Raw genomic sequence first — 57,671 nt, 5'->3', positions numbered from 1 at the left:
TAAGGGTGTTAAAAAGTTAATGAAAAGCTTCCCTGTGTCATGAAAACGCTTCAATATTTCGTCGCTATTCTGCTCTCCGCCGCCAGCCTCACAAGCTACGGCCAGGATGATCAAATGGTTAGCAATGCGCAACAAAACATTGTCACTGACCAAAGTCTGCTCAAAGCCATTGCACCTTACAATGACGCCGTCCGCAATGACATTCTCGTAGCCACCCAATATCCCGACGTGCTCGGCAAACTGGCCGGGATCCGGGAGAAAAGCAGCGTAGGTTTTCAGCAAATCATTCAAAACTATTCTCAAAAGAAACAAAACTGGTTTTATGAAATCAGCCGGTATCCCGAGCTGATGCATAAACTCGCAACACTTCCGCGTAGAACTTCTCGCGAAACGGTCGACGGAATGGTAGCCAATGTGGATCAGTCTTCTGAATTGAAAGAAGCAGCCTGGAAATTGTACAACAACCACCATAGCGACCTGGTGGCTGTCGATAACCTCAATGAAGAAGCCAGTTCCTCATTCCAGGGCATGATCGCGCAGCTCGATCCCGATGCGCAACAAGCGTTTAAAACCCTGGAAGAAATGCCTGACGTATTGTCTCTGCTGAACGACCACTCCGACCTCGTAACACGGCTCGGCGAGCGTTTTAAAGACAACCCCGCCGACGTGCGCAACGACCTGGCCACCATTCACGACCAGCTTGAAGCTCAAAACAAGGAGGAATTGGCTGCATATCAGGATGAGTTGAAACAAAATCCGCAGGCCATGCAGGAACTCAGCCAGGCTTCGCAGGAATATGCGTCCCAGGGAGGTTACAGCTACCCTGCCCCAACCGGCGATAAAGTGGTGAACTATGGCAGTCCATATTCTTACTGGTTCGGCTATCCTTACTGGTACGGCTCACCGATGTGGTATCCGGGCTTGTATGGCTATGGCTCCGGCTTCTATCTGGGCCTGGGCGGTTATCCAATGGTTTACGCAATGCCTTCCCTCGGCTTTTCCAGATGGTTTTTCGGCGGCGCCTACCGGTATTACCCACACCTGTACCGCCAGTACGACCACTATTACCATACCATTGCCCCGCGGAATTACATGTATTCACCAAGAACCGCATTCATCGGTTCGGCCGCGAGACACTTCAATCCGTCGGTCGGCTCACGATCCTACCTGTTCGACAGGGGCCAGGGTATGCGTTCCGCCCCGCGCTCGATGAATGCGCAAGGCTACCGGTCGATGCCCCGGAGTAATTCGTTCAGTGCTCCTTCCCGGTCGTATGGATCCTTTGGAGGTAGAAGTTTTAATGGTGGTGGCGGTGGTTTCAGTAGAGGTGGATTTAGTGGTGGCGGTTTTCGTGGGGGAAGACGATAAATATTAAAGCTAGTTTGAGGATCTTCCTTCAAACGGACTATTCGCAGGCCTCCGGCCGGCCGGTACATCCTTGCGGTACTGACCGGCCGGAGGCCTGCGAATAGTCGGCGCGAACGTAGACGTTCGCGCTAGCGCGCCTACGCTTGCTAAGTAACGTGTTACCTTTTTCGCATTCTCCGTACCAATGTAAAAAACCTATGTCTGAAAAATACAGATTCTTCGAGGGCGGGCTCTTCTTCGTCACCATGACCGTTGTTGGGTGGATAGATGTTTTTAGTCGCAAACTATACGCTGATGAAATTATCAAGAGTCTCAACTATTGCATTGAGCATAAAGGTTTACAAGTGTTCGAATTTGTGATTATGACCAATCAAATTCACATGATCTGTTCTGCGAGGGATGGGAATGTTTCAAAAATCATCAAAGACTTTAAAAGTTTTACGGCCAAAGAAATCATTAGGCTGATACAAGAGAACAAGCGCGAAAGCAGGAAGGAATGGTTACTGTACATGTTCAGGTATTTTGCGAGAGCAACCAGCCCTAAGTGTGAATTCCAGTTTTGGCAACATCGAAACCATCCTGTTAGTCTGGAAACAAATCGTTTTATCCGGCAAAAGACGAACTACATTTTGAATAATCCTGTAAAGGCGGGGATTGTTGTGGAGCCGCAACATTATATTTATAGCAGCGCTAATCCTAATACTGAATTGAAACTAAGTTAGGCTGGTTTGAAGATCTTCCTTCAAACATACTATTCGCAGGCCTCTGGCCGGTCAGTACATCCTTGCGGTACTGACCGGCCAGAGGCCTGCGAATAGGGTGCACGAACGTAGACGTTCGCGCCATTCGGCGTTTACATGTTTATAACTAACTTAGCGGCCATCCTTTTACCAATATACAGCAACAATTATTATGCAGATCAGCGATCTCAAAATCCTCTTTTTCGACATTGGCGGCGTCCTTTTGAGTAATGGGTGGGGCCACGAATCCCGTCTTCTGGCGGCGGAGAAGTTCGGCCTCAATTATAAGGAGATGGATCAGCTCCATAATTTCATTTTCAATGTCTACGAAATCGGGAGCGTGAATCTCGATCAGTATCTCGACACGGTGATCTTCAATCACCCGCGCGACTTCGTACGGGAAGATTTCAAGGAGTTTATGTATTCACAGTCGGTCGAGCTGCCTGGCATGCTCGCGTGGCTCAAAGAATGGAAAAAGGATTGCGGCTTCCGCATCATTTCCATCAACAATGAAGGGAAAGAGCTGAACGACTACCGCATTCAGAAGTTCAAGCTGCACACCTGCTTCGATGCATTTATTTCTTCCTGCGAAGTAAAAATGCGCAAACCCGATCCGCGGATATTCGAGCTTGCCATGGGCATTGCGCAGGCAACACCCAGCCAGTGCGTGTATTTCGATGACCGCATTATGTTTGCCAACATGGCAAAAACCCTGGGCCTGCGTGCGTACCAGCACACGAGTTTCGAATCGACGAAGGAAATCCTCGAAGAACTGAAAAAAGAGCAGTTCGACCGTTTCGGTCCGCCGCGCTGATCAGAACGTACGGTCGTCGGCCGAAGGCCCGTAAATGGACGGTACAGCAATTTCATTCAACCGCATGTACACGGTAAGCTGGCCCCGGTGATGCACCCAGTGATTGATGGTCGAGCCGATGCCCTCGCGTTTGGGCTGGGTAAATAGTACCTGGCCCTGCCGTTTCAGATAAAACGGGGCATCGAGATCGGCGTCGGTAATGCCGGCCAGCGATTTTTGGGCACTTTTGAAAACTTCCTCATAATGGTCAAGCAATTCCTCGCTGGTAGTGAATTCGAAACGTTTGTAAGTCGCAAAATCAACTTCGCCTTGCTCAACCATAAAAGTGATCCACAAGGGAATTTCAGCGACCAAAAGCGCGAGGTAGCCCATCTCCATGGAGGTAGGATGCGGTTTGTAGCCAAATAATGCCACCGGAAACCTTTCCAGGCATTTGCGGGTCGAAGTATACTCTGCTTCCAGCTCTTTGATGTAGGCATCTACTAAGGTCCTGTTGCTCATAGTATTGTTCGTTTTTTTGTTTGCACTTAAAAAACAATGCCTGCACGAAGGTTGAATCGATGTCACTTCCACCTGCTATATTGTAACAATGAAATATGACATCAGCTGGCTCTTGAATCAATACGAAGAGCAACCTAAAATGAAGTTTCTCCATTTCTGGGGACATCAGCCGGCCCGTAGTGGCCAGGTTACCCAGTCGTGCCTGAGCCAATGGTGGCAATCGGCTTTCGTGATTGGTAATGTGACTTATCGTACGGCAGAACACTGGATGATGGCCGAAAAAGCGCGTCTGTTTGAAAACGATGCATTGAGGGAACGGATCATTGCCTGCTCCTCGCCCGGTGAAGCAAAAGCCCTGGGCAGGATGGTCGAGAATTTTGATGAACAGATCTGGGTAGCAAACCGCCAACCGATTGTCCTGGAAGGCAGTATTCAAAAGTTCTCGCAAAATCCCGAGCTTGGTACCTATCTTTTAAATACATCCGACAGGATCCTGGTGGAAGCCAGTCCCGTTGATCCCGTTTGGGGAATCGGACTCGCCGCTGACGACCCGCGCGCACATGATCCCGCGCAATGGAAGGGGCTCAACTTGCTCGGCTTTTCGTTGATGGAAACACGGGACACCCTTGCGAAACGTTAGCAAATATACGTCAACTTTCATTCTGATCAGCTACGACAGATCGTAAGCAAAAAAGTCCAAACCGGATGGATAAAACCCCAGATATTCGAGGGCTGTATGTGCCCGTTCAGCCGACGGTGAAGCAGTCGGCTGAACGGGTGACGTACCAGGAATTTCTTCCGGACAGCGCCTTGCAGAGGTTTATTTACTGCTATTGGCAATTGCGTACCACGGCCCCACTGGATGAGCCCTTCCTTTACCGCGTCGTCGCCGATGGCTGTATCGACATCTTCTTCGAGCTGCATAATCCCTCCGAGAATTTCGTGATGGGCTTTTGCAAAAAGTATACGGAGTTTCCCCTCGAAAACAGTTTCGACTACGTGGGTGTGCGTTTTTTACCTACAATGTTTCCGCAACTCTTCAAAATCAATGCCTCAGAGCTGAGCAACCGCTTTGAAAACCTGGATGTTGTGATACCCGGCACGGCGGAGTTCATCGCCTCGGCCTTCGAACCGGGACTGTCTTTGCCGGAGATCAAGCGCAGGCTCGACGACTACTTCCTGCATTGGGTAGCGGGTATCGATTTCAACCACGATCCGCGTTTATACGGGGCATTGGCCATGATCCTTCAAAATTTCGGCGTGCTGAATGTCGAAAAAGACCTCGACACCGGTCTTAGCCCCCGGCAGCTCCGCCGGCTCTTCAAGTATTACATCGGCGACTCTGCCAAAACGTTCAGCCAGGTCGTCCGTTTTCAGAATATCCTCCGTGCCAAACCCTCGCAGCAAAGCCTCCGCGAGAACAAGCTGTTTTACGACAACGGCTACTACGACCAGGCCCATTTCATCAAGGAATTCAAGAATCTTTACGGCGTGACGCCCGGGAAAGCGTTCGGGAGGTGATTTTGTCCGTTTTTTACAATCCTGCTCCGGAGGCCATTTCGAAATTTGTACCATCAACAAAACGGACGGCATTATGAAACGGCTCATCTCGCTATTGGCATTGGTATGCATTTGCGCCAATGCATTCTCTCAAACCAATTCATCCACTCAAACTAAACGCAAAATGAAACTGAACGCAGGCATCGTCACTTCCAAACTCGCTGAAACCAAAGCATTTTACACCCGGGCACTCGGCTTCGGCGTAACATTCGAAAATGAGTTTTACCTCCTGCTCCACACGCCGGGCGGCGCGTCGGAACTCAGTTTCCTCCTCCCCGAGCATCCTTCACAGCAGCCATTGTTTCACCAGGCATTCCAGGGACAAGGCATGTACCTTACCATCGAGGTAGACGACGTCGACAAGCTTTATCACGAACTTCAAAACAAGGGAGTACCCATCCAAATCGATATCCGTGACGAACCCTGGGGCGACAGGCATTTCGCGGTTCAAGACCCCAATGGCATCGGGATCGATCTCGTGAAGTATTCACCTCTGCAAGAAAAATAGTCGGCCAAAATTCGAACAAACATTCCCCGAGAACAGTTTAGCAAGAAGAACTACGCAAACAATGAACAACCACATTACCAGAATCCAACAGAACATCGAGCCCCTGCGGCAACAGATTATCCAGCACAAAGTTTATTCGGTTATCAATGACATCGAGGACCTCAAAGTATTCATGAAATACCATGTTTACGCGGTTTGGGACTTTATGTCGCTGCTTAAATCACTTCAAAACAGCCTTACCTGCACGTCTGTGCCCTGGTTCCCAACAGGAGACGGCGAAACGCGCAACCTCATCAACGAGATCGTAGCGGGCGAAGAATCGGATGTGGACAGCGAAGGAAATTTTAAAAGCCATTTCGAACTATACCTTGATGCCATGGCGCAATGCGGCGCCGATACCACTGAAATCGGCCGCTTTATTGAAGCGTTGCGCGGGACGGGCGATTTTGAAAAAGCATTCGATGCAGCAGGTACACCCGAAAAAGCCCGTGAATTTGTCCGTTTCACGTTCGGCACCATCGGCACCCGCAAGGATTACCTGCAAGCCGCCATTTTTACCTTCGGGCGTGAGGACCTCATTCCGGGCATGTTTATGTCGATCATCGAAGACATTCACCGTAATTTCCCGGACAGTATTTCTATTTTCAAATATTACCTTGAACGCCATATCGAAGTCGACGGCGACCACCACAGCCACCTTGCGCTTCGCATGACCGCCAACCTCTGCGAAAAGAACGAGGCATTCTGGCAGGAAGCAGAACAGGCCACCATCACATCCCTCGAAAAGCGCATTGCATTGTGGGATGGCGTTTACGAGGAGATTGCGGTAGAAAACATTACAAAATAACACGGACTCTCAACCATGTCTATTTCAAAAGAATCGGAACTGGCCGGCATGCAGGAAGCCAGCCGCGCGGTAGCTACCACTTTACGCGCGATGCGCGAGCATGCGAAGCCGGGTATGACGGCCAAGGAGCTCGACGATTTCGGAGGGGAAATGCTGAATAGCCTCGGCGCGAAATCGGCACCGAAGCTCACGTACGGCTTCCCGGGCTGGACCTGCATTAGTGTCAACAACGAAGTCGCGCACGGCGTACCTTCCGAAACAAAGGTTTTGCAGGAAGGGGATCTGGTGAATATCGACGTCTCTGCCGAACTGAATGGGTTCTGGTCCGATAACGGCGGTTCATTCGTGCTGGGCGAGGACATTCACGGACACAACAAACTGGTGAATGCCTCGAAACGGATCCTGAGCAAGGCACTCAGCCAAATTAAAGGCGGCGTAAGGATTGCCGACATCGGACGGCTCATCGAAACCGAAGCCAAACGCTCGGGTTACAAGGTCATTAGAAACCTGGCGGGCCATGGCGTAGGGCGCAGCCTGCACGAGGAGCCCCATGAAATTGCCAACTTCTATGATCGTTACAATACGACCCGCTTCCGCAAAAACAGCGTGGTGGCTATCGAAACGTTCATTTCAACCGCCTCCACAAACGCTGCTACCGAGCGCGACGGCTGGACGCTCGTGGGCTCGCGCGGCGGGTATGTAGCGCAGCACGAGCACACGATCATCGTTACGGATGGCAAACCCGTGATCCTCACGGCCATGAACGGCATTTTCGATTGATTATGACCAAAACCCCTGCACCTGGATCCCGAGCGGCGAATCATCCCGTTTTTTGAGTTCCTTTCGCAAACGGATGCAGGTAGGGATATGTCCCGAAATATAGATGTTCGAATTGGCCAGCTGCCTGTCGCTGGCCCATTTGAGCATCGAATGCAGCCCGCCGTCGCCGTTTTTCTTCACCGGCTGAATGTTCCAGTTGAAATATTCCTTAAACTCCTCGCGATGGTTCTCGTGGGCGATGGTGATGGCCCCGCTGATTTTACGCGTGCCGGCCAGCTGCTGCAACGCCAGGTAGTGCCCGATGCTGCTCATATCGCCCAGAACGACCATTTCTCCCGCGTAGGTAGGCCGGTGCATGGTCGCACCTACGCCCACGTACGTCATGCGGTCGCCCGCGCGCAGTGACCGTATCCACTGTGCGCCCGGGCCGTCCTGCTCGGCATTGATGTACAAAGTGCAGGTACGGATATCCTCGTCCCAGCCGGCAGGGGTATAATCGCGGTAAATCCCTTCTCCGACGCGTACTTTAATATGCTGGACGCGTTTCCAGCCGCTCATATCCATTTCGGGGAAATGGACGTCTACTTCAAAAAAAGTGGCAGGTTCCCAGGCCCGTATCGCAAGCACGGTTCCTGTTTTTCCAAAGGCATTTTCAAGCAAGTGTAGCGCTTTCTGTTTGATGATGTTCATTTTTCGTGCGATTGGATTGGTGTTGTTCCATGGCTGACGATCCAGCCGAAATTTTACTTTACAAAACAACACGCCCGCGCGAAGAGAATAAAGGGCAAAAGAGGGGTAATAGTTGGACAAATCGCGGTTTTACCAAAACTACAAACTCCGAAACTCACCCCGGAATTGCCCGGCAGACTTACCGGCCACCTTTCTGAACAGTCGTGAAAAGTAGGTATGGTCTTCGTAACCCAAGCCGAATGCGATCTCCTTAATGCTCAAATCGGTGTAGTAGAGCAACCTTTTAGCCTCCATTATCACTTCGTTCTGAATCCAGTGACTCACCGGCTGCCCCGATGTTTCTTTCACGACCTCATTCAAATAAGACGAAGTAATGCTGAGCATGCCCGCATACTCCGAGGGACTTTTCACAGTTTTAAAATGCCGCGATAAAAGTTTACGAAACTGCGAAGTAAGGGCCGAAGGGCGCGTTTGGGCCGTCCGCTGCAAAATCTCCTTTTCAAAAAGTGAAGTAAAAATACCCAGGCAGGTTTTCAGCATCGATTGCAGCACCGAGTGTCCGTACTGCGAAGGCGTCTCGTAAAATCCCAGCAGCAAATGGAGGCTGCGCGTCAGCAAATCAGCCTGCTCCGGATCCAGGCCGATCGGGAAGCCGTGCAAGGCATATTCGTCCACCACGGCGCGGTGGTGATCGTCGAGCAAGCTCATGTCTACACCCAGAAACCAGCCATACGACCCTTCCGTTTCCAACGGTTGATGCACTTGCCCCGGCATAATGCAGAACACCCCGCTCCCCCTCAACTCAATCTCCCGAAAATCCACCATAAGTCTGGCGTGACCGTCTTCCTGGAAAAAGAAATTCCCGTAATCGTCGCGGTGCGCATACATATGCGGCGTATTCATCCGGTTCATCCGGTCGATACGGTGCAGGGAGATGCCCAGGCCCGACTCATTGCTGAGATAATGCAGGGGAATGCTCTTTTTGGCCATAAGTCGCGGAGAGTTTTACGGAGCGATCGAGTAAGTCGGTCGCTTGTAATATTTTGTTTTTCAGGAAATAGGGATAATCGGGATGTTCCTTCAAAAAGGTCTGCGCGATCCGTGCGGCTTCGGGTGACGAATGCCCTGCGAATGTATTATGCAACCAGCGGGTCGGGAAGAAAATATCGCCGGTAAGCTGGATTTCCTGTAAAAGGTCGAGTGACGGGCGCAGGTATTTCAACGCGCTTTGCTCCCTCAGCGGATGGTGCAGGTAGGTCAGCGCATCGAGCACCCAGGCCTCCTTTTCACGGTTTTCTTCCTTTTTTAATGTCTCAAAAAACGCATCGCGTTCGGCCTCGCTGGCACTCAATGCGGGTATCACAAACTGCATTCTTGCCTTCCGGTCGGGATTCTTCGTCGCATTCAACTGAGTATTCAGGATCGCTTTCCCATCTCCTTTGCCTTTCAATGCCAGCTCGTAAGCCAGGGAAATTTTGTCCTCTTCCGAAAGTACGAGGCCCTTCACTTCCAGTTTGCCCGTCCAGAGCCCGTGCATTTTCTGCCAGCCATCGTCTGTCAGCGCCAGCGCCTTGAATGCCCGGAAATAGGATGTTTGAATGCCTTTGTCCCGGGTACTATTCAAAAGCTGCCAGATTTCGCCCTCAACACGTGCCTGATAGGCAGCCCTTTGATCTGCATTCAGGAATGCCCACCAGTCGGTTTGGAGGTTACCCAACAAATAGTCGACCAGAAGCGGGTTTTGCTCTTTGGGTAATGCATTCAAAATGGAATTCACCAGCTTTTCCGGCCCGGGGCCATCACCCCGCAGCAACCCTTCCCAGCTATTCACCAGCATAGCTCCCTTGAAAACCGGATCGGACACTTTCGCATTCCCGTACTGTGCAAAGAACCACGCTTTCGAAGCGGTATCCATTTTAAAATAACCGTAACCCGTCCCGTCATTATTGGGAAAAACAAGCTGCCCATTTTGCATTGTTTTCAAAACCAGCGGCTGCTCCCACACGCGTCCCGACACTGAATCTTTCAACTGCACCAGTTTGCCCGCTTCGATACCGTACTCCGGCATTCCGGGCGTTTTCACCCACACATTGCTCCATGTGGTAATATCCTCCGGCGAGCGCTTGTCGATAATACCGATCAGATCGTCCCAGCGGGCATTTCCGAATGAATAGGTTTTCAAATATTCGCGAAGGCTCTCGCGCATCAGCTCCTCTCCGATCTTCCTTTCCAATTGTCGCATCACAATGGGCGCCTTCATATAAATAATGGCTCCGTAGAGCGTCCCGGCATTTTTGAGATTACCCAGCTGCTGCAAAATCGGGTTGGTACCTGCCGTGCGGTCAACTTCATAGGCATTGGGATAATGCGCCAGCAAAAAACGCAGCTCGTGATTGATCTCCGGGAAACTGGGATGGACGATTTTGGCAGCCATAAAATTCGCAAACACCTCTTTCAGCCACACGTCGTTGAACCAGTCCATCGTCACCAGGTCGCCGAACCACATATGCGCCGATTCGTGCGCGATCACGCTCGCGCGGGCCATGCGGCGGTTCACCGAAGCATTTTCATCCAGAAAAAGGGCGGGCTCATTGTAAAAAATAGCGCCCGGATGCTCCATTCCGCCATATTGGAACGACGGCAATAGTACAAAGTCGAATTTCCCGAACGGGTAGTCAATATTCGTGTACTCTTCCAACCACGCCAGCGATTTCGCATGGAGCTGGAAAACGTCGTCACGGTTGCGGTTTACCTTCGTTGTATCGGTCTCGCGGTAGTACATCGTCATTTCGCGGCCGTCCATCGTGCGGGTTTCTTTGAAAAACTTGCCCGCCGCAAATGCAAATAGGTATGAGCTCACCGGCTTCGTCTTGCCGAACTGGTACACGCTCTTGCCATTTTCAACGGTTTTGGCGTTCAATTTTCCATTAGAGACAGCCTCCCACCCTTCCGGTGTTTTTAAAGTCAGTTGGTAGGACGCTTTCAAATTCGGCTGATCGAACAGCGGGAAGCACGTCGAAGCGCGATCAGGTACGAAGAGCGTGTACAAGTAATCGTCACTCCGGTTGAGTGACTGATCCCCCGCGACAAAGTCGATTCCGACCTCGTTTTTCCCTTTACTCAAATGCTTTGAATCAATAACAATATGCTCATTGACAAACTGATAATCTACTTTTTTACCGCCTACGCGAACCTCCTGCAAAGCGCTCGCATCCACATTGAAATCCAGCACCAGCGCCGAGTCGACGGCATTCAGGTGAAAGGTAACAATCTCTTTCCCCGAAATCTGCCCCGATTTACCCGCCGGAATATCGAGCTCGATCTGATATTGAATGCTATCGATATGTTGCTTGCGGTACTGATTGAGGGCAAACGAAACGCCTTTTTCAGGGGCAGGGCTTTGCTGACGCGTGCAGGCGGAAGCCACGATAATTGTGGCAGCAAGGAAAATGAGAGGGCGTATGAAAGTCATGGGATTAAGTATACGCTCAAAAATAGCATATCCATTTTAATACTGGACAAAACTCCCTTCCTATTCCGTTACGAAACGTAACATTTTGTATATTGCTTCAAAAAATTCGCACACTATGAACGAAATGGAGATTCGCATGCGGATCGCTTCGCTGCGGCAGTATTTGCGGGATTTTCAGCACCAGATGACAGCTGAACAGACCGACCAGGTGCTGGACGTCATATCAAAGTTAATGCAGGTGCTCGCAGAGTTAGAAAAACGGAAAAGGTAGAATAAGGCATATGAAAACAATCACAGAATCAGCCCCCGATCAGCTCGATGAGCTGCTGGAAGCGGCGCGGGAAACTTTGGCGAAAGCGCAAAACTATCTTTCGAAAGACGGCAAAATTTACGAACTGCACGATTGGGTGACCGTTGCGGAATATTGCAGACGCTTTAACATTCCCAATACACAAACCGTTAGCAACTGGCTCAAACGGGGGATCATTCCGGCTGAGGATACGGTTATCATTGAAGAACTCAACAACACGCGTCTCATTAAGGCCATTCCATACCAGGAAGAGAAAGTTGCCCCGAGCAACTGATTACATTGCATTTTCAACAACTCAAACATGAACCACTTTTACAAGCTTTCCCTTTTCATCTTAGCTTTTTACATCAACAACCTTCAAGCCCAATCCCTGGCCCCGCTTACCGTCGAGAAAATCATGCGGGATCCGAAAATGTGGATCGGGACTTCGCCGAGCGATATTACCTGGGGTGATGATTCGAAAACGGTATATTTCAATTGGAATCCTGACAAAAACCCTTCCGATTCGCTGTATGCTTATTCACTTGCAGGTAAGAAAATCAGCAAGGTAGCCCCGGCCGACCGCAGACGCATGCCCGGCAAGAACGGTATCTATAACCGCGCCCATTCGATGCGCCTGTATGAAAAGAACGGCGACATTTTCATTATCAATTACAAAGATTTCGCAATCCGCCAGCTTACCAACACCACCGAGCGCGAGTCGGATCCGGTGTTCAGCGGTGATGAATCGGCAGTGGTTTTCGAGCGGGGTAATAACCTGTTCAGCATTGCATTGACTTCCGGGCTGGTCAGCCAGTTGACCGATTTTAAGACAGGTACCAAAAAAGCCGACGGTAAGCCCGGCGAGCAGGAGAAGTTCCTGAAAGCCGATCAGCTAGCCATGTTCGAGGTTTTGAAGGAAAGAAAAGACAAAAAAGACGCGGGCAAAAAGGTTACCGAAGCCGACAAGCCGGCGCGGCCAAAGGAAATTTACCTCGGCGATAAAAACGTAACCAACCAGCAAGTGAGTCCGGACGGTCGGTTCGTGACCTACGGGCTGGTGCAAACAGACAAAAGCGCCAAATCCACCATTGTACCTAATTACGTGACAGAAAGCGGCTTCACCGAGGACATTTCTGCCCGTACCAAAGTGGGCGCTCCGGCTTCCGAACATGAGTTTTGGGTATATGATGTAAAAAAAGACACCGCCAGAAAGGTTTCCACCACCGACATCCCCGGTATTTTCGACAAGCCCGATTACCTGAAAGATTATCCCAAACTGGATACTGCCTGGAAGAAAAAGGAACGGAAAGTTGTTTTCCACGGACCATTCTGGTCGGTTAATGGGCAGCATGCCGTGGTGGTAATCCGGTCGCTCGACAGCAAGGACCGCTGGATCATGTCCTTCGACCCGGCGACGCTTTCATTGAAACTCCTCGACCGCCAGCGTGACGAAGCGTGGATCGGTGGCCCCGGCGTGGGCGGCTATCCGCAAAGCGCCGGAGAGATAGGCTGGCTCGATGACCAGACGATCTATTTCCAGAGCGAAGCTACCGGCTACTCGCATTTGTACGCATTCAACATCGCCTCCGGCAAGAAAACCGCATTGACCTCCGGCAATTTCGAAGTACAGAATGTCGTACTTTCCAAAGACAGAAAGACTTTCTACCTCATTACCAACGAAGTACACCCCGGTGAGCAGCACGTGTATCGCATGCCTGTGACAGGCGGCGCACGTACGCGCCTTACGCACGCGGCGGGCGCGCATGAAATGACACTTTCACCGGACGAAAAGACCCTGGCGATCCGCTTCTCCAAAAGCACTGCTCCGTGGGAGCTGTATTTGCTGGATAATGCGACCGGAAAAAGCGCCCAGCCGGTTCAGATCACCCGTTCCGTTTCCACCGAGTTTCTCTCCTATCCGTGGCGCGAAGCTAAGGTCGTAACCATCAAAGCCGGCGACGGCCAGGACATTTACGCCCGGGTTTACGAGCCAAAGCAGTCGAACGGCAAAGCGGTCATTTTTGTCCACGGCGCAGGTTACTTGCAGAATGCCCACAAATGGTGGAGCCAGTATTTCCGGGAATATATGTTCCATAACATGCTCACCGACAAAGGCTACACCGTGCTCGACATGGATTACCGGGCAAGTTCCGGATATGGTCGCGACTGGCGCACGGGCATTTACCGCTTCATGGGCGGCAAGGACCTGACCGACCACACCGATGGCGCACAATGGCTCGTGAAAACCTACGGAGTCGATCCCAAAAAGATTGGCATTTACGGCGGCTCATACGGTGGCTTTATTACTTTAATGGCGCTTTTCACAACGCCCGATGTATTTACGGCCGGTGCCGCATTGCGCCCCGTTACCGACTGGGCTGCCTACAACCAGTCGTACACCGCCAATATCCTCAACGAGCCGCAAGCCGATAGCCTGGCTTACCGCAAGAGCTCCCCCATTTACCACGCGGCAGGTTTGAAAAACAATTTGCTGATCTGCCACGGCATGGTGGATGTGAATGTGCATTACCAGGACGTGGTACGTCTCTCGCAGCGGCTGATCGAGCTGGGCAAAAACAACTGGGAGCTGGCCTCCTACCCGATGGAGGACCATGGATTTGTAGAAGCATCGTCGTGGACCGACGAGTACAAGCGCATTTTGAAACTGTTCGAAGAGAAGTTGTAGCCGACCGGTGAGTAAATTCTAAAATTTCTAACCCTTATATCCAGCATAAAAAACGAAAACAACATGAACCGAAATTTCTCGAAGCTGAAAAGCATCTTCCTCGGCCAGGCGCTCGCCATTGCATTCACCGGTCTCGCGTACGCACAAGTGGGCGTGGGTGTGAAAGCGCCCAAAGGTGCAGAAGTGTACCTCGACGGCAGCCGCAAAATGCTGGATGAAAAATGGATTTACTGGGAAGGCCCGCGGTTTGCGGCCAAGCCGCCGATCAAATGGACAGTTGTGAACGACCCGGTCGATAAGGGCACGGTGATCAACTGTAACGACCCGGCATCTGCGGGCGGCTTATATGGTTCGGCGGATATTGTCACCAAGAAGCAATTCAAGGATTTCCGCGCACACGTGGAGTTTCTCATCACCAAACCCGGAGGAAACAGCGGCGTTTACCTGCAAAACCGCTACGAGATACAGGTGCTCGACGGCGATACGACATCGCACGGTATGGGCGCGGTGATCAACGAATCCAAATCGCCCTATTATGCCTACAACGGCATTGGCAAGTGGAATTCGTACGATATTCTGTTCCGCGCGGCGCGTTTCAAAGATGGGAAACTGGTGGAACAGCCGATGGTAACCCTTTATTTCAATGGTAAAAAAGTGCATACCAACCAGAAAATCAGCCAGGTTTGGGGCGGCAAAAACTCGGGTATCGATGGGGGTAACGATGGCGGCAAGGGCATTACCGACACTCCGGGCGGCCTGAAACTGCAATCCGAGGGCCACGATGTATATTACCGCAATATCTGGATCAAGGAAATGGAACTGGATAAGCCGGATACCAATTTTTGAAATACATCACGATAGCCTATGGATCACAGAGTAGTTTTTGATTTTGACATTGAATTTACCAACGGCGGGGGTATTCAGGGCCAGGATTTCCGGCTGGATATTGCCGGCGAAACAATTTCCGACGCCGAGCTCGCCGACTATATCGTGAAAGACCTCCGTCTGCTGATGGTCGGGAAGGTGAGCATCCTCAATAAGTTTTACATTCAGGAAAAACATAAACGCCAGCCCGTAGACCAGCTGTCGCCGGAACTGCTCGTCGATCTGAGCCACACCATTTTTGATGGATTGGTTACCTACAAAGGCCTTCCGGCACCGGTAATCTGTGATTTTCTCAGCCGGGAGGATTCAATCGGTAAATACGAAGAAGGTACCGAGTTCCAGATCGGCAAAATCGAGATGGTTAGCAACACAGGCACCTATATCGACTGTCCTTTTCACCGCTATGCGCATGGGAAAGACCTTTCGGAGGTTGAACTGGAGGCTTTTGCAAACCTGGATGCAGTCACGATCCATGCAGCGGGAGCGCTGGAAATAGGGATTGAATTTTTCCAAAACCTTGAAATACGGAACAAGGCGGTCATTGTAAATACAGGCTGGTCGAAAAACTGGAATACGGAAGCCTATTTTGAAAACCACCCGTTCCTCACGCGTGAGGCGGCCGAATACCTGCGCGACTGCGGTGTAAAACTGGTAGGGATCGACAGCCACAATATCGACGATACCCGCGGCAACAGCCGTCCGGTACACACCATTTTATTAGGTGCCGAAATCCTGATCGTCGAGCACCTCTGTAACCTGGACAAACTCCCGGCGTCGGGCTACCTGTTCAGCGCGGTACCGCCGAAGTTCAAAGGCGTAGGCACATTCCCGGTGAGGGCATTTGCCACATTGGCCAAAGCGTAGGTTCTACTTGCTGTACCTATAAAAAACGGGATTGTCGCACTGTGCACTGACAATCCCGTTTTCATTTACGCTTACTTCTTCTTATAAGCAATCTTGAAAATAGTGCCGTTGAGGTCGTCGGTCACGTACAAGGCGCCGTCGGGCCCCTGCGCGAGCCCGCACGGGCGATGCTGGATCGGGCCAGTTGGTTTGGCGAGGTCGGTACCTGCGAAATTATCGGCAAAAATCTCCCATTTGCCCGGCTTGCCATTCACAAAGGGCACAAAGGCCACCAGGTAACCTTTTTTCAGTTCTGACGACTGGCTATGGAAAGCAATGAAAGCCCCATTGCGGTACCTTGCCGGGAACATATTACCTGTATAAAACATCAATGCATTCGGTCCTAAATGCGCAGGGAATGCGACCAGCGGGTTGATCGCCTTCTCCCCACCCGTCTTCTTTCCATCGCCGCCGTACTCCGGTGCAAGCATTTTCTTGTTCTGGAAATGATCGTAATAAATGTACGGCCAGCCCGCATCGTCGCCCTCTTTCAGGCGATAGAGCGTTTCGGCTGGTAGCTCGGCGCTGTGCTTGGGGGTATAATATTGCGGGTACATATCGTCGAACTTGCCGCGACCGTGTGTGGTTGCATACAAGGCATTGGTTTTATTGTCCCAATCGATCCCCACCGCGTTTTTCACGCCCGTCGCGTAACGCGTGCCGTCTGAAAACTGCTGGTTGAGCTGCCCGGCCTTGAAACGCCAGATACCGCCCGCCGAATCGAGAATGGAGCAGGGCGACATGCCCTTCGCCGAACCCGCCGCACGGCAGTTGTCGTTGTAGGACCCTACGGTTACGTAAATATTGCCTTTGTTGTCCAGGGTAATCGGCTTTGCATTGTCGCGTCCGTGGTCGGTCAGTCCGCCGATAATGCTTTCCGGTTTATCAAAATCGATGATTTCGTCCTTTTCATTCAGTTTATACCTGAAAACACCTTTGTTGGAAGAGCTATATAAAAAACCGTCCTTGATGGCGATGCCCGTGCCGGGGTAATCACCGAAAAGCTTCTGCTCATCGATCGCCCCGTCGCCGTCGGTATCGCGCAGCAGGTAAATACCCTTTCCATCTTTCAGTTTCGAAAGCTTCACATACATGTCGCCGTTTTTACCCACCACCATATGGCGGGTAGCACCCAGGTCAGTGGCCAGCACGGTAGCCGAGAAGCCAGCGGGTAGTTTCAGTTCCTTTGCGTCAACAGGCGCGTAGAGGGGGGATTTCAGGGGGAACTCGTTTCGGTAACCGAACAATACGGCGGTCGTAGCGGCCAATACTGCCAGGGCTCCGGTTGACCGGATTAATTTTCTTTGCATGCAATCGTAAAATTGGGTGAAAACACTTATTTTAGGTAAAAGCGTACGGGAACGCTTTTTTAACCAATACCCAAAAACGACTACCCGATTTTAGTACATTTAACCATTACAGCTATGGGCCCATACGATGAAGACGACGAATTATATGATGATGATCTTCCCGGGAATTATCCAGCGGGTGAAGACATTTACCGTCAAGGACTTATTGACCCGGATATTGATCCCGAAGATATCTCCCGCGTCAAGCGTGAACTCGACCTGGACGCCGATGAATGGAACGAAAAATCGTTTGAGGACGACCTGACCGGCGACGATCTCGACGTTCCGGGCTCAGAATATGACGATGAGGACGAGGAAATCGGAAGGGAAGATGAGGAAAACAACTATTACAGCCTGGGTGGTGATAACCACGAGTGGCAGGAAGAGAACCAGGGCGACTAGCCTGACGCCCGGTTCCGGCGAGCCTGATGCGTAACTGCGTCAGGCTTTTTTGTTTCGGAACGGCCCAAATGTATTTTTTATTTAAATTTAAAAATAAGAGGAATGTTCGTTAATATTTTAATTAATACAATATCCTTCCTTGTTTGCAGGCATTTGGATCAGATATATTTGCCCTATCGCCGATAACGACAAATTCTGTTTTCTATGACTAACCTGCGAACCCTCCTTCTATCCGTCGTCTGCCTGTGGACGATCAACGCCAACGCTCAACGATACGAACTCCGCGATGACTGGAAATGCATCCCGGCCTCAAAAATGAAAGATTCCGGCACCGTCATTTCCGCTCCTGATTTTGTATTGAACGGGTGGCAGCCAGCCGTCGTACCCGGCACGGTACTCACCACCATGCTGGAAAATAAACAGGTTCCCGATCCATTCTGGGGCATGAACAACAAGCAGATTCCGGATATTTTCCACACCGGGAGAGCGTATTATACCTATTGGTTTGTCAAAGATTTTGAAGAGAAAGTCGGGCCGGGACAGGAAGCCTGGCTGCATTTGCGTGGCGTAAATTACAGCTGTGATGTGTTTTTGAACGGCAAGAAACTAAATACCAAACTGCATTCAGGGATGTTCCTTCGGCAGACTTACAACATTACGGGGCAGCTCCGCAAACAAGGCAAAAACCGGCTTGCGGTGATCGTGTACCCGCCCGACCAGGTGGGTAACCCGAACGGCGGCCAGGGCGGTGATGGCACCATCGCACGGAATGTAGCGCATCAATATGTAGCCGGCTGGGATTGGATCCAGCCCGTCCGCGACCGTAATACCGGCATTTGGGACAAGGTAACCATCGAAAAGACCGGCAAAGTCAATATCAAAAACCCGCACGTGGTTACCGTGGTACCTGGTAAAAGAATACCCGGTTCCGACCAGCAACCGGCGACCATTAAGGTAACCGCCGAGCTCGAAAATGCCGGTGCGATACCGCAGCGGGGCATTTTGCAGTATACTTTGGATGGCAACAAGGTTACCAGGGAGCTTACTATTCAGCCGCATTCGACGGTGGAGGTAAAATTGCCCGACCTGAGTCTGAAAAACCCGAAACTGTGGTGGCCAAACGGCTATGGGCCGCAGGATTTGTATGATCTTAAAATGCAATTCACGCAGGCCGGAAAAGTCTCCGATACCGAAACGCTGCACGTAGGCGTCCGTGAAATACAAGCCGAATGGAACACAACCACCCGCAGCAAACAAATATCCGTTAACGGACAGAAAGTGTTCATCAAAGGCGGTAACTGGATCATTTCCGACGCCATGCTCCGCTTTTCGGACGAGCGCTACAATGCCGAAGTTCGTTTCCACCGCGACATGAACCTGAACCTGCTCCGCATCTGGGGTGGTGCATTGACCGAGCGTCCCGAGTTCTACGAGGCCTGCGATCGCTACGGTATATTGGTCATGCAGGATTTCTGGGGTTCCGGCGACTGCAACGGCCGCTGGATCGACCCGGCCAAAGCCGACGATCAATGGACGCGCCGCAAATATCCGGACGATCATAATCTCTTCCTCGAATCGGCTGCCGACCAGATCAAAATGATCCGCAACTTCCCGTCCCTGGCTATCTGGTGCGGTGGAAACGAGATTACCCTGCCGGTCGACATCATGACACCGCTGCGCGACTCCATCCTGCCCGCACTCGACGGAACACGCTGGTTCGTGGATTATTCCAATTCCGATGACATGTCGTTCAACGCGCTCGGCGGCAATGGCGACGGTCCCTACGGCATTCAGCCGCTGACCCGCTTCTGGAACTACCGCACATGGCCCTTCAATTCCGAAATCGGTTCCGTGGGAGTTGGCGATCATCACTCGCTCGAAAGGTTTTTGCCCGAAACCAACCGCATCGCCCCCGAGTATTCAGCAGAAACGCGCCGCGAAAAAGTGGATTCGGTTTGGCAATACCATAAATACATTGGCTACGACGGCTCCATCGAGCCTTACGGCAAAGCCACCGATATGCGCGACTTCGGCAAAAAAGCCCAGCTCGTCAACTTTGACCAATACCGTGCATTGATGGAGGGTTTCAGCGCGCACATGTGGGATTGGTACACGGGCGTGATCATCTGGAAAACCCAAAATCCGTGGACATCCCTTCGCGGGCAGATGTACGACTATTACCTCGATCCGAACGCGTGCCTCTATGGCCTGCATTCCGGTAGTGAACCGTTGCACGTGATGTACAACCCAGCCGATACTGCCGTGGCGATCGTGAACAACACGTTCAAGCATCAGTACGACCTGATGCTCGTCATCAATGCCATCGATATGAAAGGTAATATCAAGAACCTGACCCAGGTTTTTGTGGAAATTGGCCCTTCAACCACTCGCAAGATCATTGATATTAACCGGGAGATCAGAGAAATGGCCCAAAAGGAAGGAATGTTCCTTTCCCTGCGCCTGCTGAACCTCGACCGGAAGCCCGTCAGCGATAACCTCTACTGGCTACCCGATGCTGCGGGCAAGTACAGCGGTTTGCAAACGATGCCCGATTCAAAAGCTACCGCAACGGCCCGTATCGTTTCCAGCGGTAAAGTGGCGGTAACCCTCCAAAATCCTGCCAACGCGCCGCTCGCATTCTTCAACCGCATCGCACTAGTTGATCCGAGTACCAAAAAACGCATTTTGCCTGTGTTCTACGACGACAATTATGTATCCGTACTGCCAGGCGAAAGCAAGACGGTTTTGCTCGAATATAGTGCCCAGAAAGGGCTGGCGCCGGTGGTTTCTGTCGAAGGCTGGAACTTACCAGAGAAATTGATAACAATCGAAGACAAGTAACCAACAAGTATGAACTAACCGTGGGTTGCCTTTTCCCTGAAAAACCACCCCGGAACTATGGATGCATTTACGCCCGAAGCATTTAAAAAAGAGTTTGTTGCGATTCTCGATTATTGGGAAAAGTATGGGCCGGATACGGAGAAGGGCGGGTTTTATGGAAGAGTTAACTATGATAACCAGCCGGTGAAGGACTCCGCAAGATCGGTGGTACTTACCGGACGGCTCCTGTGGACGTTTTCGCTCGCACACCGGTTGCTGAAAGAGGCCAAATACCTGACGCTGGCCGACCGGGCTTATCAACAGTTGGTCAAAAGTTTCTTTGACGCCGAATATGGCGGCGTTTACTGGTCCGTGAATGCGGATGGCTCGCCGCTGGAAACCAAAAAGCAGATCTACGGCAATGCCTTTGCGATGTACGGGCTGGCGGAGTATTACCGCGTTACGCACTTTAAACCGGCATTGGAAAAAGCGCAGTCCCTTTTTGAGGTGATTGAAAAACACGCGTTCGACGCCGTAAATGGCGGTTACCGTGAAGCATTCGCCCGTGACTGGTCAACGACGGACGATTACATCCTCAGCAAAAGCCCGTGGAACAAAAGCATGAACACGCATTTGCATTTGGTAGAAGCATATACCAACCTGTACAGTGTGTGGCCGGATGCGAAGCTCAAAAAGCAGACGGCCGGAATGCTGGACGCGATCATTACGCACATTGTTAATCCGGAGACCGAAACCATGCAGCTCTTCTTCGACGAACAGTGGAAAGCCAAAGACCATATCGTTTCATTTGGTCACGATATTGAAGCCTCCTGGCTGCTGTTCGAAACGGCGGAGATTTTGCACGACGAGAAGCTGATCGCCCGGATGAAAAAGAAGTCGATCGCTATGGCGACGGCGGCTTCGAAAGGGCTCGGATCGGACGGGGCATTGAATTACGAGTACGATCCCGCAACGAAACATACCCAAACCGATCGCAGCTGGTGGGTTGCCGCTGAGCAGCTTGTCGGGTTTTACAATGCCTACCAGCTCACAAAAGATTCGCAGTTTAAAACAAAGGCCGAAAAAAGCTGGGATTACATCGTCAACGAGTTCGTCGACCACGAAAGGGGCGAATGGTTCGGCACCGTCAAAGAGGACGGCACGCCGGTAAAAGGCGACAAGATCAACTTCTGGAAATGCCCTTACCACAATGCACGCGCCTGCGCGGAAATGTGGCGCAGGCTCGGCAAAGCGTAATCAATTCAGGAACATTTCATCTACGAGCAGCAATGCGCGCTTGTCTTTGTTGCGGTGCCACGCGGGTATTTTGCTGAGTGGTTTGGCTACGATTTTAATGTAAGAAACCTGCTGCGGCGCAAACGCCCCCGCCACGCTGCGCAGCGACGCCCGCTCCCCTTTCACAGGCATTGGCGCCTTAAACTTCGTGAGCAATTTCATGTTCTCACGTGTGGTGCCACCCCATATTTCGACCAACTCCGGAGGGAAAATGCCCGTATCTTCTTCCACCATATAGCGCACGCCGAGCGACGACAGCGTAATCGGCTTCTTAAATTCCGACACAAAAGCCATGTCGTTGTCCCTTACCCCCGCCCAGTTATTGGCCCAGGCAGGATTATTGGCACCGATCACGCCCAGTTTATGATCGAAAAATGTCTTCACCCCCTCGGCCTGGTGTACGCGGTTCAATGGTGCCAGTAGTGTGCCGCTGTCGGGCTGATAAGCACTTTTGTAATAATCAAAGGTAATCATATCACTGCCGTACCAGCCATTTTTGTAGGCTTTGGCACGAATGGTTGTATTGCTGTTGATCACAGTTTTGTGATCCATCAACGGCGATTTTACGCTATCCGGCTCCGAACCATCCATCGTGAAACGCACATCCACCCCCTTGATCGGGTGCTGAATATCCACGACGAGCGTATGCGCGAAAATCGGGGAGGCATTCGTCATTTGCGGCGGATTGAGTTTCAACGGGTTCTTACCGTCGTCTTTGAACCCTCCGATGATGTTTATGCCCTTGTTGGCCTGCTGCAATTGCTGTACATCGGCCGCCGATAGTTTCGTATCCCAAACAGCGACCGTCTTGACACTTTTCAGTTGCGGCAACAATCCTTTCAGATCATTCAGGCCCAGCTTTGTACCGGACAGCGTGAGGTTTTGCAAATGCTTCAAACCCGACAGTTCTTTCAAACCCGCCGCACTAACATCCGTAAAGTTGAGGTCCAGCTTACGGAGGTTTTCGAATTTCGCAATGCTTTTCAAATCCGCGTCTTTAACGGGCATTTTGTTTAGGTTCAATGAAATCACCTGCTTGCGGATATCGCCCAGTTCATCGAGCTGGCTCACATTGTAGGCCGCAGCATTGTAAATGTTCACAGCCAAAGCGGGCGACTCGCGCGCGAGAGGCAATATGGTCCGGTAGTCGGTATTGAGTGCCTTCACTTTGTCCTCGTCGACTGCCGGGAAATCGTATTCTTCTTCCTGCGAATGCGGTTGCAGGAACGCGGTAGCGAGCATGCGCAGTGAGTCGGAAGCAGGTAAAGCAGTCAGTTTCTTTTGGAAATCGGCCTTTTGCTTAACCCACAATGTGAGCAGCGAGATTTCCTGCAAAGTAAGCTGCGCCTTACCCGACGGCGGCATGTGCTTTTTCTCTTCCATCGGCAAATGCACGCGTTGCAGCAAAAGGCTCATTTGCGGGTTACCTGGAACGAGCAGCTTACCCGATTTCCCTCCTTTCGTGATCGACTGCGGATCGGTCAGGATCAGCTCGCCTTTGAGTTTATCGGGATTATGGCAGCTTGTGCACTTTTGTTCCAGAATGGGCTTGATCACATTAGTATAAACAACCGCCTGATCCAAAGTCACTTCCGCGACTTCCTTCTTGCTGGAAATAGGCTCCCAAATGAAGTTGCTGCCATGCGTGAGCGCAGCGCCGTAATGGCCGGTCAGCACGAGTGCCACTACCGACAGCAATGCACCTGCCCGGGCTGCCAGCGATTTGTACCACCGCGCATTTCTCACCCAATAAATGATGGATGCAAAAAAGAAGATCCCCACCCCCGTCCATTTGTGGTAGGTCAGCGTAGCGCCTTCGTAGCCTTCCTCTCTCGACAAAAACAGGCCCATAATTACTGTCACCGCCGCGAAAAGTGCGCCGATCAGCAACAGGCCCTGCAAAAAGTTACGGTAGAATGCATTACCCGCATACTCCGGTTTGAAGCGGAAGAATTCGAGCAGCATCGCCAGCAGCAGGATCACGATCGGGAAATGCAGGATGAGCGGGTGCATCCGGCCGATGGTTTGCAGCCATACCGGGATCACGAGTTTGCTTTCGAAGAGCAGTAAAAACAGTATGAAAATATTGGAAGCAACTAATAACTGTTCCGCGAAAACCCTGAGTTTCAAATGCATTTATAATTCCACCAAAAAATGACCAATGATAAACAACTCTCAAAAAAATCAGCTGATAATGTCCCGGATCACCTTACCCGAAACGTCGGTGAGCCGGTAGCGGCGCCCGAGGTGCTTGAATATCAGCTTTTCGTGATTCAGACCGAGCTGGTGCAGGATCGTCGCCTGGAAATCGTGCACATGCACGGGGTCTTTGGCAATGTTGTAGCCAAGTTCATCGGTTTCGCCGTAGACGATACCGGGCTTGATACCACCGCCGGCCATCCAGATCGTGAAGCAGCGCGGGTGGTGATCGCGGCCGTAGTTTTCGGGTGTGAGTTTGCCCTGGGTGTAGCTTGTACGGCCAAATTCCCCTCCCCAGATCACGAGCGTCTCATCCAGTAATCCTCGCTGTTTCAAATCAGTTACCAATGCAGCGGATGCCTGGTCCACATCCATGGCCTGTTTGGTTATTTCGTAGGGCAGGTTCCCGTGCTGGTCCCAACCCTGGTGGTAGAGCTGCACAAACCGCACACCGTTTTCCGACAGCTTGCGTGCAAGCAGACAGTTGGCCGCGTACGTACCCGGCACGAGGCATTCAGGACCGTAGAGCTTGATGATATCATCCGATTCTTTGGACAAATCCATTACTTCCGGCACCGCCGTCTGCATGCGATAAGCCATTTCATATTGCTTGATCTTCGCCGTAATCTCCGGATCTCCAAACTCCTGGTACGACAATTCATTCAACTCCGAGAGCTTGTCGAGCATATCGCGGCGCTCTTTGCGGTCCATTCCTTCGGGATCACGCAGGTAAAGCACCGGATCCTCGCCCTTGCTGAACTGCACGCCCTGGTGCACCGAGTCGAGGAAGCCATTGGACCACAATTTGGAATACACCCCTTGCCCATTACCGACGCCACGAGAGAGCAAAACCGTGAAATTCGGCAGGTTTTTGTTCTCATTACCCAACCCATAGCTCAGCCACGAGCCCATACTCGGCCGGTTGCCCTGCTGTGAGCCGGTTTGCAGGAATGTCAATGCCGGGTCGTGGTTGATCGCCTCGGTGTACATCGAGCGTACAAAGCACAGGTCGTCCACGATTTTGGAAGTATAAGGCATGAGATTGCTCACCCATGCCTGCGACTGGCCATATTGTTTGAAATCCACGAAAGAACCCACGAGCGGAAACGACGCCTGGTTGGCCGTCATACCCGTAAGCCGCTGCGTACCACGCACGGAAGGTGGTATTTCCTGCCCGAACATTTCGCGCAGCTTCGGTTTATAATCAAAAAGCTCCTGTTGCGAGGGCGCGCCGTTTTGGAACAAATAAATCACCCGCTTCGCTTTCGGCGCGAAATGCGGGATACCCGGTGCAAGCCCTTCCTCTTCCAGCCCGCCTCCTTTCAGCAGGTCGGGCATGAGCAGCGAGCCCAGTGCCACGCTCCCGATACCCAGGCTCATCGTAGAGAGAAAGCGTCTTCTATTGAAACTAAATCCGTGTTCAATGATTTCCTTTTCCATTTTTTATCTGACTTCGGCTTTTTTTAAACTTCGGCTTTCGGCTTTCGGCCGTCGGCGTTTTTTAAATACCACACTTATATTTACAATATCCGAAAGCCGACTGCCGACGGCCGACGGCCCTCAAGATTTCGTAATCGTTTCTTCCAGATTGTAAATCGTGGAAATGACGCGCATCAACGAAGCAAGCGCCTTTTTATCCACGTTTTTGGTGAGCGGGTACTCCCCTATCGAAATCATCTTCTCAGCCGTTTTAGGCTGAATTTCTTTCAGTTCTTTCGCATAATAGCCTGTAAGCACTTCCAGTTCTTTCTGGCTCGGTTTGCGGCAAACAATCTGCCTGAATGCCTTCGTGATCTTCTCCTCGGTGGTGGTCTTTTCCTGCAACAGTTTCGCAGCCAGCACACGCGATGCTTCCAGCACCGTCGGGTCATTCATCATCACCAATGCCTGCAACGGGGTATTGGTTTTGAGACGCCTTACCTCGCACAAGTCGCGATTGCTGGCGTCGAAAATTGCCATAGTGGGAGGCGGAACAGTGCGTTTGATGAGCGTGTACATGCCGCGGCGGTAGAGACTCGCGCCATGATCCTGGTTGTATACCGACAGTAACCCACGCCCCGACGTAGCACCTTCCCACAAGCCGGCAGGCTGGTAAGGCTTCACGCTCGGTCCGCCGATGGTCCGGTTGAGCAACCCGCTGCTAGCCAGCACAAGGTCTTTCACAAACTCCGCGTGTATGCGGTAGCGCGGGCCACGCGCCAGGTACACATTATCCGGGTCACGCGCGAGGTGTTCCTTCGTGACCACGGCCGACTGCCTGTAAGTGGCAGACATCACCATTTGCTTCACAAACCGTTTGATATCCCAGTTGTGCTCCATGAAGTCCACAGCCAGCCAGTCGAGCAGTTTCGGATGCGTCGGCAACTCGCCCTGCATTCCGAAATCACCGGAGGTTTTGACAATACCTTTTCCAAAGAACTCCTGCCAGAGGATATTCACATACACCCTCGCCGTCAACGGATTACGCTTATCGAATAGCCATTGCGAAAGCCCAAGGCGGTTTTTAGGGTACTTTTTGTCAAATGGAAGGATCGCGGCAGGCGTCCCGGCCTGTACTTCCTCGCCCGGCGCATCATAGGCCCCGCGTTTGAGGACGTAAGTCTTGCGCAACGTGTCCAGGTCCCCCATCACAGACACGATCAGCCGGTTGGTATCGGGCTTGTTAATGAATGTCAGGATATTCTTAACCTCCTCGTTACTGATCTCCATCAACGGTTTCTTCGCATAAGTCTCCGGCCCGCCGATCACCGATTCGATGCCCACTTCATTTACATTATTGAAGAATGCGAACATCTGGTAATATTCCTTTTGCGAGAACGGGTCGTATTTGTGGTCGTGGCAATGCGCGCATTCGAGCGTAACCCCAAGCAGGCCTTTACCGAACAAATCGTTGCGATCGGTTACATACATAATGCGGTATTCCTCGGGTATCACCCCGCCCTCTTCGGTGATCTTGTGGTTGCGGTTGAAGCCCGTTGCCAGAAGTTGCTCCTTTGAAGAATTGGGAAGCAGGTCACCGGCTAGCTGCCAGGTCACAAAATCATTATAATGCATGTTTTTGTTGAAGGCATGGATCACCCAGTCGCGCCACGGCCATTGGGTACGGTAGCCATCGTCCTGGTAGCCGTGCGAGTCGGCATAACGGGCGAGGTCTAGCCAGTGGATCGCCATTTTTTCGCCATAAGTCGGGTTGGCGAGCAGTTTGTCGACGACCTTCTCATAAGCATTCGGGCTATTGTCGGCCAGGAACTCGTCCATTAGCTGCAAGCTCGGCGGCAGACCGTTCAGGTCGAGGCTCAGGCGTTTAAGCAGGCGTTCCTTATCGGCTTCCTCGCTGGGTTCGAGTCCTTTCTGCTCCTGCTTTTCGAGAATGAAATAGTCGATATCGTTCCGGGCCCAATCCTCGTGATCCACCTCGGGCCGTTTTGGCTTCTTGGGTGCCACAAATGCCCAGTGCTTTTCATATTTAGCGCCCTGTTTGATCCATTTCCCGATCAGGTCGATTTCCCGCTGGGATAATTTGAGATTGGAAGCCGGCGGCGGCATCCTGAGGGTGGTATCCTCGGTAGTGATGCGCAGGTAAACGGCGGAATGATCGGGCTTGCCTGCCACCAGTGCATGCGCTTTGGGATTGTCTTTCAATGCGGCAAATGCGCTCACGGGGTCGTCGAGGCGCAGGCCCGCTTCCCGCTTGTTCGCATCGGGGCCATGGCAGGCCAGGCATTTGTCGGAAAGAATGGGCCGGATATCGAAGTTGTAACTTACCTGCTCGGGCAGTTTCTCCTCAGCAGCACTACTCTGCTTGTTGTTGCACGACTGGAAGCCCAAAGCAACTACAACCGCTACGGTCAGCAGCAAAAAACTAGTCCTTAAATACATCATCTTGGGTTCAGGTTCTGTGACATTTTTTTACCCAATATTTAAATTTAACTAAAAAAATGCACATTTATTGAAGCGATAATACCAATTTGGAATCAACGAACTGTCCTGTTCTATACTGCTCTTGTCCAATTTTTTACTTTTAACCAAACAAAAAGAGCAATGCCGTTCAGACATTGCTCTTTCGCCGGTCGGGGGTATCCCGAAAAAACCTATTTACCTGCTGTTATCCATGCATTGGCCTTATCTTCGAGCAGTTTAAGCGGTACACAACCCGATTCCAGTACCAACTTGTGAAAAGCGCGGATATCGAACTTCGTTCCCATTTCTTTCTCTGCCTTCGAACGTAATTCCCGGATTTTCAACTGACCGATCTTGTACGACAGAGCCTGTCCGGCGCCTGCCATGTAGCGCTCCACTTCCGCCGTGATGCTCTCCTCCGATTCGGCCTCATGATCCAGCGAGTACTTAATCGCCTGATCGCGCGTCCAGCCTTTCGCATGCAGGCCGGTATCCACCACGAGGCGGATCGCCCGGTGCATTTCTGCGCTCAGCATGCCGAAATACTGGTAAGGATCGGTATAAAGCCCCAGTTCCTTGCCCAGCGACTCGGTATACAATGCCCAGCCTTCGCCATAGGCACTATACCAAAGGTTTTTGCGAAACTCCGGCAGCGCGGTGTTCTCTTGCTGCAATGAGATCTGATAATGATGCCCCGGAATAGCTTCGTGCAGAAAAAGACTCTCATCGGAAACGATATTGTATTCTTTTGCATCCGGCACCGGCACATAGAAAATACCCGGCCGCGAACCGTCGGGCAATCCCGGATTGTACTCCGCAGAAGCCGACGCCTCCCGGAATGCCTCTGTCCTGCGCACTTCGAAGGGCGTTTTCGGTGTAAGTTCAAAAAGCTTGGTCAGGTTGGGCTTCATTCGCTCATGAATTTCGTTGAAATGCGCAATTACCTGCTCGGCTTTGGTGAAAGGCATGAGCTTTCTGTTGGCCCGCACTGCATTGAAGAAAGATTTGAGATCGCCCTGGTAACCTACCTGCGTCTTCACCTTCTCCATTTCGGCCGAAATACGTGCTACCTCTTTCAATCCGATCTGATGGATCTCCTCGGCCGTGAGATCGGTGGTGGTGTAGTACTTAATATAGTAATTGTACAAAGCCTTGCCGTTTGGAAGCGCCGCGAAGCCATCGGTCATCCGGCCGGCAGGGAGGTATTCCTTTTCCATGAAAACATGCATTTTCTGGAAGGTAGGAATCACTTTCGATTCAACCATTGCAGCATATTCCTTTTCAAGCCTTGCCTTGTCTTCGTCCGAAAAGTCCTTCGGGAAGTTCTTGACGGGCGAATAAAAGAGGTGATCTTTCACCGGCCCGTGATCCATGTCGGCAAACTGCGGGATCACCTTTTTGATCAGCGGCGCAGGCAAAACATAGCCCTGCTTGATCCCGTTACGCATATTTACGACAGCCGTATCACACCACACCACGAAGCCGTCCACCCGTTTCAGCCAGTTATCATAGTCTTTCACGGTTTTAAACGGTTGCAAGCTGCTGCCGCTCGCCATTTGCCCGATCATCAGGTGGGTAGAGAAAATCTGGTTGATCGGCATCAGCTCCACAGGGTACTTTAAGCCTTCCAGGTTAATGCCGCATTCCCATTCGATCAGATCCCAGCTTACCTTCTCCTCCGGGGTCAACTTCCCGCGGTCATACTTGGCGAGTTCATCCTGGTATTTCCGGTAAAAAGCGATCATACGGGATTTTCCTGCCTGCGAGAGGTCGTCCGACATCTTGTCGTTGTAACGGTTATCACCGTTCATGGTTGCTTCCAAAGGGTAGAGTGGAAGCCTTTCTTCGTAATAGCGGGCAAATACTTCACTAATCGGTGGCATAGTACCTTCTGCTTTCTCTGTTTTTTTCTGGCACGCCTGCATGAGCAGGATCGTAGCGACAAACGCGTAATGAACCAGTTTTTTCATGAATAATATCGTTTGGAACAATGTAAAGTAAACAAAAAGTGCCGGAAGAAATCAACGTTCTCCGGCACTTTCAATGTAGCAACAGGCAAGTTTCTTGCTTATCCTGTGGTGTTAATCGTATAATTTCCGAGGATATTCAGCTCTCCTCCTCCCTCTACTTCAATGTTGCGGACAGTGATATTCTGGCCAACTGCCACCACATGGCCCGGGTTCACGCGCACGTAGTCGCCTACGCCCGGGGGCCGTCCGGCCGACCAGATCGAACGGTCGGGCCACGCGCCCGAGGCAGTCGTTTCGATCACATTCGAGAAAAGGGAAGTCGTTTTAAAATTCTTGAATAGCAATGAGTCGGTGACGGTGCTTTGTGCGCCGAACCAATCCCGCAGGATATCGGAATAAATCCGCCTGAAATCCACCTGCATTTTGATCTCCTGATTCTCATTCGTCGGGCTGGTGGTCGGCGGTTCGAGATCGTTGTTGAGATCCGGTACAACACCTACCATCTGGCGTTTGATACCTGTTCCAAAGACAAACATCGGTGCTGCAACACCATGATCGGTGCCCCTTGAAGCATTGGAATTGGCACGTCGCCCGAAATCCGAGAAGGTCATGCCTATAACCCTGTCGGCAGTCCCCTGAAGAACCAGGTCGTTCTGGAACGACGACACGGCCTCGGAAAGTTTTTTGAGCAAATTGGCGTGGGTTCCCACCGTTGTATCGCTTGCCGTAACCTGATCGCCGTGCGTGTCAAAGCCCCCCAGCTCCACAAAATAAATCTTCGTTTGCAACCCGCCGTGGATCAGTCTCGCCACGATTTTGAGCTGCTCCGAAAGCTCGGTGGTAGTGCCCGCGGTCGGATATGTCGCCTTGGTTGAGCCTGCGTCATAAGCCCGCTTGATCTGCCCGGAATAACCGGTAGAAAGCAATTGCTGCTGCCGCACGTGCTTGATCATCTCCCCGGCCTCGCAGCAGGGCAAATCGCTGGACGCCAGCCCCTGGCCGCCATTCAGCAGCGCATAGAAGTTATTGACGTTCTCCACCGAGATATTCATCGGGCTTTGCGGCCCCAGCAGACTCGTCGAGTTGAGCACACCGATCTGCAAGGCCAGGGGGTCCTTCATGGTATCATTCGGATAATTCTGGGGATAACCCGGAAAACGGTTGTCGAGGTAACGCCCGGCCCATCCGCTGTTGGCATATTGGTTGGCATCCGTAGCGGTCATCCAGATATCAGAAGACCGGTGGTGTGACTGGTTGGGATTCGGATACGACACCGAATTGACAATCGCCAGCCGCCCCTGATTATACATATCCCGCATACCGGTCATCGACGGGTGCAGCCCGGCTTCCGCCATACCCGACAATGTGAGTACCTTGTTTTGCGGAATAGCAATGTTGGTCCGGATACTCTGGTATTTGGAATAATATTGAAGCGGGATCACGGTGTTGAGCCCGTCATTACCGCCATTCAGATAAATGATCACAAGGATGCGGTCGGTAGCCGCAGCAGCCGTTCCCATGAGCGAACGCACAAGGGATGAGCGGTTACTGAGGCTGGTTATGCCAAATCCGTTTACCATTACAGGTAACGCCATGGCTGAGGCTGATGCCAGAAAATCTCTTCTTTTCATACAATTTCTAATTAAAACACCTCATACTCAGCCATCCTGATCATATACCGCATCAGGTTGGAACATCTGTTTTTAACGGCATTGGCAGCGGTGGTACTCGCCGGGTTGCTGCGGTAGGCATTCAGCTCATAGCGCCATTCAATCCGCGGCAGGTTGTTCATAAAAACCACATCAATGAGGTAGGTTTTCTGCGCGTCCGAGAGGTCGATCGCGAAAAGGTTTTTGGAGAATGCAGCCAACACTTCATCCGGGGTAATGGCCTGAGTATTCGTATCTGCAAAATTCGGCTGGATTTTCTGGATCCAGGCCAGGAAATCGATACCCAGAACATAGCCCGGTTTTACAACCTGGCTCGGGAAAATGATCGTGTCACTATTCCCTCTGCGCGCGGTGATCGTCGAGCCGTTGATCCAGTTTTTAGAGTATCCAACCTGGTAATAAGGCGGGTAGCCGAACACCAGCGGCTGTGTGAGAATTTCGAGGTTCATACCGCCCATTCCCCAAAGAAAAAAACGGATATAATTGATATATGCCGCAGTGTCCGTCATCATGTCCGGGCAAGGGAACTCGAAATAGCGCCCCATACCGAGCAAGTATTCCATCGGCGATTTGATGATCGCGCCAATGTTCTGGTCACTGAAAAATATCTCGCTTTTGAGCAGCTTTTCGAGTACCGGCTTGATATTGTAATTATTCTCCGGGCTCGCGAAAAACGCCGCCAGCGGAATAATCACATTATTTTCGATATCCTGGGTCACATTCTGGTTCACATACCAGCGGTAGAGTTTGCGGCAAATATGCTTGGGCGTCTCGGGATGCCTTAGCAGCATATCCACCAGTTCATTCATCTCTACGTCGCCGGCGGTGTCGTCGCTGCGGCCCTGTATGGTAATGCCGCCGTACTTGGCCGAAAACGTTTTGTTGGACGTATCGTGGTAGTTCCTATGGAAATTCGAAGTAAAATCGGTCGTCCCGTTAGCGTAATAGTTGGTAACCATCCAGCCCGTCAACACTTTCGATGCGGCCTTCACATCCTCTTCGGTATAGTTGGGATTACCGTAGTAGTCTTGCTGCCCTACGGTAAAAAGCTCCTGTAACTCCCTGGCATAGTTCTCATTAGGATGATCCTTGTTATTCCCGTGCCCGTTCTGAAAAATAAGCATGGCAGGATCTTTGGTGATTCCGATGGTCATCGTTTTGAAATTCCCGAGGCTGTTATCGCGGAGGAATTTCAGGTACCGGTACATGTATCGGTAGTCGGCCATGACGTTCTGCGACACCACGAAATGGTTTTGCCAGAAGGCCGTCAGCTTTTCGAGCACCGACGGCTTATTATTCTGCAACATCATCACTCCCACCCACCAATAGCGCAAATACACGCTCAATTCACCACTTCTGGACGAGACAAACGGGAAGGCCGTAAACGGCTGCATGTAGTATGGGCTCGTAGGCGCATAATCGACTGGCGGCGGGGGCGACGCAGTGTATGAAACGTTCGCAAATAGCTGGTCAACGGCCGTTCCGGGGTTCAGACCGGTAAATGCGGCAATCTCTGAGCGTGTGGGGCCCATAGTAGCTCTTCTGAGCAGGTGAGCCGCTTTGTTGGCCGTGAGTGGTACAGTATAAGGATCAAGATAAGCCATAAGTCATTGAATTAGTATTTTCCGTCCGGTTGAGCACATGATCATCTGTTGATCAGCACCTTATATGATTTTGACAACCCATCGGTAAAGGAGAATTTCAGCAGGTAAAGTCCGGTAGGCATCCGGCTCACATCAATACCATCGCCTGAAACCGCACGCGATGCATACACAGTCCGTCCGCCGGCATCCGTGAGCCTGGCGGAGGCCAGGTTTTGCCTGATATTTGGAGAAAAGAACAGCTTTTCGGCAACCGGATTAGGGTAAACGGCCCAGTCGGACAGACCATCCATCGCCACCTTGACAATGCGGCTGTATGCGAAGGGCTCATCCGTGCTGTCCGTCGCGCGGTCTACCATTTTCAGCCGGTAGAAATTTTTGCCGCCCAGGGGACTTCTATCCGTAAACTCGTACTGCGAAGGCGCCGTGGGCGTTGTGATACCGTCTCCGCGGGCCGCCACGCTGCCGATCAGCTGCCAGGATTTGGCATCATCGCTGCGCTCGATATCAAAACGGCTGCTATTCACCTCTTCGGACGTCGACCATTCGAGATAGCTCGTGTGCTCGCGTGCGACGGCCGTAAAACTCACCAGCACAACCGGCAACGCCCCGTCACGCAATGCAGCGAGCGTATACACATTGTAAGTATTGGGAACTACGTCAAGAATAGTAGTCAGCGATCCGGCTGTCTCCGTGCTGGGCTGCCCGAAAAGAGAAGTAGCGTCGACATTGGCAGGCAAATTCACCCATTTTGTACCGTCCCAGCCGGCGATAGTCAGTTTGGAAAGCCCGCGGTTGGTCACCAGTGCATTTACAGCGCTACTGCTATTCCACGAAAGTGTAATGCGGCTCGGCGAGGTGCCATTGATATCCCAATATTCGCTGGTACTGATTGCAGCCAGCCCCTCTCCCATTGAACTGGTACTGAATGGACCGCCTTCCGGCAAAACGCCATAATCACCGCCGGCTGGATTGCTCGTTACAGCCACCGCCGGGTTGACGCCGTAGTAAGCTCCAACGGCCTGGTCGGATCCCACCGAAAACGGCCGAAGCGCACCATTATCGCCCACGGGAAAAATGAAGGGTTCCGAGCCTGATTTTTTGATGTAGCCGTCGATAAACTTGCCATCTCCCAGCACGCCGGAAGTGACTGCTGCACCGAAACTTACAATCCCAATGGGCGAATCTCTTTTGGTAAAGATGGCACTATTGTCTTGCGCGCTCACACCCCGATTACCTCCCCAGAAAAACAACACAGATAGAATTATAGAACAAATTCTAGGCATAGTTATAAGATTGTTCAATACTACATCAAATATAAAATAAATCCGTCACACAATATGGTACAAAATCATACCAATTAATACTACAAATTAATTAGTATCCGGTAAAAGTACTGTAATTATCAAGCAAATAGCGCCTATCCATAGTGGAAAAGCACTTTTTAAAGCCCTAAAAAAATTTAAAATTCTTCTACAAGTTGACTAAGAAATTTAGATACGCTTAGAAACTATTCGCTTAGTTTTATTTCATTCCACACTATGAATACAAAAGAGGGGACATTAATTTGCGGCAGCAGCTGATCAACTATCCACCTCATCATCACGGACAGGGTATCCTGGTCGATATAAAATCAATCGCGAAACGGCAATGAAACAGAGCGTGCTCATTATCGGAAGTTCCAATACCGACATGGTGGTTAAAACGGAACATTTTCCCAAACCCGGCGAAACCGTGCTGGGCGGGACATTCCTGATGAACCCGGGTGGAAAAGGTGCCAACCAGGCCGTAGCCGCGGCAAGGCTCGACGCCGATGTGCGTTTTGTAGCCAAAACCGGAAATGATATTTTCGGAAAACAAGCACTGGAAGGTTTCAAAAAAGAGGGCATCGATACCCGGTTCATGACTGAATCGGCCGGTCTGGCATCGGGCGTTGCGCTGATTACCGTCAATGCACAGGGGCAGAACGAGATTGTTGTGGCTTCCGGCGCTAATATGGACCTGCATCCCGCCGATATCGCCGACAATGCATTTGAGAATGTAACGCTGGCCCTTCTGCAACTGGAAATCCCGGCGGAAACTGTGCGTTGGGCATTGGCGAAATGCGCGGAAAAGGAGATCCGGGCGGTCCTTAACCCCGCCCCAGCTATGGAGCTCGGCCGGGAGTTCCTCAACGGCTTGTACCTGATTACCCCCAACGAAACCGAAACCGAACTCATCACCGGCATTACCGTGGAAGGTGAAGAAACACTTCAAAAGGCAGCACAATACCTGTTTGACCTGGGTGTACAGAACGTCATTATCACACTGGGCAGCAAAGGCATCTACCTCGCCGGAGAAGGTTTCACAGGCATTATCCCGACGCCGGTCGTAGAAGCCGTGGATTCCACCGCCGCGGGGGATGTGTTCAATGGCGCATTGCTGAAAGCACTTGCCGATGGCAAAACGCTCGAACAGGCCAGTCACTTCGCTTGCCGGGCAGCCGCCATTTCCGTTACGCGTATGGGCGCGCAAAGCTCAGCCCCTTATCAACATGAAATAGATTCCTTTTTTAACTAATCATGAGTAAAATCCCCGTTATCATAGATTGCGATCCCGGCCACGACGATGCGCTGATGCTCATGCTCGCGCACGGAAGCGGACATTTCGATATCAAAGCCGTTACCATTTCGGCCGGCAACCAGACGCAGGCGAAAACGTTGCAAAATGCACTGAAAGTGCTGACGCTCATTGGCGCAACCGATATTCCGGTGTACCATGGTGCCGACAAGCCGCTGTTCAGGGAACTCGTCATCGCGGATTATGTGCACGGTGAGACCGGCCTCGACGGCCCTGCCCTGCCTGTGCCCGTTATGCAAGCCCAGCCTATCAGTGCAGTGGAAGGAATTGCTGCCATACTAGCCGCCTCCGAATCGCCCGTTACCATTGTACCCACCGGCCCGCTGACCAACATCGCGACGTTTTTACTAGCTTACCCGCATCTCAAAAGTAAAATCGAACGCATTTCGCTCATGGGTGGCGGGATATTCCGGGGTAACATGACGCCCCTCGCCGAGTTCAACATTTACGCAGATCCCGAGGCAGCAGCCATTGTTTTCAAAGCCGGTGTCCCTATCACCATGTGCGGGCTCGACGTGACGCACAAAGCGCTTGTTTTTCAGAAGGATATCGAACTTTTACGCGCATTGGGGAACAAGACCGGCAAAGCAGCAGCCGATCTGATGGATTTCTTTTCCATTTTCTACCGGGAAAACCGCGTGGAACTCAACGGTGGTGCCGCCCTGCACGACCCCTGCGCCATTGCGTGGCTGATTAACCCCGGCATTTTCAAGACGAAGTCGTGCTATGTCGATGTGGAAACAAAAGGCGAGCTTACCCGCGGCGCAACGGTGGTGGATTTTTACAATACCCTGCAAATGGAGCCCAACGCGACGGTAGCCTACGATATCGACCGCGACGCGTTCATGGATTTGCTTTTTAACGCGATTAAGGTGTTGCCTTAAAGTAGTACCGAAACCTCGTCCTCGACATCCTGACGTGCGGCACGGTGGCGTACGACCACATTACCCGCGTGAAGGATAACCAGGCCCCCAAAGGCGCAGAAGGCCATCATGCCGACCATCGGCATGGCGGTATTGTTATGCAGGAAACTCACAATGGCCGAGATAACAGCTCCCGCGCCCATACGCCAGCTGCCCATGAGCGCGGACGCGCTACCCGTGTGCTTGCGGAAGGGCGCAAGTGAAAGCGCCGAAGCATTGGGGCCGGTGAGGCCCTGTCCGGTCAGAAATACGAACATCGTCCCGATCAGTGAAAAGAGCCCGAACCAGTTGTTGTACACGCCAACGATCAGGAACAGCCCGACAATGCTTTGGTATATTAGCGTAAAGCGGATAATCTGCTCGCTGGTGTATTTTTTAAGTAAAAAGTGGTTCAACTGGGTGGAGCCGATCATCGCCACGGCCAGGAACGCAAAAATCCAGCCATATTGCTGCTCAGAGACTTTATAAATGTTCATAAATACATCCGAAGAGCCTGAAATATAAGCAAATGGCGCGGCTGTTGCCAAACCGCCTGCGAGTGTGTAAATCAAAAACTGGGGCTGCGAAATCACGGTGATGTATCCTCCCAATACCGCCTCGGGACGTAGCGACACTGTGGCATCGGCACTGCGCCCGGTGGGCAGGAAGAAATAAATGGCCATGATAATCAGGCTCACAATACCCGCCAGGATCACGAAAATCCAGTACCAGGCGATGGAAGCCGTCACGTAACCGCCCACCGTGGGTGCGATCATGGGTGAAACAGCGATCACCAATGTGATGAGCGAGAAAACCTCCGCACGCTTATCGGCTGGGAAAAGGTCGCTCACCAACGCCTGCGACGCCACGAGACCTACACACCCTCCCATTGCCTGAAAAAACCGCATGGCGATCAGCGCATCCACGGATGACGTCATGGCACAGCCGAACGAGGCGATCACATACAATATCAGACCGGCGTACAGTGGTTTCTTACGACCGAAACGATCGAGCAGCGGACCATAAAGCACCTGACCGATACAAATACCAATGAGATAACTCGTTAGCGAAAGTTGTACTTTGTCAATAGTGGTTTTCAGATCCGACGCAATCCGGGGAAAGCCCGGCAGGTACATGTCGATGGAGAACGGACTGACGGTCGCCAGCGATCCGAGGATCAGGATAATAAAGAAGTATTGCTTACGGCTCATGGACTTACATTCACTCAATGCAAAGTTAACGGGCTGCTAAGCATATTAAGTTCCTGTATTTTAATAAGTGCAAGAATTTCATCAATCCGCCATAAAAAGGCTCGCGCAACCGATGTTTCCATTGGCCCGTATTTTGTATATATTTAATATCACAATCCTAACTTTTCATTTCAAATCTGTACACATGAGAGCTGTTTTTATTCTGGTAACCATTTTTCTGTTCAAAATGAACCTGCCGGCCCCGGAAGTTACCCCAACTACTATTCCGGTTTGTCATACGCCTGCCAATGCCATGTCGGAACTGGCCGCCAATGTAGATTTCCGGATGCTGCACGAAACACCGCTGCCGTTTACCTACCAAGGTGCCGGCGAAACCGTCACTTTCCCCACAGCGGATGGTAAGACCGCCTCGGGTTTTCTGCTCAAATCACCGAAAAAATCCGACAAATGGCTCTTTGTCTATCAGGAATGGTGGGGATTAAATGACTATGTCAAACAGGAAGCCGCGAAACTGCACAAAGACCTGGGCGACGTGAATGTACTCGCATTGGATATGTACGACGGCAAAGTAGGCACCACGCGCGAAGAAGCCGGCCAACTCATGCAAAGCACACCCGCCGAGCGCCTGGCCGCTATTACGAAAGGCGGTATTCAATACGCAGGCACCAATGCGAAAATCGCCAGCATCGGCTGGTGTTTCGGCGGAATGCTGTCATTGCAGAATGCCATTGCGGGGGGCAACCAGGTCGTAGGCTGCGTGATGTATTACGGCCGCCCCGAAGGCGATGTCGAGAAGTTGAAAAAGCTTAACACCGACGTTCTGGGTATTTTTGGTAGTCAGGATCAGGGCATCCCACCGGCCACGGTCGCCAAATTCGAAGAAGACATGAAAGCCGCCGGCAAAAAAGTGACCATCAAAATGTACGACGCCGTCCACGCCTTCGCCAACCCCAGCAACCCGAAATACGACGCCAATGCCGCTGCGGATGCTTACAAGCTGTCGTTAGCGTATTTGAAGAAGAAGTTGGGTTAGAGTTGCCATCTACACGGGAATATTGGTAACGAAGCCAAAATAAGCGTCACGGGCGAAAATCCCCGCAAGGTAAAATCGCGTTAGCGATGTAATATTGGTAGCAAACATTTGTCGAAAAGTAACCGGCAAAAAAATCCATCTTATCTCGTTACTAAATTCGTCTTTCAATCGGCACAGAACTTTAAAGCCCGGCTTATCGTCGGGCTTTAAAGTTCATACAAATCAAGGAATTGGCTTAACGTAACTATTTCTGTCTTCCCGAATCGCTTCAAGTCTAACAAGTCTCTCTTGTTTCCCGTAATCAGGTAATCCGAAGAGCTGTCCTTGCAGAGCGCCAACAAAAAGTCGTCCTTTGGATCCGGACTATGCCTTACAACCGAAGTTGTTTCGAAATGCAGGCTCTTTTCAGATAGGAGTTTCAGAAAGTCTTTGATCTGCGCTGTCGACACGAAACGAACAAATTTGGGGCGAAAAATCACGACGCTAAGTTCACTCAATAATGCATTATCCGTAATGACTTCAAACCGCGGGTTACTAAGAACAAGGTTGAGTCGGCGCCGTGAGTTTCCATTAATCAGTGCACTGACATATAAATTCGTGTCGAGAACTACCCGAATCAATTTGATTCGCGGCTTTCCCGAACCGCCTTTATTTCTTCGAAAATATCCTCTTCTGTTATTGAATCAATGTCCGGAAGTGCTTTGGACAACTCCTCCCAACGCTCGTTCCAAGAAAGTTTTTCCTCCTTTACCGATATCAACCCTAGATCTACCAGATCGTCAATCAAGCGTCTGGCTTTTGGATCGTTTATTTCAATAGTTAGCGTTTCCATGATATTCAGTTTTAATCTAAAATATGAATTTCAACACCTAAAACCAAATCGAATGTCCTAACGCCATAAAGCAACAAAGCCCGGCTCATCGCCGGGCTTTGTCATATCTTTCAAGAAAAGAACTTACTCCCCTTTTCTTTCCAAACGCAATACCGGCGCAGCGGTGTCGGCATTCTCCGTTGTATGTGCGGCGACTGTTACGGCCTGGGATTTCTCGTCAACCTTTACACTTGTAGCGCCGTGCGAACCGGTTCCGATATGCGGGGCGATTACGAGAGAAACAATCGACATCAATTTAATGAGGATGTTCATCGACGGCCCGGAAGTGTCTTTGAATGGATCACCTACCGTGTCGCCGGTTACCGCAGCTTTGTGCGGGTCAGACTTTTTGTAGTAGGTCTCACCATTGATCACTACCCCTTTCTCAAACGACTTCTTAGCATTATCCCAGGCGCCGCCGGCGTTGTTTTGGAAAATCCCCATCAACACACCCGAAACGGTTACCCCTGCCAACGTTCCACCCAATACTTCGGGTCCGAACAGGAAACCTACCAACACCGGCACAATAAGGGCAATGAGGCCCGGAGCCACCATTTCCTTGATGGATGCCTGGGTCGATATCGCCACGCATTTATCGTATTCGGGCTTGGTTGTACCTTCCATAATACCCGGCAGCTCGCGGAACTGGCGGCGTACTTCCTCCACCATCTTCATGGCGGCGCGCCCTACCGCAGCAATAGCAAGTGAAGAGAAGATAAATGGTATCATGGCCCCTACGAACAGACCTGCCAGCACATTGGCCTTGTAAATATCGATGGAATTGATCCCCGCTACACCGCAGAATGCAGCAAACAGTGCGAGAGATGTCAAAGCAGCAGAAGCAATCGCGAAACCTTTACCGGTTGCGGCGGTAGTGTTGCCCACTGCATCGAGAATATCGGTGCGGCCACGTACTTCTTCGGGCAAATGCGCCATTTCGGCGATACCGCCTGCATTATCGGCAATCGGGCCGAATGCGTCGATCGCCAGCTGCATGGCCGTAGTAGCCATCATACCGGCGGCAGCGATAGCCACACCATACAAGCCCGCCACTTCATAACTAAGGAAAATACCAGCAGCCAGTACCAAAGTCGGGATCACTGTGGACTCCATCCCTACCGAAAGCCCTCCGATAATGTTGGTAGCATGGCCCGTAGACGACTGGTTCACAATCGACTGGACAGGGCGCTTGCCCATTGCGGTATAAAACTCGGTGATCATCGACATAATGGCCCCCACGACCGAGCCCAGCAGAATCGCCAGATACACATCCATCGCCGTAAAGTCGACACCGCGGATATTCAGATTACCCTCAGGCAGCATCCACATCGTGAGCGGATAGCTTACCACCAGCACCAATATGATCGAACCCCAGTTGCCGCGGTTCAATGCGGCCTGTACGTTACCATTGTCGTCGCTCACGCGTACGAGGAGCATGCTGATGATCGAAGAAATAAGGCCTACACCTGCAATCACCATCGGCAAAAGGATCGGCGCGATACCCCCGAAGTTATCGGTACCCTGCGCCACGATTTCACGGCCCAGTACCATTGTTGCCAGAATTGTGGCTACATAAGATCCGAAAAGGTCGGCACCCATACCGGCCACATCGCCCACGTTATCACCCACGTTGTCGGCAATGGTAGCGGGGTTACGCGGATCGTCCTCCGGGATACCGGCTTCCACTTTACCCACTAGGTCGGCGCCCACGTCGGCTGCCTTGGTGTAAATACCGCCGCCTACCCGCGCAAAAAGGGCAATCGACTCGGCACCAAGCGAGAAACCCGCAAGGACTTCCAGCACACGCTCCATCGGAAGGCCGTTCACATCCGTGCTATCGCCTACAAAAGTGGAATACAAAATGATAAACAAACCACCCAATCCCAACACGGCGAGGCTCGCTACGCCGATCCCCATCACAGAACCGCCGGTAAACGACACTTCGAGCGCTCTCGTAAGGCTCGTACGTGCCGCCTGCGTGGTGCGCACGTTCGACTTGGTAGCGATATTCATCCCGATATATCCGGCAAATGCGGAAATAAAGGCCCCTACCAGGAACGATACGCCGATAAACGCGCTGGAATTTTCAACCAGTGTGCCTGAGTAACCCAGTATCACACTCACAATAAGACCAAAGACAATGAGTACACGCCATTCGGCTTTCAGGAAGGCCAGGGCACCATCTGCAATTGCGTCCGCTATGGTTTTCATTTCAGGACTTCCACCATCCTGCCGGACAACCCAGCCTCTTTTGAAGAACATAACCAGCAAGCCAACAAGGCCTAACGCCGGCACTAAATAGGTAATGTTACTCATGCGATGATCAACGATTTGGTTAAATGGTTTTTTATAATTCTCGTAAATATAGAGAAAGGCACCTCATATCAAAATCGCAAAACCCTTATTTTTGATCAATTCGTATAGATTTTATAAAAATTCGGAGAGTTTTTGAGCCAATTTCGAAACACTATTTTGATAACAAACTGGATCTCAAGGAATAACAGGAATACCCGACAGGAGCTGTCTTGTCGCGATTTAATAGAATAATAAAATGAATTATTTGGGATAATCAATGAAAAACAGACCTTAAAATGCCTGTTTTAACGCTTCGGACGAAGCAGGGCCAGCAGTAAAAAGCTACCCACAAAACCGACCACGCCCACCGCTGCAGCAAGTAGCGTGCCACCCAAAAAATATTGTACGAAGTTGACATGAATCGACTCCAGCGTCAGGTTTTCCAGGGAAGTGATCTGTACGCCATTGCGGTAAAACAACCCGCCGAATTTGTAGCTAGCGTAAATAATGAATGGAATCGCCGGGGGGATGCTGATGTGCGCGGCGGTCAGGAATAGGACCTTGTTCATCCGGAAAACGATCGACAGCGGGATGCCCACCATCAGCTGAAAGCCCCAGATCGGCACAATGCCCATGAAAAACCCAAAACCCACGGACTTGGCTTTGCTGAAATTGCTTTCGTCGGACTTTACTGCCTCGTCGCGGATGATTTTCCAAAGGCCTTTTTTCTGAATGTAGCGGAACAACCGCTTCGGAAGGTAATACACCAGCGTGAGCGTGACCAGCCACGTATTGAGGATACTGATGCGGGTAAAATCGCGGAACGGCCTGAAATGCGTCACGCGCTCGTCCTTGTCATAAATCACCTGGATATTGATCGGTACAATAGGCACATCTTTCCAGGCCATTTTGACGATGACTTCGATCTCCGTTTCGAATTTCGTCGTGAAAAGCGACATTTTTTTCAACGGCCCGAGCGGGTACAGGCGAAAGCCGGTCTGCGTATCGGGCAATGTGAGCCCGGTTTCAAATTTGAACCAGAAATTGGAGAACTTGTTCCCGAAAGAACTCTTGCCCGGCACGCCTTCCTGCTGCATATTCCGCGATCCCATCAGCAATGCGCCCGGATTTTCGATAGCCGCCCTGATAAAAAGCGGGATATCGGAAGGCAAATGCTGGCCGTCCGAATCGATGGTGATCGCATTCGCAAAACCCAGCCGAATGGCCTCCACAAATGCTTTTCGAAGCGAAAAGCCCTTTCCTTTATTCACTACATTATCCAGCACGCGGATTTTTGCACCGTAACCGGCCAAAATGCTCGTCGTATCGTCCGTAGAGCCGTCATTTACCACGATTACCTCCTGCCCGGACGCATACTGCAAAACGCCGTCGATCACCCGCCGCAATGTGTTACGGTTGTTGTAAGTAGGAATGATCACACAGCATTGAATGTCCGAGAGGGTCATTGTGGCTTTTGAATGTTGGGTTTAAATGATTGACTGGAAACTGGCCCGGGCTTTGAAATAGGTCTTTTCCCCATGCTTGCCCACCGCATTCACGTCCAGCGGCTCCACACCTTTATACTGAATCTGAATCGTGAGCTGAGGCGTTTCGGTCGGATTCAGCACTTCCAGGAACTTGCACGTGCTCATTTCCTTCAATGCAAATGCTTTACCCAACGCTTTTGACAAAACAGCCTTCACCATTTCCAATTGCACAACGCCCGGGAGCACTGGAGATCCGGGAAAATGCCCCTGGAATACCGGATGCGCCGCGTCGATTTGCAACGTGCAGTTGATCTGTTCGGGAGTCTGTTCCAGGGTAGTAATCGTATATAAATTGCTCAGAGGCATGGTTATCAAAGGTCTTGGAATAGGTTTTCAGCGATCGGCTGATTGAATTTTTCCTGCTGAAACTTCATAATGCTCTTGTCCCCGCCCTTCTCGAAAAAAGAGAGCTCTTTCAACCGCAGCGAACTCCGGGAGAAGTTCATCGTGATTTTGGAATAAATATTCTTTAAACGGCGGTTCACCGGCGTGAGCACGATCTGGTACTCATCGCTATCTTCCAGAACAGCCGATGAAAAACCTTTATTCTGCTGAAAATCACCATTCACCAACCCGATCATCAGCTCTTTGATCTGCGCCGCCATACGTCCTGCCTGCCCCACATTCTTCTCCTTGTTGCCCTCCTGCACGCGCAGCTTCTCGCCATTGATCAGGATAATGTATTTCGAAGGCGTCCGTTGCTCCCAGCGCATTTTGTCTTTCTGCTGGTAGTAAAACAATCCCGACGATTTCTCGGGCTCTTTGAGCACAGCCAGGTATTTCTCTTCGGTAAAGGATGCCTGAATGGAGGTGGTGGCCTGCGAAGTCTTTCTCAGCTCGCCAAGTACCTTTTCGGAGTTGGCCGACGGCTTGAAAGATTGCGCTATCGAACCATGCGCCGCCATCCACAAGGCTATGATGCTGAATACTCTAATGCTTTTCATAAGGTTCTTTCCCGATCAGCCGGGGAAGCGGTTCTATTTTAATACCCATTTCGCGACAATGCCCGATGATGTCCGGCAGCGTGTCGGCCGTCAGCGACAGGTGGTCATGCAACAGAACGATGTCTTTGGGCTTTAATTTTGAAATAATGGTATTGATGAGCTGGTACTTGTTCTTCGCGCGCGTATCCATGGTGCGGAGTGACCAACCAATGGACTGCATTTGCAAATCCTTCAAAACGGCGGCATACCGCGGGTTCGTCACACCAAACGGCGGTCTGAAAAACACGGGCACCCGGCCGGTAATGTCTCGGATCGCCTCATTGCAGCGCTGAATGTCCGTGCGGAGCTTCTGAGTCGAAAACAGTGCTATGAGGTAATGATGGCTGTACGAATGGTTGGCAATCGTATGTCCTTCGTCCACAATGCGCCGTAACAGTTCGGGGTGGTTCACCGCTTTTCTCCCGATTACGAAAAAGGTTGCTTTCAAGTCGTTTTCAAGCAAAATGTCGAGAATGCGGGGCGTCGAATCCGGGTCCGGGCCGTCGTCGAATGTGAGTGCAACAGCCTTTGTGCGACCCTTATTGATTGATTTAACAAAATAATTGACCTGGATCTGCGCGGAGCCATAGGCCGTTATGCCGACAAACAGCAATGCAACGCCCGCCAGCACAAACCACAGGTAATCCGTCTCCCAAAAGATGATGGAACTGAGCGCCGCCGCGGTAATGCAGAAGAATATGAGAAGATTATGCTTCAACGGCTTTCAGAAGGGTTAATCCCAGGTTACTTTTCCTTAATCCATTACAAATCAACACATTCCTTACCTCACTATTCGTTCCCAGCAAATCCATCGCATAATGCAATGCGAATGCGGATCCGGTTGGATAAACACCTGCCAGCGACAGGTAATCGACGTTCAGCGCCGCCCCTTGCACAGGCGTGCCGGCGTATAAAGCGAGGTCGATATCGCCGGCCTGCAAGCCATTCCGGTCCAGAAACGCGTCGATGTCCTCCTGCCCATATTTCGTTCCGCCGACGGTGTATACATCAGCCAACACAGCCTTTGCATCGCCCTGGTTTTCAACAGAAAGCACAAAAAAAGAAGCAGCGGAAGTAAGCGGAGCACTGGCTTCGAATGCCAGTTGAGCTACAATATCTTCCAGTATATCAATATGCTCATCCGCCGCACCCACGAGCACGTTACGGTCGCCCTCGCGCAGGAGCATAGCCGCGTCGAGCAATGCGTGCTCGAACGACAGCGTGTTCTGCGTGTGGGTCATATTATAGCCATGGTTGCCGAGGCTCAGCGAGATCTGCCCCGCCATGGTATTGTGCGTCGATTGGATGAACGAGGTAGGCGGCAGCAATCCCTCCACGGTGAGCGAGGTGTTCAGGAACTTTTCGGTATCCTGCAAACAGCCAAGTCCCGTACCCACCACGATGGCGTCGGGCTGGCCGGTACCAGCTTGCTCAATGCAATCCCTGGCGCACGCAACCGACATTCTGAGGATCTTGCTCATGCGCCGCAACAGCCCGGCATCGATATAGGCCTTATAGTCGGGGCTGATCAATGCAGATGATGCTTCAACCGGCGCCAACGCCGCCGAAAAGCCCGGATTGCGGAACGTAGGCTGGTGCGAAATCGTGGACGCCGCCGATAGGTACAATGCCGGTTTATTCATATTTCGTCAAAACCAATGATGAATTATTTCCCCCGAAACCGAATGAATTGGAGAGCACCGCATTCACTTCCACGCCGGTTTCCAGCTGTGTTGCCGGTACAAGGCCGGTTTCGGCGATCGGAGTCCGGTAATTCAGGTTGGGGAAAATGAGGTTATGCCGGATCGCCAGCACCGAAAACACCGCTTCAATGGCACCGGCGGCAGCGAGCGTATGCCCGGTAAATGCTTTGGTAGAGCTGAATGGCGGAATGCGGTCGCCAAAAACGTTCTGTAATGCCACCGACTCGGAGTGATCGTTGTTCTTCGTGCCCGTGCCATGCGCATTCACATACGAGATCTGGTCAAGCCCGATGCCGGCACGGCGAATGGCATGCTCGATGGCCAATGTGGCACCTTTGCCGTCGGGCGACGAGGCCGTCTGGTGATAGGCATCGGCTGCATTAGCCCAGCCGCTCACATTACAAATGGGTTTGTTACCAGTCAGTTCTATGCTTTTCTCGCCTTCCAGCAGCAGGAATCCTGCTCCTTCTCCGAGATTCAGCCCTGCACGTGAGTCGTCGAATGGCCGGCACCATTGATCGTCGTAGATCATCAGCGACCGGAAGCCGTCGATGGTGAAGCCGCTCAATGCGTCAGATCCGCCTACGAGCACGCGGTCGAGCGTGCCTTGCAGGATCAGCCGGGCACCTAGCATAATGGCATTCACACCCGATGAGCAGGCGGTCGAAAGCGTATTAATGTACCCCGTAATGCCCAGCTCCTTCGCGATGCGCTCAGTCGTACTGCCGCTGTCGTGCGTTGTGAGCAGCCGGTAATCGGGGTTACTTTGGGCTAAATAATCTTTGTAAAAAACCTCGCTCCGGTCCATGCCGCCTACCGAAGTGGCCGAAATAATGCCGGTACGGATCACCCCGGAGCGTTTGTTATCACCCCAGGCTTCACGCGCTGCCTGCAAGCCGAGCAGGGAAGTCCGCGAAACGTATTCGGTGCCCACGCCCAATGCAGCGCGTAGCTCGTCATTGGAAGCCTTCACTTCGCCGGCCAGCGACGCCTTCGTACCTTGCAGGTAATGCAGCGGCCCGATGCCCGTCCTCCCCTCGCGCAATGCGCTCAGGTTTTCGTCCACCGACATGCCAATGGCCGACACGACGCCGATCCCGGTAATGCAAACGCCCATTCGGTGAGGAGGTTAAGCTGCTTTTCTTTTACGGATATACTCTGCCATCGTATCGATGGACTTGAATGCCTCCTTACCCTCTTCCGGGTTCGTCAGCTGAATGCCGTGGTATTTTTCGAGCAGCACGATCAGTTCGAGTGCATCGATCGAATCGAGGCCGAGGCCCTGGTCGTTGAACAGCAGCGCGTCGTCCGCGATATCCGCCACCGTCAGGTCTTCCAGGTTAAGCTGCTCGATAATTTGTTTCTTAAGATCTTCTTTTAAGCTATCCATATTGCTGATTTATTGAGCGTCTGTTAATATGCCGCAACCGTCTGCGACAGGTGGAGGAGGTTTTCTTCGTTAAATTCCGTTCCGCTTTCTCTCTCTTCCACCATAAAAAGAAAAACATCCGTGCTGCCTGCTGTCACTTCCAACCATCCGCCGAGCAGGGCGCGGCTGCCCGAGGCGAGCAGTATCCGGCTGTAATCGAGGTAAAAACCGGGGACGAATTTAGGCAAAACAGCAAACATATTTTCACCGTACCATTTGTTGAGAATGGCGATTTCACCCAGCACGATGTTGGGTAATGTATATACAAAAAGCGAAGGGCTCGGCGAGCCGCCACTTTCATAAGACTGGATAAACCGCCGGTCGGTCTCCGCGCTGGATGAGGCATTGGCAAATACCAATGCAATCTCATCGTCCGCGTATGCCTCTGAAATGCTCGGATTGGCCCGCTTGATGAGTTCCGAAGCCAGGTAACCGGCCTGCGAAAGCACATCCATTTTGTAAAATTTGGGGTATGCCAACTCCTGCTGCTTGTAAATCTGCTTGAACCAGGAATCTTCTGAACCCGCATCCCGCCGAGCGATTACTTCGCCGTTCACGAGCACCTCGCCGGCCCGCAGGTTGCAATATGCCGTAATCACTTTCATAAATCCCTGATCATCAATGAAGCATTGCCGCCACCGAAACCCGAGGCCGTTTTGAGAATCGTCCGCAGCTTTTTCGGCTCGTTTTCCAAAATGATATTCAAGGGTTGGGACGTACCCGCATCGCGGTAACCCAAACTCCTGACCAGCATGCTCTTCCGCATCATTTGCATACAAACAGCCGTCTCGATCACCCCGGCCGCGCCGAGCGTATGCCCGAAATATCCTTTCAGGCTATTTAATGGAATGTGCGAAAGATTTAGACTACCGAACGCTATTGACTCCATTTCATCATTAAATATCGTTCCCGTCCCATGAGCTGAAATGAAGTCAATTTCATCCCCAAGTACATCATTATACCTCAGCGTCTTTAATACGCTTCTTACCAGCCCCTCCCCCGTCCGCGACGGCCCCGAAATGTGGTTTGCGTCGTTCGCGCTTGTACCCGTGAGAAGTTCCAAAGGTTTATGTTTAAAAACCGATTGCGTACCGGATACCAACGCAGCTCCACAGCCTTCCCCTAATGTAATGCCGTTCCGGCCCGCGTCGAACGGCGCGCAAGGCTTATCGCTTACCGCAAAAAGGGATTGAAAACCGTACAGCACAAAGTCGGAAACCACATCGCAGCCGATCACGATCACGTGGTCATACTGCCCTGCTTCGACCATATTACCCGCCACATTCAAGGTGAGCACACCCGAAATGCAGGCATTGGAAATCACGACGGGCAAATGCGCGAGGTTGAACGCATGCATGACCGCAGCACAGGTTTCGCTGAACGGATCGCGCAGGTAATCGTCCAGCGCGCCTTTGGTAGAACTGATCAGCACCATCGTGCGGTCAGAAGCGAGGATGGAAGCATCGATACGCTCTTTGAGCACTGCCAATGCTTTGATTACCAGTCGCTGAAAGCGCAATGGGCCGTTCAGACCCGTTATTTTGGATAAATGAATATCTTCCTTGTTAAATCCGACCGCCGGAGCGAGCGCTATGCCGCTGCGATTTTCACTGAGCACCTCCCAGTTATCCTCCGCAGTGTCGCCCAAAGGGCTTATAATGACCTCCGCACCAATGTAGATCATAGGTCGTACTGCGCTTTCCATTCCTTGTAAAAATCCGGAGAGATCAGTTCCAGCTCGCGCGACTCGCGATCCAGGAATACCTGCATGGTTTTGCCCGTAGCACAAAGCTGCCCGGTAGTAACATTAATCACCTCGTACTCAAACTGTATTTTCGCCGATTTGGTGGGGATATACCGGGTAATGACCCGAATGACCTGCCCATAGTAAACTGGCGCCTTATGGTCGATTTCCGACTTCACGATGGGCGTTACAAAGCCTTTGGCGTGGATGTCAAGGTATTCCAGTCCGAATTTCTTCCCGAAAGCCTCCCTGCCGTCCTCGAAAAATTTCAGGTAGTTACCGTGCCATACCACACCCATGGCATCGGTTTCGCTGAATCGGATATCAATATCTATTTCGGAAGCAATCATCAATCAGTTATTAGGGGTTACTCGCTTATTACGATTTTTAGTTCACATCCCAGCAATATACGCCCATCCAGGAAACTTTCGCCCTTTACGAGGTAAATATTTCCCAACCGGTGCAAGGGGGTAACCACCGTGCGGATTGTACCACCAACCGGAGGCAACTCAGTCACAAGCACTTTGCTGACCGCCCCGATAAAACCGATTTTGGGCTCGCCTCCTTCCTCCCTGTCCAGGTAACCAAACGACGCCGCGCAGGTCTGCGCAATGTGCTCGATCAGCCCTGTTTCCTGAAAAAAACCTTCCTGCACCAACACATTATCGCGGGTAACCGTAAAATCGGATTCAAACTGCTCACGCGTGGCGCTCACGAGGTTATCGATCATCACAAACGGCGGACGATGCGGGATATAGTCGGTGATGGCCTCTTTGGCGACGATCATTATTGAAAGAAATTGAAATAATTAAACCATTGCTCCGGAAACGCTTTCACTTTCCGTTCCAGCTCTTCTACATACAGCTGCGCAACTTCCTCCGGCTTCATTTTCCCCTCAATCGGCTTCGTGGCGCTTAAATGGTAGCTGTATTTACCATCCTTGGCTGCAAATACAAAGGTAACCGGCGCATTGAACTTCGAAGCGATCACGAACGGACCGTACGGAAACTTCGCTTTCCGCCCCAGGAAATCCATTTCGATGTATTTGGCGCCTTCGAGGTAACGATCCGCGTGGATAGCCACGAACTCGTTGTTCACCAAGGCATTGCGGATGGATATGATATGTGAAAGGTCGTCCTTGATGGCGATCACCTTAAAACGCGAGCCGCCGGTGGACAGATCCATGTATTTCTTGATATTCTCAACCTCCGCATCCAGCATCACGATGTTGATGGTCGGAGTAATGCGGCCTTTCAGCAGGTTACCGGCTGTTTCCCAGTTGCCCACATGCGCGCTCAGCAATATGCCCCCCCTACCTGCATCGCGGATGTCGATCAGGTATTGTTCGTTTTCAAAAACGTGAGAGAATTGCCGGTCTTTCCCCAGCAGGAACGCTGCCCGGTCCACGAGCGTCTGCCCGAAAATATAGAAGTTTTTCCGTGCCATTTTTCGGGCATCGGAACCGGCAATGTGAAGGGTATTCTGATAAAAATCCAGCAAAGCACGCCTGGGCTTTGCCGCGAAAAGATAATAGTAGTAAGTAACTACCCGCAGGAGCCCGTAGGCAAACCCGAGCCCCAGGGTATTGATAAAAAACAGGAAAATTTTGTAACCCGTTAACGATCCTTTGGTCTTACCGTCCCAACGGCTCATTCTTACAATGCAAGTTTCTTACCGACAAGCTGATAGAAATCACCGAAGGTTTCAATTCCTTTAAAATCCTCTCCGGTGAGCTTGATATTGAGGTTTTCATCTATGAGCACAACCAGATCGACGTAGTCGAGACTGTCCAGATCCAAAGTGTCTTTCAGACTGTTTTCAGGAAGAATCAAATCCCGGTCTACCTCAAATTCCTCAGATAAAAAATCTCTGGTCTCTTCAATAACTTCTTCCAAACTCATTTTTACGTCGTTAGCATACATAGCTACAAAATTAGTTTATTCTTGCCGATAGTTTAAAAATATTCCCAAATTTTCAAATAAAAGCTCCACGTCATACAATAAATTCCACTGAAAATCATTGCAGTTGGCAGATGGAATATTGGAGGTTGACAAAAATACAGAATTTCGATCGGCAGCCTACCGCCGTTCACGAAGTTGTAGTAGTAATGTGACGGGCTCTTTCCCAGCCCTGCGCTCAGATTTTCCGGACGATCAGCGTGGAATTGGTACCGCCGAAACCAAACGAATTGGAAAGAAAACAGTTGATTGCCTGCTCCTTAGTTTCCGGAATAATGTTGATTTTCGCCGAATCTTCGTCGGGATTTTCGAAGTTGATATTAGGTGCGATGAAGGAGTTCTGCATCATCAGCAATGAGTAAACGATTTCGCTCGCCCCGGCCATCCAGCATTCATGCCCTGTCATCGATTTCGTGGAGCTCACAGGCACATCGCCGCCGAACACCTCGTAAATCGCGCGGGCCTCGCTGCCGTCGCCCACCGGTGTGGATGTGGCGTGCGCATTGATGTAGTCAACTTCGGCGGTGGTAATGCCGGCCTGTTTCAATGCCATTTGCAGCGAGCGCGTCTGTCCGTCGATGCTGGGGTTGGAAATATGATCGCCGTTGGACGAGAAACCGTAGCCGATCAATTCGGCCAATATCGGCGCACCTCTTTTCACAGCGGCTTCGTAAGATTCCAGGATTACGGTAGCCGCGCCGCCGCTCGGGATCAGCCCGTCGCGGTCGCGGTCGAAGGGGCGTGAAGCCTTCGTAGGCTCCGATTCACGCACCGAAAAGGTACCGAGGCCATCGAAACTCGCCATCGCCGACGCATTGATCTCCTGTGCGCCCCCACATATCACGCGCTCCTGCAAGCCCTGGCTGATCATCAGGTAGCCCATCCCGATCGAATGCGAACCCGACGCGCAAGCCGCGCTCAGTGTGAAATTGATGCCTTTCAACTTGAAAATCGTCGAAAGGTTCATATTCACGGTGCTGTTCATGTTCTGGAAAATGGCACCTGAGCCGATCAGCGTCGTATCGTGCTTTTCCCGGACTTTATCAATCGCCTCCATCACCGACGCCGCGGTACTGTCGTTGCCGTAGATAATGCCGGTTTCTGTTTGTTCGAGGAAGTCCACGTCCAGGCCGGATAATGCCAAAGCTTCGTGCGTAGCCATGTACGCGTACACCGCGGGCTGGTGCATACCCACGCGCTGGCGGCGCGAGAGGTAGTTTTTCAGGTCGGGCTCCTGTACCATGCCCGTAAGGGCCGAACGGAAGCCGAAATCTTTCCTTACCTGATCGAACACGATCCCGCTTTTACCGGCATACAACGATTTCGTAACCTCGCCCAGGTTCTCGCCCAGACAGGAATAGATGCCGATACCGGTAATGACAACCCTATGGCTCATGGATTATGAGTAAATACCTCCGTTAATATTGATTACCTCTCCCGTAATATACGCAGCCTTGTCGGAAGCCAGGAAGCTTACCAGATGCGCCACCTCGTCGGCCTTGCCAAACCGGTTCATCGGGATCATTTGTTTCAATTCGTCCTCGTTGAGGTCTTTGGTCATGTCGCTCGTAATGAAACCCGGCGCCACGGCGTTCACGGTAATTTTCCGCTTGGCAACCTCTTGCGAGAGGGATTTCGTCGCTGCGATAATCGCCCCTTTTGCCGCCGAGTAGTTGGTTTGCCCCGCCACGCCCTTCATACCCGACACCGACGCGATGTTGATGATCCGGCCCGAGCGTTTCCGCAGCATTTGCTGGATCGCATTCTGGGTTACATTATAAAGCCCTTTCACGGAAATATTCAGTACATCGTCCCAATCCTTCTCCGGCATCCACATAAACAGCCCGTCGCGGGTAATGCCCGCATTATTCACCAAAACACCGATGAACTTGTCTTCGTTCTTTTCGCGCCAGCCGTTCAATGCTTCGTCCACTTCCGGCTTGTTCTGCACATTGAAATGCAGCAGCTCGCCACTGCCGCCATTGGCCTGAATTTCCGCCAGCGTTTCTTCCGCCGCGGCCTGGTTAGAGGCATAATTGACCAATATATGTAAACCATGGTCCTTGGCAAGCTGGACCGCGATGGCCCTGCCAAGCCCCCTGGATGCACCGGTTACCAATGCGCAATTCATAAGTGGAATGGGGTTTCTTTGATATATTCAAAAACGGCAGCAATGCTTTCGAACTGCGGCACGTCGTCTGTAACGAACTTTGCACGTTCACGGATCTGCGCGTAAACCGATTTCGCATTCGGCGAAAGTTTCTCCTTTTCCTCCGGATGCAGCAAATCGATTGCCTGGCAGATCGCCATGATATGGATCGACATTACCTGGAATGCGTTTTCAAGCACCTGCTTCGCGATCACCGCCGAGTTGGTACCCATGCTTACGATATCCTGGTTGTCGTTATTGTTTGGAATACTGTGAATGTAAACCGAAGTCGATAGCGCCTGGCTTTCGGCCGTCGTGGATGTGGCTGTAAACTGCACCCCCTGGAAACCAAAGTTCAGGCCCCAGGTTCCTGCATTGAGGAATGGCGGGAATTTACCATTCAGTTTGCTGTTCATCAGGAAGTTGAGCTGGCGTTCCATGAGCATGGTGAGCTTGGTGAGTACAAGTTTCACCTTATCCATTTCCAATGAAATATAATCTCCGTGGAAGTTGCCGCCGTGGAAAACGTTGTCGTCTTCCGGCCGCACAATCGGGTTGTCATTGGTTGAGTTCAACTCATTTTCAACCACTTCCTGCGCATATTGGATCGTATCCAGCACCGGGCCGAGAATTTGCGGCACGCAGCGGATTGAGTAGTATTCCTGTATTTTTCGTTCAAATTCGGTCTTCTGCATGGCCGTATCGTCGCGGAAAAGCTCCTCGCGGCTGCGGATCAGCCCGCTACCGGCTACGAAGTCGCGCATGTGCTGCGCCACTACCTGCTGGCCTTTGTGGTGCTTCACGGCATTGAGCTGTTTCGAGAACGAGTCGTCGAACGATTCGATCGCCTCGTTGATCATCGACGACGCGGTGATGGCCCATTGCACCAGCCTTTTGGCATAAATAATATTGATAGCCGCCATTCCCGTCATACACGAAGTGCCGTTGATCAGCCCGAGGCCGTCGCGGAGCTCCATTTTGAGCGGTTTAATGCCTTTTTCGGCTAAAACCTCCGCAGTTTTGCGGCGCAGGCCATTTTCGTATACATATCCTTCGCCGATCAGGTTCAAGCCGAGATGCGAAAGCTGCACCAGGTCACCGCTCGCTCCAACACTGCCGTGTTCGAAGATTTCGGGCACCACACCATTATTTAAAAATGCCACCAATTGCTTGATCACCGCGGTACTCACGCCGGAATTGGCCTGCAAAAATGAATTCAGGCGAGCGAGCATTACCGCCCGTGCGTATATTTCGTTCAACGGCTTCCCTACCCCGCTCGAATGGCTGCGGATCAGGTTGTATTGCAGATTATTGAGCTGGTCGGTCTCGATACGGTATTGCGCCATCGGGCCAAAACCGGTATTGATACCGTATATGATTTTATCCTTGGAGAAATTCGTTAAAAAAGCGAATGATTGGGATACTTGATGGAGGGTGTCTTCGGCTAAGATAAATTCCTTCTTTTCAAAAGCATACTGCTCGATCTGAGCTAATGAAATACGATTCATTTAGTGCTGGCGTAATTAAATATGGTGTAAAATAAATCTTTTTTTGCCGTTTAGGCAAACACGACCCGGTAAGCGGTTAACAGGCACGGAAGTTGCCTGAGTGATACAATTCATTAATTTTGTCGGACATTCACGTTTCCCCTGTCAATGCTAGGAGATTTACTATTAAGGCTAAACAAATTCCTTTCCAGTCACAAAGCCGCGTTTTTCCTTAGCCTGCTCGTCATTGTCAGTATCCTCGCGGCCGGTATTGCGCGGCTAAAAGTAACCGAAAGCATTTTCGCGACGCTACCGAAGGGTAAAAGCTTCGAAGAGTTCAACCGTTTGGTGGAAAGTAAAAACATCATCAACCAGATCGTGTTTTCACTCGAAATCCCGGCTGACACGGACACAGAGGCAGCACGGGAAATCGCCGAGAATTTCACCGATTCGCTCGGGCGCTATACCAACGGCTACGTGCGTAACATCCAGGCGGAGCGGCCGAATGTGCAGGAGGATGTATATCAATATGTATACAGCCACTTCCCGCTGCTCATCGAGCCTTCCTATTATACCCATATTCAGGCACGCATTGCACCCGACTCGATCCGTGCGTCGGTGGCATCCGCCTACAACCAGCTGCTCACTCCCGGCGGCTCGTTCCTGAAACAATTTGTGCTGAACGACCCGCTCGGCATTACCGGCAAGTATTTCAAAGAGCTCAATGCCGCCAACAACTCGAATGCGATGGTGATGGACGACGGCATCATGTTCACCGCCGACCGCAAGAGTATCCTCATTTTCGCCTCCACCAGCTTCGATTCCGGCAGCTCCGACAAGAATGTGGCGCTTTTCGAGCTCATGGAGGCATTCAAAACCCAGTGGAACCGGCAGCATCGCTATAACCATTTCTCCTATTTCGGCACGTTCGAAATCGCCGCGCGTAACGCGATACAGGTGAAGCAGGACTCCTACTTCACGTCGTTTCTGGCACTGGCAGGCATTCTGGCGCTGCTGATCGCCTATTACCGCAAGCTGCTGATACCTATCTATATTACGATGCCCGGGATTTTCGGGGCACTGTTTGCATTAGGGATCGTGGGGTACGTCCGCCCGGAGATTTCGGGGATATCCCTCGCTACGGGCGCGGTGATCTTCGGCATCCTCCTCGATTACGCATTCCACTTTTTCACACACCTCAGGCATACCCATTCCATTCCGGTAGCTATTAAGGAAGTAAGCGGGCCGCTGCTGACCGGCAGCTTCACCACCGTCATGGCATTCAGCGCATTGCATTTTGCCAATTCCACCGTCTTGCAGGATTTCGGGCTATTTTCGTCACTCGCCCTCTTCGGCGCAGCCGTTTTCACGCTCACCGCCTTACCGGTTGTGCTTTCTTCGACGGCTTTCGACATTCAGAAAATCCCCGGCGAGAACCGCTCTTTCCGCATTCCCACTATCCCGGATAAATGGCGCGGTATCACACTCGCGGGCATTGGCGCGCTGACGATCGTGTTCCTCTTTTTTGCCGGTGGTACCGAATTTGATGCCGGTTTCGAAAACCTCAGCATTCAGGACCCCGAACTGAGCGGTCGGGAGGAAGCGCTCACGGGCATCAACCCCCGGAAGCAGAAACGGATCTACGTTTTTGCGTCGAACCCGCGCCGCGATGTGGCCGAAAAGGTCAATCATAATGCCTGGCAAAAACTCGACGCATTGCGCAGCGAGGGCCGCATTGTCAGTTTCGTCTCCTCTGGTTCGCTGCTCATCCCGCAGGACCTCAAACGCGAGCGGATGCGCCGCTGGCAGGATTTCTGGACGCCCGGCCGCATCGATTCCACGTTCCGGGTAGTCAATCAGGCTGCGGCTCAAAACGGGTTCAATGCCTACGCATTCAATGATTTCAAAGGCTGGATTGCCGGCCGGAGCACTTCCAATATCTCGCTCGACACGCTTTTCACCGAACTGGGCGTCGATAACCTGATTGACATCAAAGCTTCGGGAACGACATTCATTTCTACGGTAGTGGTGGATCAGAGCAAACTGGCAGAAGCCAAACAAGAACTGCGGGCCATTCCGGGCGTCGAGCTTTTCGACCGCGGCGAACTCGCAGGCGAGTTGCTGACCATGGTGAAGGACGATTTCAATTACCTGCTATTGATTTCGGCCTCCATTGTATTTTTCACCCTGCTCGTCGTCTATGGCCGTATCGAGCTCACATTGCTGTCCTTCCTCCCGATGGTGATCAGCTGGATCTGGATTTTAGGCATTGCGGCCATTCTCGGTATCAAGTTCAACTTCGTGAATGTGATCGTGACCACATTCATTTTCGGCCTGGGCGACGATTTCAGCATTTTCGTCACCGACGGGCTTTTGAGCAAATACAAATCCGGCAAGGACACGCTCCGCTCCTACCAGGCCGCGATCGCGCTATCTGCAACAACCACATTAATAGGTACCGGCGTATTGATTTTTGCCAAACACCCC

At 51.5% G+C, this 57,671-nt stretch carries 53 protein-coding genes (2 of these 53 cut by a window edge); 21 read left to right on the top strand and 32 right to left on the bottom strand.

Features of this window, described 5'->3' with window-relative positions:
- The 4 genes from J2Y43_RS29745 to J2Y43_RS29730 form a co-directional block, all read left to right on the top strand.
- Positions 1-43, top strand: partial view of a DUF4136 domain-containing protein gene (locus tag J2Y43_RS29745; protein WP_309991244.1) — the end only. 527 nt of this gene lie to the left of the window's left edge; only the last 43 of its 570 coding nucleotides appear in the window; its start codon lies off the left edge, out of view; the stop codon is at positions 41-43.
- Positions 40-1,368: a hypothetical protein gene (locus J2Y43_RS29740; protein WP_309991240.1), complete on the top strand. Its 1,329-nt coding sequence runs from the start codon at positions 40-42 to the stop codon at positions 1,366-1,368. Before J2Y43_RS29745 ends, J2Y43_RS29740 begins: the two co-directional genes overlap by 4 nt.
- Before the next feature lie 197 nt (positions 1,369-1,565).
- On the top strand, positions 1,566-2,090 hold the full coding sequence (locus tag J2Y43_RS29735; protein WP_309991238.1) for an REP-associated tyrosine transposase: 525 nt from the start codon (positions 1,566-1,568) through the stop codon (positions 2,088-2,090).
- Positions 2,091-2,280: 190 nt separating this feature from the next.
- Positions 2,281-2,922 (top strand): HAD family hydrolase, encoded by a 642-nt coding sequence (locus J2Y43_RS29730; protein ID WP_223405286.1) that lies wholly within the window; start codon positions 2,281-2,283, stop codon positions 2,920-2,922.
- On the opposite strand, the gene J2Y43_RS29725 is transcribed toward J2Y43_RS29730, so the two are convergent.
- Positions 2,923-3,423, bottom strand: a complete 501-nt coding sequence (locus J2Y43_RS29725) for a DinB family protein (RefSeq protein WP_309991235.1) — start codon at positions 3,421-3,423, stop codon at positions 2,923-2,925.
- An 88-nt stretch (positions 3,424-3,511) separates the two neighbouring features.
- On the opposite strand from J2Y43_RS29725, the gene J2Y43_RS29720 reads away from it, so the two are divergent.
- The 5 genes from J2Y43_RS29720 (at position 3,512) to map (ending at position 7,118) form a co-directional block, all read left to right on the top strand.
- Positions 3,512-4,063 (top strand): NADAR family protein, encoded by a 552-nt coding sequence (locus J2Y43_RS29720; RefSeq protein WP_309991233.1) that lies wholly within the window; start codon positions 3,512-3,514, stop codon positions 4,061-4,063.
- Between the two features lie 65 nt (positions 4,064-4,128).
- Positions 4,129-4,944, top strand: a complete 816-nt coding sequence (locus tag J2Y43_RS29715; protein WP_309991231.1) for a helix-turn-helix domain-containing protein — start codon at positions 4,129-4,131, stop codon at positions 4,942-4,944.
- Positions 4,945-5,017: 73 nt separating this feature from the next.
- Complete coding sequence (locus J2Y43_RS29710; protein WP_309991228.1) at positions 5,018-5,491, top strand: VOC family protein; 474 nt, start codon at positions 5,018-5,020, stop codon at positions 5,489-5,491.
- 61 nt (positions 5,492-5,552) lie between these two features.
- Positions 5,553-6,338, top strand: coding sequence for a DUF3050 domain-containing protein (locus J2Y43_RS29705; RefSeq protein ID WP_309991226.1), 786 nt, complete (start codon positions 5,553-5,555; stop codon positions 6,336-6,338).
- A gap of 15 nt (positions 6,339-6,353) precedes the next feature.
- Positions 6,354-7,118, top strand: coding sequence for a type I methionyl aminopeptidase (gene map, locus J2Y43_RS29700; protein WP_309991224.1), 765 nt, complete (start codon positions 6,354-6,356; stop codon positions 7,116-7,118).
- On the opposite strand, the gene J2Y43_RS29695 is transcribed toward map, so the two are convergent.
- The 3 genes from J2Y43_RS29695 to J2Y43_RS29685 form a co-directional block, all read right to left on the bottom strand.
- A complete protein-coding gene (locus J2Y43_RS29695) occupies positions 7,119-7,808 on the bottom strand; it encodes a hypothetical protein (protein ID WP_223405273.1) in 690 nt (229 codons plus the stop codon).
- A gap of 138 nt (positions 7,809-7,946) precedes the next feature.
- Positions 7,947-8,798, bottom strand: a complete 852-nt coding sequence (locus tag J2Y43_RS29690) for a helix-turn-helix domain-containing protein (protein WP_309991219.1) — start codon at positions 8,796-8,798, stop codon at positions 7,947-7,949.
- Positions 8,758-11,280: a M1 family aminopeptidase gene (locus J2Y43_RS29685; protein ID WP_309991216.1), complete on the bottom strand. Its 2,523-nt coding sequence runs from the start codon at positions 11,278-11,280 to the stop codon at positions 8,758-8,760. Before J2Y43_RS29685 ends, J2Y43_RS29690 begins: the two co-directional genes overlap by 41 nt.
- Positions 11,281-11,395: 115 nt before the next feature.
- Between J2Y43_RS29685 and J2Y43_RS29680 the strand changes: the two genes are divergently transcribed.
- From J2Y43_RS29680 to J2Y43_RS29660, 5 genes are all read left to right on the top strand, one after another.
- Positions 11,396-11,551: a hypothetical protein gene (locus J2Y43_RS29680; protein WP_309991214.1), complete on the top strand. Its 156-nt coding sequence runs from the start codon at positions 11,396-11,398 to the stop codon at positions 11,549-11,551.
- Positions 11,552-11,561: 10 nt separating this feature from the next.
- Positions 11,562-11,864 (top strand): hypothetical protein, encoded by a 303-nt coding sequence (locus J2Y43_RS29675; protein ID WP_223405267.1) that lies wholly within the window; start codon positions 11,562-11,564, stop codon positions 11,862-11,864.
- 27 nt (positions 11,865-11,891) lie between these two features.
- Positions 11,892-14,258 carry a prolyl oligopeptidase family serine peptidase gene (locus J2Y43_RS29670; RefSeq protein ID WP_309991210.1) on the top strand — a complete coding sequence of 789 codons (2,367 nt, stop codon included), beginning with the start codon at positions 11,892-11,894 and terminating at the stop codon, positions 14,256-14,258.
- A 63-nt stretch (positions 14,259-14,321) separates the two neighbouring features.
- Entirely contained in the window at positions 14,322-15,104 is a 783-nt protein-coding gene (locus J2Y43_RS29665) for a DUF1080 domain-containing protein (protein WP_223405263.1), read from the top strand.
- Between the two features lie 18 nt (positions 15,105-15,122).
- Entirely contained in the window at positions 15,123-16,007 is an 885-nt protein-coding gene (locus tag J2Y43_RS29660; RefSeq protein WP_309991206.1) for a cyclase family protein, read from the top strand.
- A gap of 71 nt (positions 16,008-16,078) precedes the next feature.
- On the opposite strand, the gene J2Y43_RS29655 is transcribed toward J2Y43_RS29660, so the two are convergent.
- A complete protein-coding gene (locus J2Y43_RS29655; protein ID WP_309991203.1) occupies positions 16,079-17,356 on the bottom strand; it encodes a PQQ-dependent sugar dehydrogenase in 1,278 nt (425 codons plus the stop codon).
- Positions 17,357-17,470: 114 nt separating this feature from the next.
- Here J2Y43_RS29655 and J2Y43_RS29650 point away from each other — a divergent pair, with 114 nt between their 5' ends.
- The 3 genes from J2Y43_RS29650 (at position 17,471) to J2Y43_RS29640 (ending at position 21,874) form a co-directional block, all read left to right on the top strand.
- Positions 17,471-17,797: a hypothetical protein gene (locus J2Y43_RS29650; protein ID WP_309991200.1), complete on the top strand. Its 327-nt coding sequence runs from the start codon at positions 17,471-17,473 to the stop codon at positions 17,795-17,797.
- Positions 17,798-18,001: 204 nt separating this feature from the next.
- On the top strand, positions 18,002-20,638 hold the full coding sequence (locus J2Y43_RS29645) for a glycosyl hydrolase 2 galactose-binding domain-containing protein (RefSeq protein ID WP_309991198.1): 2,637 nt from the start codon (positions 18,002-18,004) through the stop codon (positions 20,636-20,638).
- Between the two features lie 57 nt (positions 20,639-20,695).
- Positions 20,696-21,874 carry an AGE family epimerase/isomerase gene (locus J2Y43_RS29640; RefSeq protein ID WP_309991194.1) on the top strand — a complete coding sequence of 393 codons (1,179 nt, stop codon included), beginning with the start codon at positions 20,696-20,698 and terminating at the stop codon, positions 21,872-21,874.
- On the opposite strand, the gene J2Y43_RS29635 is transcribed toward J2Y43_RS29640, so the two are convergent.
- The 7 genes from J2Y43_RS29635 to J2Y43_RS29605 all read right to left on the bottom strand — a co-directional run bounded on the left by J2Y43_RS29635 (position 21,875) and on the right by J2Y43_RS29605 (position 34,539).
- On the bottom strand, positions 21,875-24,049 hold the full coding sequence (locus J2Y43_RS29635; RefSeq protein ID WP_309991192.1) for a c-type cytochrome domain-containing protein: 2,175 nt from the start codon (positions 24,047-24,049) through the stop codon (positions 21,875-21,877).
- Positions 24,050-24,097: 48 nt separating this feature from the next.
- Positions 24,098-25,552: a DUF1501 domain-containing protein gene (locus J2Y43_RS29630; RefSeq protein ID WP_223405247.1), complete on the bottom strand. Its 1,455-nt coding sequence runs from the start codon at positions 25,550-25,552 to the stop codon at positions 24,098-24,100.
- Between the two features lie 120 nt (positions 25,553-25,672).
- The gene (locus J2Y43_RS29625; protein WP_309991368.1) at positions 25,673-27,991 is read right to left on the bottom strand and encodes a PSD1 and planctomycete cytochrome C domain-containing protein; all 2,319 of its coding nucleotides are present in this window, start codon (positions 27,989-27,991) and stop codon (positions 25,673-25,675) included.
- A 212-nt stretch (positions 27,992-28,203) separates the two neighbouring features.
- Positions 28,204-29,982 carry a DUF885 domain-containing protein gene (locus J2Y43_RS29620; protein WP_309991189.1) on the bottom strand — a complete coding sequence of 593 codons (1,779 nt, stop codon included), beginning with the start codon at positions 29,980-29,982 and terminating at the stop codon, positions 28,204-28,206.
- Positions 29,983-30,080: 98 nt separating this feature from the next.
- On the bottom strand, positions 30,081-31,613 hold the full coding sequence (locus tag J2Y43_RS29615) for a DUF1501 domain-containing protein (protein ID WP_309991186.1): 1,533 nt from the start codon (positions 31,611-31,613) through the stop codon (positions 30,081-30,083).
- 11 nt (positions 31,614-31,624) lie between these two features.
- On the bottom strand, positions 31,625-33,256 hold the full coding sequence (locus J2Y43_RS29610) for a DUF1800 domain-containing protein (RefSeq protein ID WP_309991185.1): 1,632 nt from the start codon (positions 33,254-33,256) through the stop codon (positions 31,625-31,627).
- 41 nt (positions 33,257-33,297) lie between these two features.
- Positions 33,298-34,539 (bottom strand): T9SS type A sorting domain-containing protein, encoded by a 1,242-nt coding sequence (locus J2Y43_RS29605; RefSeq protein WP_309991183.1) that lies wholly within the window; start codon positions 34,537-34,539, stop codon positions 33,298-33,300.
- Positions 34,540-34,903: 364 nt separating this feature from the next.
- Between J2Y43_RS29605 and rbsK the strand changes: the two genes are divergently transcribed.
- Both rbsK and J2Y43_RS29595 read left to right on the top strand, forming a co-directional pair.
- On the top strand, positions 34,904-35,812 hold the full coding sequence (rbsK, locus tag J2Y43_RS29600) for a ribokinase (protein ID WP_309991180.1): 909 nt from the start codon (positions 34,904-34,906) through the stop codon (positions 35,810-35,812).
- A 2-nt stretch (positions 35,813-35,814) separates the two neighbouring features.
- A complete protein-coding gene (locus tag J2Y43_RS29595) occupies positions 35,815-36,756 on the top strand; it encodes a nucleoside hydrolase (RefSeq protein WP_309991177.1) in 942 nt (313 codons plus the stop codon).
- Here the strand turns inward: J2Y43_RS29595 and J2Y43_RS29590 are convergent.
- Complete coding sequence (locus J2Y43_RS29590; RefSeq protein WP_309991173.1) at positions 36,753-37,985, bottom strand: multidrug effflux MFS transporter; 1,233 nt, start codon at positions 37,983-37,985, stop codon at positions 36,753-36,755. The genes J2Y43_RS29595 and J2Y43_RS29590 overlap by 4 nt on opposite strands.
- 184 nt (positions 37,986-38,169) lie before the next feature.
- On the opposite strand from J2Y43_RS29590, the gene J2Y43_RS29585 reads away from it, so the two are divergent.
- Entirely contained in the window at positions 38,170-39,018 is an 849-nt protein-coding gene (locus J2Y43_RS29585; RefSeq protein ID WP_409014514.1) for a dienelactone hydrolase family protein, read from the top strand.
- A gap of 206 nt (positions 39,019-39,224) precedes the next feature.
- Here the strand turns inward: J2Y43_RS29585 and J2Y43_RS33675 are convergent, their stop codons facing one another.
- The 19 genes from J2Y43_RS33675 to J2Y43_RS29495 all read right to left on the bottom strand — a co-directional run bounded on the left by J2Y43_RS33675 (position 39,225) and on the right by J2Y43_RS29495 (position 55,205).
- On the bottom strand, positions 39,225-39,638 hold the full coding sequence (locus tag J2Y43_RS33675) for a putative toxin-antitoxin system toxin component, PIN family (RefSeq protein ID WP_409014513.1): 414 nt from the start codon (positions 39,636-39,638) through the stop codon (positions 39,225-39,227).
- Entirely contained in the window at positions 39,635-39,850 is a 216-nt protein-coding gene (locus J2Y43_RS29580; RefSeq protein ID WP_309991170.1) for a hypothetical protein, read from the bottom strand. The genes J2Y43_RS33675 and J2Y43_RS29580 overlap by 4 nt, the downstream gene beginning before the upstream one ends.
- Before the next feature lie 123 nt (positions 39,851-39,973).
- Positions 39,974-42,205, bottom strand: coding sequence for a sodium-translocating pyrophosphatase (locus J2Y43_RS29575; RefSeq protein WP_309991169.1), 2,232 nt, complete (start codon positions 42,203-42,205; stop codon positions 39,974-39,976).
- 284 nt (positions 42,206-42,489) lie between these two features.
- Positions 42,490-43,650, bottom strand: a complete 1,161-nt coding sequence (locus tag J2Y43_RS29570) for a DUF2062 domain-containing protein (RefSeq protein WP_309991167.1) — start codon at positions 43,648-43,650, stop codon at positions 42,490-42,492.
- A gap of 21 nt (positions 43,651-43,671) precedes the next feature.
- Entirely contained in the window at positions 43,672-44,037 is a 366-nt protein-coding gene (locus J2Y43_RS29565) for a 3-hydroxyacyl-ACP dehydratase (RefSeq protein WP_309991165.1), read from the bottom strand.
- Between the two features lie 5 nt (positions 44,038-44,042).
- Positions 44,043-44,675 (bottom strand): outer membrane lipoprotein carrier protein LolA, encoded by a 633-nt coding sequence (locus J2Y43_RS29560; RefSeq protein ID WP_309991162.1) that lies wholly within the window; start codon positions 44,673-44,675, stop codon positions 44,043-44,045.
- On the bottom strand, positions 44,662-45,432 hold the full coding sequence (locus tag J2Y43_RS29555; RefSeq protein WP_309991160.1) for a polysaccharide deacetylase family protein: 771 nt from the start codon (positions 45,430-45,432) through the stop codon (positions 44,662-44,664). Before J2Y43_RS29555 ends, J2Y43_RS29560 begins: the two co-directional genes overlap by 14 nt.
- Complete coding sequence (locus J2Y43_RS29550; protein WP_309991158.1) at positions 45,422-46,357, bottom strand: beta-ketoacyl synthase chain length factor; 936 nt, start codon at positions 46,355-46,357, stop codon at positions 45,422-45,424. Before J2Y43_RS29550 ends, J2Y43_RS29555 begins: the two co-directional genes overlap by 11 nt.
- Positions 46,350-47,534 (bottom strand): beta-ketoacyl-[acyl-carrier-protein] synthase family protein, encoded by a 1,185-nt coding sequence (locus tag J2Y43_RS29545; protein ID WP_309991155.1) that lies wholly within the window; start codon positions 47,532-47,534, stop codon positions 46,350-46,352. The genes J2Y43_RS29550 and J2Y43_RS29545 overlap by 8 nt, the downstream gene beginning before the upstream one ends.
- A 12-nt stretch (positions 47,535-47,546) precedes the next feature.
- Positions 47,547-47,807: a phosphopantetheine-binding protein gene (locus J2Y43_RS29540; protein WP_309991152.1), complete on the bottom strand. Its 261-nt coding sequence runs from the start codon at positions 47,805-47,807 to the stop codon at positions 47,547-47,549.
- 23 nt (positions 47,808-47,830) lie between these two features.
- Positions 47,831-48,451: a hypothetical protein gene (locus J2Y43_RS29535; protein ID WP_309991150.1), complete on the bottom strand. Its 621-nt coding sequence runs from the start codon at positions 48,449-48,451 to the stop codon at positions 47,831-47,833.
- Positions 48,448-49,530 carry a beta-ketoacyl synthase N-terminal-like domain-containing protein gene (locus J2Y43_RS29530; RefSeq protein ID WP_309991146.1) on the bottom strand — a complete coding sequence of 361 codons (1,083 nt, stop codon included), beginning with the start codon at positions 49,528-49,530 and terminating at the stop codon, positions 48,448-48,450. The genes J2Y43_RS29535 and J2Y43_RS29530 overlap by 4 nt, the downstream gene beginning before the upstream one ends.
- The gene (locus tag J2Y43_RS29525; RefSeq protein WP_223405215.1) at positions 49,527-49,940 is read right to left on the bottom strand and encodes a thioesterase family protein; all 414 of its coding nucleotides are present in this window, start codon (positions 49,938-49,940) and stop codon (positions 49,527-49,529) included. Before J2Y43_RS29525 ends, J2Y43_RS29530 begins: the two co-directional genes overlap by 4 nt.
- A 17-nt stretch (positions 49,941-49,957) precedes the next feature.
- The gene (locus J2Y43_RS29520; protein ID WP_309991141.1) at positions 49,958-50,377 is read right to left on the bottom strand and encodes a hypothetical protein; all 420 of its coding nucleotides are present in this window, start codon (positions 50,375-50,377) and stop codon (positions 49,958-49,960) included.
- A complete protein-coding gene (locus J2Y43_RS29515) occupies positions 50,377-51,243 on the bottom strand; it encodes a lipid A biosynthesis acyltransferase (RefSeq protein WP_309991140.1) in 867 nt (288 codons plus the stop codon). The genes J2Y43_RS29520 and J2Y43_RS29515 overlap by 1 nt, the downstream gene beginning before the upstream one ends.
- A 2-nt stretch (positions 51,244-51,245) precedes the next feature.
- A complete protein-coding gene (locus tag J2Y43_RS29510) occupies positions 51,246-51,512 on the bottom strand; it encodes a phosphopantetheine-binding protein (RefSeq protein WP_106596299.1) in 267 nt (88 codons plus the stop codon).
- A 214-nt stretch (positions 51,513-51,726) separates the two neighbouring features.
- The gene (locus J2Y43_RS29505; protein WP_309991137.1) at positions 51,727-52,944 is read right to left on the bottom strand and encodes a beta-ketoacyl-[acyl-carrier-protein] synthase family protein; all 1,218 of its coding nucleotides are present in this window, start codon (positions 52,942-52,944) and stop codon (positions 51,727-51,729) included.
- Positions 52,945-52,947: 3 nt separating this feature from the next.
- Complete coding sequence (gene fabG / locus J2Y43_RS29500) at positions 52,948-53,679, bottom strand: 3-oxoacyl-ACP reductase FabG (protein ID WP_309991135.1); 732 nt, start codon at positions 53,677-53,679, stop codon at positions 52,948-52,950.
- Positions 53,676-55,205 carry an aromatic amino acid ammonia-lyase gene (locus J2Y43_RS29495; RefSeq protein ID WP_309991132.1) on the bottom strand — a complete coding sequence of 510 codons (1,530 nt, stop codon included), beginning with the start codon at positions 55,203-55,205 and terminating at the stop codon, positions 53,676-53,678. The genes fabG and J2Y43_RS29495 overlap by 4 nt, the downstream gene beginning before the upstream one ends.
- A gap of 147 nt (positions 55,206-55,352) precedes the next feature.
- Here J2Y43_RS29495 and J2Y43_RS29490 point away from each other — a divergent pair, with 147 nt between their 5' ends.
- Positions 55,353-57,671, top strand: partial view of a 1-acyl-sn-glycerol-3-phosphate acyltransferase gene (locus J2Y43_RS29490; RefSeq protein WP_309991130.1) — the 5' portion only. Its footprint extends 1,551 nt past the window's final position; 2,319 of the gene's 3,870 nt are visible here — the first part of the coding sequence; the start codon lies at positions 55,353-55,355; its stop codon lies off the right edge, out of view.

The organism is Dyadobacter sp. BE31, assembly GCF_031457695.1.
Taxonomy (GTDB): domain Bacteria; phylum Bacteroidota; class Bacteroidia; order Cytophagales; family Spirosomataceae; genus Dyadobacter.
This window is presented reverse-complemented; position numbering and strand designations above follow the sequence as displayed.

Coding starts and splice junctions, on each gene's coding strand:
- J2Y43_RS29740 (WP_309991240.1), top strand. CDS start 40: ATGAAAACGCTTCAATATTTCGTCGCTATTCTGCTCTCCGCCGCCAGC.
- J2Y43_RS29735 (WP_309991238.1), top strand. CDS start 1,566: ATGTCTGAAAAATACAGATTCTTCGAGGGCGGGCTCTTCTTCGTCACC.
- J2Y43_RS29730 (WP_223405286.1), top strand. CDS start 2,281: ATGCAGATCAGCGATCTCAAAATCCTCTTTTTCGACATTGGCGGCGTC.
- J2Y43_RS29725 (WP_309991235.1), bottom strand. CDS start 3,423: ATGAGCAACAGGACCTTAGTAGATGCCTACATCAAAGAGCTGGAAGCA.
- J2Y43_RS29720 (WP_309991233.1), top strand. CDS start 3,512: ATGAAATATGACATCAGCTGGCTCTTGAATCAATACGAAGAGCAACCT.
- J2Y43_RS29715 (WP_309991231.1), top strand. CDS start 4,129: ATGGATAAAACCCCAGATATTCGAGGGCTGTATGTGCCCGTTCAGCCG.
- J2Y43_RS29710 (WP_309991228.1), top strand. CDS start 5,018: ATGAAACGGCTCATCTCGCTATTGGCATTGGTATGCATTTGCGCCAAT.
- J2Y43_RS29705 (WP_309991226.1), top strand. CDS start 5,553: ATGAACAACCACATTACCAGAATCCAACAGAACATCGAGCCCCTGCGG.
- map (WP_309991224.1), top strand. CDS start 6,354: ATGTCTATTTCAAAAGAATCGGAACTGGCCGGCATGCAGGAAGCCAGC.
- J2Y43_RS29695 (WP_223405273.1), bottom strand. CDS start 7,808: ATGAACATCATCAAACAGAAAGCGCTACACTTGCTTGAAAATGCCTTT.
- J2Y43_RS29690 (WP_309991219.1), bottom strand. CDS start 8,798: ATGGCCAAAAAGAGCATTCCCCTGCATTATCTCAGCAATGAGTCGGGC.
- J2Y43_RS29685 (WP_309991216.1), bottom strand. CDS start 11,280: ATGACTTTCATACGCCCTCTCATTTTCCTTGCTGCCACAATTATCGTG.
- J2Y43_RS29680 (WP_309991214.1), top strand. CDS start 11,396: ATGAACGAAATGGAGATTCGCATGCGGATCGCTTCGCTGCGGCAGTAT.
- J2Y43_RS29675 (WP_223405267.1), top strand. CDS start 11,562: ATGAAAACAATCACAGAATCAGCCCCCGATCAGCTCGATGAGCTGCTG.
- J2Y43_RS29670 (WP_309991210.1), top strand. CDS start 11,892: ATGAACCACTTTTACAAGCTTTCCCTTTTCATCTTAGCTTTTTACATC.
- J2Y43_RS29665 (WP_223405263.1), top strand. CDS start 14,322: ATGAACCGAAATTTCTCGAAGCTGAAAAGCATCTTCCTCGGCCAGGCG.
- J2Y43_RS29660 (WP_309991206.1), top strand. CDS start 15,123: ATGGATCACAGAGTAGTTTTTGATTTTGACATTGAATTTACCAACGGC.
- J2Y43_RS29655 (WP_309991203.1), bottom strand. CDS start 17,356: ATGCAAAGAAAATTAATCCGGTCAACCGGAGCCCTGGCAGTATTGGCC.
- J2Y43_RS29650 (WP_309991200.1), top strand. CDS start 17,471: ATGGGCCCATACGATGAAGACGACGAATTATATGATGATGATCTTCCC.
- J2Y43_RS29645 (WP_309991198.1), top strand. CDS start 18,002: ATGACTAACCTGCGAACCCTCCTTCTATCCGTCGTCTGCCTGTGGACG.
- J2Y43_RS29640 (WP_309991194.1), top strand. CDS start 20,696: ATGGATGCATTTACGCCCGAAGCATTTAAAAAAGAGTTTGTTGCGATT.
- J2Y43_RS29635 (WP_309991192.1), bottom strand. CDS start 24,049: ATGCATTTGAAACTCAGGGTTTTCGCGGAACAGTTATTAGTTGCTTCC.
- J2Y43_RS29630 (WP_223405247.1), bottom strand. CDS start 25,552: ATGGAAAAGGAAATCATTGAACACGGATTTAGTTTCAATAGAAGACGC.
- J2Y43_RS29625 (WP_309991368.1), bottom strand. CDS start 27,991: ATGTATTTAAGGACTAGTTTTTTGCTGCTGACCGTAGCGGTTGTAGTT.
- J2Y43_RS29620 (WP_309991189.1), bottom strand. CDS start 29,982: ATGAAAAAACTGGTTCATTACGCGTTTGTCGCTACGATCCTGCTCATG.
- J2Y43_RS29615 (WP_309991186.1), bottom strand. CDS start 31,613: ATGAAAAGAAGAGATTTTCTGGCATCAGCCTCAGCCATGGCGTTACCT.
- J2Y43_RS29610 (WP_309991185.1), bottom strand. CDS start 33,256: ATGGCTTATCTTGATCCTTATACTGTACCACTCACGGCCAACAAAGCG.
- J2Y43_RS29605 (WP_309991183.1), bottom strand. CDS start 34,539: ATGCCTAGAATTTGTTCTATAATTCTATCTGTGTTGTTTTTCTGGGGA.
- rbsK (WP_309991180.1), top strand. CDS start 34,904: ATGAAACAGAGCGTGCTCATTATCGGAAGTTCCAATACCGACATGGTG.
- J2Y43_RS29595 (WP_309991177.1), top strand. CDS start 35,815: ATGAGTAAAATCCCCGTTATCATAGATTGCGATCCCGGCCACGACGAT.
- J2Y43_RS29590 (WP_309991173.1), bottom strand. CDS start 37,985: ATGAGCCGTAAGCAATACTTCTTTATTATCCTGATCCTCGGATCGCTG.
- J2Y43_RS29585 (WP_409014514.1), top strand. CDS start 38,170: ATGAGAGCTGTTTTTATTCTGGTAACCATTTTTCTGTTCAAAATGAAC.
- J2Y43_RS29580 (WP_309991170.1), bottom strand. CDS start 39,850: ATGGAAACGCTAACTATTGAAATAAACGATCCAAAAGCCAGACGCTTG.
- J2Y43_RS29575 (WP_309991169.1), bottom strand. CDS start 42,205: ATGAGTAACATTACCTATTTAGTGCCGGCGTTAGGCCTTGTTGGCTTG.
- J2Y43_RS29570 (WP_309991167.1), bottom strand. CDS start 43,650: ATGACCCTCTCGGACATTCAATGCTGTGTGATCATTCCTACTTACAAC.
- J2Y43_RS29565 (WP_309991165.1), bottom strand. CDS start 44,037: ATGCCTCTGAGCAATTTATATACGATTACTACCCTGGAACAGACTCCC.
- J2Y43_RS29560 (WP_309991162.1), bottom strand. CDS start 44,675: ATGAAAAGCATTAGAGTATTCAGCATCATAGCCTTGTGGATGGCGGCG.
- J2Y43_RS29550 (WP_309991158.1), bottom strand. CDS start 46,357: ATGAATAAACCGGCATTGTACCTATCGGCGGCGTCCACGATTTCGCAC.
- J2Y43_RS29545 (WP_309991155.1), bottom strand. CDS start 47,534: ATGGGCGTTTGCATTACCGGGATCGGCGTCGTGTCGGCCATTGGCATG.
- J2Y43_RS29540 (WP_309991152.1), bottom strand. CDS start 47,807: ATGGATAGCTTAAAAGAAGATCTTAAGAAACAAATTATCGAGCAGCTT.
- J2Y43_RS29535 (WP_309991150.1), bottom strand. CDS start 48,451: ATGAAAGTGATTACGGCATATTGCAACCTGCGGGCCGGCGAGGTGCTC.
- J2Y43_RS29530 (WP_309991146.1), bottom strand. CDS start 49,530: ATGATCTACATTGGTGCGGAGGTCATTATAAGCCCTTTGGGCGACACT.
- J2Y43_RS29525 (WP_223405215.1), bottom strand. CDS start 49,940: ATGATTGCTTCCGAAATAGATATTGATATCCGATTCAGCGAAACCGAT.
- J2Y43_RS29520 (WP_309991141.1), bottom strand. CDS start 50,377: ATGATCGTCGCCAAAGAGGCCATCACCGACTATATCCCGCATCGTCCG.
- J2Y43_RS29515 (WP_309991140.1), bottom strand. CDS start 51,243: ATGAGCCGTTGGGACGGTAAGACCAAAGGATCGTTAACGGGTTACAAA.
- J2Y43_RS29510 (WP_106596299.1), bottom strand. CDS start 51,512: ATGTATGCTAACGACGTAAAAATGAGTTTGGAAGAAGTTATTGAAGAG.
- J2Y43_RS29505 (WP_309991137.1), bottom strand. CDS start 52,944: ATGAGCCATAGGGTTGTCATTACCGGTATCGGCATCTATTCCTGTCTG.
- fabG (WP_309991135.1), bottom strand. CDS start 53,679: ATGAATTGCGCATTGGTAACCGGTGCATCCAGGGGGCTTGGCAGGGCC.
- J2Y43_RS29495 (WP_309991132.1), bottom strand. CDS start 55,205: ATGAATCGTATTTCATTAGCTCAGATCGAGCAGTATGCTTTTGAAAAG.